The organism is Pedobacter sp., assembly GCF_046462515.1.
In the GTDB taxonomy this organism is placed as follows: Bacteria; Bacteroidota; Bacteroidia; order Sphingobacteriales; family Sphingobacteriaceae; genus Pedobacter.
Genome location: NZ_JBKGVD010000002.1, coordinates 115,343 through 173,013, shown reverse-complemented (window position 1 = coordinate 173,013; position 57,671 = coordinate 115,343). Strand labels below are relative to the sequence as shown.

Sequence of the window (57,671 nt, the reverse complement as noted above, 5' to 3'; positions counted from 1 at the left end):
CCTGATTGCTTATTTCCATTGCATTTGATTTTTCAGGTTTTTGATTTGTGCCAAATGATGATTGCAATGCCAACTGTATTTTGCCATAGCTTCAGCAATCGTTTGGCTTTTGTTTAAATCCGGATGAAAGAACGTTCGATTCCAATCCTGTTTTTCTAAACCTTTTAAAAGTATTGCCCAACGTTCGTGAATGCCTTCCAAGATACTTAATGATGGCAAAATGGATATATGTTTTGCATCAGATAATCCCGCCCATTTTTCTTCTGCAAACGATTTGATAGTCGGATTATCTTCCGTTATTGCAAACTTAATGCGGGCAAAACAATTGATATTGCTATCCGCTAAATGATGAACAACCTGCCTGACAGTCCAACTTCCTTTCCTGTAAGGTGTGTTTAATTGTTTATCGTCTAAACTCATTACCGCTGATTTTAGATTTTTCGGGAATGAAGCAATCATATCAATGAATGACATACACATTTCTTCGGTAATTACTTCCGGCTCTTTGTATTTCCCAATCGGATATTGATTAATCTGTTCCATTTTCTAATGTTTATATAAACCAGTTCCAATTATATTTATCTGAACTTCGCCCTTTTCTGATGTCATTAAGTTGCTTTTTCAGTTTAAACATTGTTGCATCATTTGCGGTATATGGATAATATTCTGTTCCCAAGATATTTATACACTTAACAGGTGAGATAACCGCAGCTGTGCCCACACCAAATATTTCTATCTTTTTACCGGATTGAAATTCATCAATAAGCTCTTGAAGTTGTACTTTCCTTTCTTCGACAATCATTCCCAAATCTTTTGCAATTTGTATAATTGAACTTCTGGTAACTCCGTCAAGAATTGAGGTACTCAACTTCGGTGTAATCAATCTATTATCCATTACAATAGCAATATTCATTGTACCGGCTTCTTCAATATATTCGTGAGTTTTAGCATCTGTCCAAATTACCTGGTCATACCCCTGTATTTTGGCTTGCTGTGCCGGATAAAATGCGGCACCATAATTTCCTCCGCATTTGGCATAACCTACTCCGCCTTCTGCCGCACGTACAAAATCTGTTTCTACTTTTAAACGTACAGGTTCAGAATAATATAATCCCATTGGTGTACATACTATGCAGAATAAATATTCATCCGAAACTTTAACTCCTAATCGAGGTTCTGTGGCAATCATAAACGGACGTATGTATAAACTTATTTCTTGTTCTTCCGGAAGCCAATGTTCTTCCAAACGAACCAACTCTTTCATTCCTCCGATAAATAAATCTTGCCCCACAGCAGGCATACACATTCTTTCCAATGAAACATTAAATCTTCTAAAATGCTTATCAGGACGAAATATGATAACTTGACCATTATCTTGACGAAATGCTTTCATTCCTTCAAATACGGTTTGCCCGTAATGTAAACACAGTGACATCGGGCTTATTTTAATATCGGTGTATGGCACTATGTGAGGTGATTGCCAAGTGCCATCTTTGTAATTACATAGTAAAATATGGTCTGTTGGCTGAACGCCAAATACAAAATCATCATAGTTAAAATTCGATTTCATACTTCTTTCAGACTTTTGGATGTTTATCATTTTTTTACTTCATTTAATGGTTAGCTTTTAAAATCATTTCCATTTTAGTATCTGCCCGTTTGTACTGTCCTTGCTCAATTGCAACTTCTCTAAAACCTAATTTTCTATAAATGCCCAGAGCAGGTTTCAATGCGGATTGTGTGTAGAGCACCAATTTCTCCACGCCCAAATCTTTTGCCTTGTCAATAGCAGCCTGACACAACATTTTTCCTGCTCCGATGCCCTGATAATTTTCATCCACTGCCATTTTGGTCAATTCCATTGTATCATTATTTACTTTTTTCAAAGCGACTGTTCCGATTACCTTACCTCCATAAACGGCAAACAAAATTGTTCCTCCGTCATTTAATATCGCTTCTTCAGGATTAGACAAAACGTATTTGTCAATATCTTCCAACACAAAATATTTTTCTATCCACGCCCGGTTGAATTTTTCAAAAAAGGTTTGCCATTCCGGACGGTAATTTTCTATGGTTATCGTTTTCATAATCCTATTTTATGTGTCCTATTTTATTTTAATTATTGTCACATAGAATTTCGCTCAAAAAATTTTTGAGCTTCATTTCAAATAAATTGACTTCAATATTGTTATAGTGTTCCGGCAAATCGCTTGTCGGTGGTAACTGTTTTTTACCTATCCATTCAAATCCTAATTTTTGGTAATAACCGGTCAATGCTTCATTGTTTGCCCAGGTATCTATCCGGATAAATTTCTTCTTATTTTTCCACGCTTCAACCATAGCCCAATCCACCACTTTCTTCGCTATATTTTTTCCTCTGTACGAATTGCGTATCGCCATACGGTGTAAATAAATGGCTTCCTTGCCGTCTTTGTCGTTCCAAATAATAGGTTCGGCTTTTACTATGGAAAATACACCCGCCATTTCATCGTCCTGGTCTAAAACTTTAAAGTGCCTTTTCTCTGTAATTTCATTTTCAATAAATGATTTACTGAAAACAGGCCAACCGTATCCGCTTTGCTGAAATTGATAGGCTCTTGCTTCGCTGTAAATCATTTCCACCTCTGGAATGTCGGCTATAACCGTTCGCTCTATTCTCATTTCTTTGACATTTTCTGATAACCTCTATTGACACAATACACACCGCTTAAAGTAGCGACCAAAGCCAATAAAGTGATACCGGTTAGTTTTTCATTCAGGAATAAAAATCCGAGCATAATGGCAATGAACGGATTGATATAAGCATACAGGGATGAAATGCCTATTGGCAAATGTTTCAGTGCGTACACAAAAGCAGAATACGCAATGACTGAACCCACTACAATCAGGTAAACCAAAGCCCAAATACTGGATGTCGTTACTGTTTTTAACTCTGAATAATCATCCAGAAAAACACTGAATACAAATAAGGCAATACCTCCGGAAAAAAGTTGTAAAGCTGCATTTTGCAATACATTCTTGCTGTTGGGGATTTTGTTTTTTGCAAATACACTTCCTGAAGCCCAAGCCAGACAAGCTCCGAAGGCAATCAACATTCCCGTAAAATAGGCAGGATTGGCAAGGTCTTTCAGGTTGTCCCGAAAAATCAGTACAATACCCAGACAGCCTAATAGCAATCCCACGATAATTAATACATGTGGTTTTCTCCTGTCAAACCCGAACAAATAGCTGATAACAACCACAAAAACAGGAATGAGTGATAAAATCAATGCTGCCAGTCCGCTTGAAATGTAGCGTTCGCACCAACCAATCACACCGTTTCCCAAAGCCACCATTAAAATGCCCGGAACAGATTGACAAAGGAAATCCGATTTATTCATATTCAGATTTCCTGTGAGTTTTAATCCTAAGAGTAAAGTTCCGCCCGCAATCACCTGCCGAATAGCAGCAAACAAAAACGGCGGAAAGGTTTCCACCCCGATACGAATAGCAAAATAAGTCGTTCCCCAAACGATACAAACAATGAAAAGTGCTCCGTAAGCCAGACTGTTTTTATTATTATCCATAGCAATCTGATAAATTATACTGCAAAATAAGGAAGAAAAAACGTATGGTTACAGATACAAATTTTGTAATTTTGCAGGGTACAGTATAAAAAACAATGAAAGAAGTTTTATATCAAAGAATAGCAACGGTTCTTACGGAACAAATCAAAAACGGCACACTGAAAACAGGTGATAAAATGCCGTCATTACGTACGCTGCATAAAGAATACGGTGTGAGTATGAACACAGCCATACAAGCGTATTTGGAGTTGGAAGCCAACGGACTGATTGTTTCCAGACCACAGTCCGGCTATTATGTGAATTACAAGCCTTCCAATTTGTCTGTTCCTTCCGTGAGTAAGCCTGCTAATCGGGCAAAACCTGAAAGTGTAGAAACACTGATTTCCAAAGTGTATTCAACGTTAAGCAATAATGACGTTACCCGGCTTTCTTTGGGTGTTCCCGAAAACGAATTATTGCCTATTGCAAAACTCAATAAAGAGTTGGTCAACGCCATGCGTCATCTCAAAGGAAGCGGTACTGAGTATGAAGAAATTCAGGGAAACAGAAAGCTACGCAGGGATATTGCTCGATTGACTTATACCTGGAACGGAAATTTAAGTGAAGATGATATTATTACGACTTCCGGAGCTATGAATGCCATTTCATTCGGCTTGATGGCTCTTACACAGAAAGGCGATACCATTGCTGTTGAAAGCCCTGTTTATTTCGGCATATTGCAACTGGCAAAAAGCTTGGGATTAAAAGTTGTTGAATTACCAACACATCCTGTTACCGGGATTGAACCTGATGCTCTAAAAAAAGTCCTGTCCAAAATAGAAGTGTGCATTCTGGTTTCTAATTTCAACAATCCGTTGGGAAGCTGTATGCCCGATGAGCATAAAATGGAAGTGGTGAAAATGCTTTCGGAACGAGGTATTCCGCTCATAGAAGATGATTTGTATGGCGATGTGTATTTTGGGAACAGTCGCCCTAAACCTTGTAAGGCATTTGATGAAGAGGGGTTAGTACTTTGGAGTGGTTCTGTTTCCAAAACATTAGCTCCGGGTTATCGTGTGGGCTGGTTAGCACCGGGAAAGTTCAAAGATAAAATCGTTCATCAGAAACTCATTCATACGGTTTCTTCTACAACCATCACACAGGAAGCTATTGCCAACTTCCTTGAAAAAGGCAGGTATGAACATCATCTTAGAAAATTAAGAAGCGAACTACACGCTAATAGTCTGCAATTTGCCAGGGCTATTGCCGAGTACTTTCCGGACGGGACTAAAATCAGCCGTCCGCAAGGCGGATTTATGCTTTGGGTAGAATTGGACAAACGAATCGATACTGCGGAATTATACGACCGGGCTATCCGTCAAAAAATAAGCATTGCTCCGGGCAGGATGTTTTCATTGCAAAACCAGTTTAACAACTGTATGCGGTTAAGCTACGGGCAATGCTGGTCGGAACAGATAGATGACAAGCTGAAACAATTGGGGAGAATTGCTAAAGGGTTGATTTAATCGCGTTTATCCAATTTGAAAGAATTGTATCCATCAGTCTGTTGCATTGAGCAATAGGGCTGTTGTTGTTCAATAATTCATTTTCACTTTGTACATAGGGTAGATTATACAAAAGTTCATCTTTTCCGTTTTCGGTCATTTGCATTAAACTTCCTATAGTTACTTCTAAATGAAATTGTAAGCCGATGATATGTTGATTGTAGTAAAATGCCTGATTGATATTGGCTCCCGAATACAGTAAATTCAGAGTGCTGTCTTGGGGAATTTCAAACTGGTCTCCGTGCCAATGGAATACAACCGGATTATGTTTGAACAGTTCATAAAACCAAGCGATTTGCTTACATTCCTCTGTAGGAAAAACAGGAAACCACCCGATTTCTTTGTTCTTTGCCGAAACTACTTTTGCCCCCAAACAATCGGCAATCAATTGAGCACCTAAGCAAATTCCCAACACATTTTTACCGGATTGGATACACGATTTTATAAATGCTTTTTCTTGTTTCAACCAAGGGAATTGTGTTTCATCATACACGCCCATCGGGCCACCCATTACAATCAACGCATCTATCTTTGAAATATCAGGCAATAGAAAATCTGTTTCAAAAAATTTTGTAGCTGAAATATGATGATGATTCTCTTTTAACCAAGTCTCAATGTGTCCCAATCCCTCAAATGGCACGTGTTGAAAATAATGTACATTCATTGTTTATGCTTTTTGTTCATTCCAATAATAACTATCAGGATAAATGCGCTGTCCGAAAATAGCTGTACCTACCCTTATTATGGTTGCGCCTTCCTCTATGGCTGTTTCCAAATCGCCACTCATTCCCATTGACAATTCTTTCATTTGTATATCAGGAATGTTCAATGCGATAATTTCTTGTTGAATATTTTTCAATAATTTAAAGCATTGTCTCACTTTCTCGGTTTCAGCACTGAATAAACCAATGGTCATCAATCCTTTTATTTTTAGCCTGTCTAATCGGGCAATCTGCTGAACCAAAGCTATGGCATTATCGGGATGCACCCCGAATTTACTTTCTTCATTGGACGTATTGACCTGTACAAGTACATCTATGGTTTTATCTTCATACTCCAAACGTTGCTGTAACTTTTCTGCCAAGTCTATACGGTCAAGCGATTGAATACAGGAAACATCATATTTTAAAACCTCTTTGATTTTATTGGTTTGCAAATGCCCGATGAAATGATTGGTATGTGAAACACCTTTCAATGCTTCATATTTCTCTTTGAGTTCCTGCACTTTGTTTTCTGCTATCAGTGTATGTCCTGCTTGCAATGCAATTTTGATACGTTCGACAGGTACGGTTTTAGTTGCTAATAACAATTTTACTTCATCCGGATTTCTGTTACTTTCCTTGCAGGCATTGTTTATCCGTTCTTGTATGACTGCCATATTTCGCAAGATTTCTTCATTCATACGTTGATGTTTTCTTGGAATATTTTGAGGTCGGAAATGGATTTGAACCATTGTAAAAGATATTGCGTATCCTTGCTTTGCCACTCAGCCATCCGACCAATTGCAGGCGAACCAACGTAGTCCGCCTTTTCTTTTTATTTCCACCAATAGTAATAATTGTGCTTGTCGTCATATTCAAATCCGCAACGTGGATAAAGTTTGTTGCCAATGTCGTTCGTTTTTTCAGTTTCCAACATCAATCCGCAAGCTCCTGTCTCATCACACCACTGTTTGGCCCTGTCTATCAATGCTACCGAAAGTCCTTTACCTCTGTAATCGGGATGAACAAACAAATCGCTCAACAGCCATTGCTTTGCCAATTTGATGTAATGATACAGTTTATATAATTGAACAAAACCAACTGCTTTGCCTTCGGCATAAACCACAAATATATGTGATTGGTCATGGTCCAATCATTCCTTAATGAACTGCTTACACTTTTCATAATCGTTTGTCTGGCGATAGAAAATCCGATAAAGATTGAATAACTCTGCTGTTGTGTCTAAATTGTTAAGACCTACTTTTTTGATACTGTAATCCATTACTCTTCATTATTTTGATTAATGATACAAAAATATTGGATGACAGGATGATATTGATGGTACAGTTTGATGATATATAAGTAGTCCAGAAACATTAAGCAACATTTAAAACTCATCATAGTTTATCTTAATGCTTGTGCTTATGGGAACTGCTACACAAGCCAAAATCAAACCTTGCTGTATATGAGCTTCAGATAGGACAAAATTCCGTTTTAACCGCACTTCGCCCTCCTCCAGTTTGCATACACAAGTGCCACAGGTACCTCTGCAACAGGAATGTGGAGCATCAACTCCGGCATTGAGCATCGCATCAAGCAAAGGTGTCTGTTTGTTCCATTGGATATGTTTTGTATTACCATTCAATGTTAATGTTACTTTCACGTTTTCCGATTGCTCGTTCTGGGATTTGACAGGATTAGTTTCTTCGTTTAAATCCATCTGTTTTACGAAATATTAATATATAAAGCCCGAACGTTCTTTATCACTTTCGGGCTTCGATATTGCATTTAAACAACTACTTCACTTTCAATAGCCGAAAGTATGTTATCCAATTCCGCTATTTCATTTCCACTAAGCGGTTTCAAAGGGCTTTTGAAGCCACCTCCGCCTACTCCCAACAGGTCTAAACCTGCCTTTATGGAACGAGGTAAACCTTTTGCCACAATGAACTTCAATAAATCAAACTGTTTATAAAATATGCTTTGGGCTTTTTCCAAATCGTTTGCCTGAATAGCATCGTAAAGAGCAATATTGAGTTCGGGTATCAGATTAGGAGAGGCAGTACACCAACCTTTGGCACCAGCTGAAAAAGCGGACAGTGCCAACGGATTAGAGCCATTGAAAAACGCTACATCTTCTCCCAATTCTTTTCTCAGATAGTGCATACGCTGCACATCGCCCGAACTTTCTTTGACCATAGTTACATTCGGAATTTCTAACAAACGCTTCAATAAAGCTGGTGACATATCCACACCGCCTGTTGCGGGGTTGTTGTATGCCATTATCGGAATAGAAATTTTGGAAGCAACGGTATCATAGTGCTTCACAATTTCATCATCGGTCAGTTTCCAATAACTCATCGGGATGATCATTACGGCTGTAGCACCTGCTTTTTCAGCAAATTTTGCGTGATAAACGGTTCGCTCGGTTGTAAGGTTTGAAACGCCTACCAATGTCGGTACTCTTCCTGCCACCTGTTGCATAGTTGCCTCGGTGATGGCTTCTTTTTCCTCATCATTGAGGTAAGGCATTACACCTGTACTCCCCAGCGGAGCAATGCCGTGAGAACCTGTTGTAACCAATCGCTCTACTTGTTTTTTGAATAGTGGAATATCAACGTTTTCGTTGTCGTCAAACGGGGTAACCGGGTATGCGATTACGCCTTTAAATGGTACTTTGTTCATTTTTGCCCTGTTTTAAAAGTTAAAAATCTCTTCCTTCTTCTTCACGGAGTGCTACACCTAAGTTTTGCAGTTGTGGTGCATTTTCACAAGCGATGTATTTTGCGGGTTCTGTTTCACTACGGTTTTGGTGCTGATGCCAAGCCCAAGACGGGATGTAAACCGCATCTCCGGCTTCCCACTCCACGATTTCATCCTCTACCCGTGTCCAACCTTTTCCCTCAATGACATACAAAACAGTTTCGTAGGTATGGCGGTGCAAGTGTGTTTTCTGTCCAGGCAACAGTCCGCCAATGGTCATACTTACATTTTTACTTGGCAAGTCCACAAAGAAAACCGGGTGCTTTCTTTCTTCGGAAAATTGATTGTGCACACCTGCATTTTCAACGTTTTTGTGAATGACGTGCGAGGGCTTCACATACGTTGGTCTTGCAAATGTCTGATGAAAGTCTTTCGAGCTGAACTGTTTTTGCTCAGCGTGGATTGATTTTTTTACTTCTGTCGCTGTTTCTAATTTTGACATAATTGAAAATTTTTATGGTTCTGTTGCATTATTGCATTACAAAAGTATTGTACATTTGGACTATCTAAATGATACAGTTTATATAAAAAAAGATAGTCCAGATGTTGAGAAAATGGAATTTTGAACTTCAATTAGATGAAAAATCAGACAAAGCCATTTATTTGCAAATAGCCGATGCCATTATAAAAGACATTCATTCGGGCAGATTAAAACCAGGCGACGCTTTGCCCGGAAGCAGAAATCTTGCACAACTTTTAAAGGTCAATCGGAATACGGTTGTTGAAGCCCTTAATGTATTACTCGTTGAGGGTTGGTTAATTTCCAAAGAAAGACAAGGTACTTTTGTAGCCGATGCACTGCCGGATTTCAAAACAGCAAAAAAAAGCAATCTTGTAACAACCGTAATAAAAGATACGGCAAATAGGCATTATCACATACAATTTGATGATGGGCATCCCGACAGTAAAATTGCCCCCGTTACGGAACTGGCAAGGGCATACCGTCAAATCTTCAACCAAAAAGCAAGGTGGCAGATGATGGGGTACGGTAATGAACTGGGTGATTTGGAATTTAGAAAAGCGATTGTTCAAATGCTGAACCATCAGAGAGGGATGCAGGTGGATAAGCAAAGTATTTGCATTACCCGTGGTAGTCAAATGGCGATGTATTTAACAGCCCAATGTCTATTTACTAAAGGAGATTATGTACTTATTGAAAACCCTGGTTATAAGCCTGCTTGGAAAGCCTTTGAAAATGCCGGTGCAACATTATTGCCTGTAAGCTTAGATAAAGACGGCTTGGTGATTGATGAGGTCATTGCTTATCTGAAATCCGGCAAAAAGATAAAGGCAATCTATGTTACACCGCACCGTCAATATCCCACTACTGTCACATTGAGCCTAAAAAGAAGATTGGAATTGATAAAGTTGTCTAACAAATATGGATTTACGATTATCGAAGATGATTATGATAATGAATTCCATTTTGGTTATCGACCCGTGTTCCCGTTGTCAAGTTTTATAGAACTGAAAAATTATGTTTATATAGGCACAATGAGCAAGGTTGTTGCACCTGCTCTGCGTATCGGTTATTTGGTAAGCAATGATGGGGCTTTGATTGAAAAGGCAGGTAATTTGCGAAAGATTATTGATGTGCAAGGCGATAGTATAATGGAACAGGCGGTTTTGCAACTGGTCAAAGACGGTACGATAAAAAGGCATATCAAAAAGGCGACAAACCACTACAAAGTTAAAAGGGATTTTATGACAACTTTATTGAATAAACATATCAGGAACAAAGCAACTTACGTAATTCCCGAAGGTGGTTTGGCTTTTTGGATTGCACCAAATAAACAAATGGATTGGTTGCAAGTTTCAGAAAAACTAAAAAACAAGGGCATCAAAATTATAACGCCTGATACCTACAGCTTCAATGAAACCATAAACGGTATAAGATTGGGCTATGGCTCGCTTTCTGAAAAAGATTTGGAAGATGGGATTATAGTGTTAGCAAAAATGTTGTGATTTTAGTTTTGGGTTGCCAAGACTAATCGGCATTGTCATTCCACGGTTGGGCAGATATTAAATCTTTGGATTTCCATTCTTCCAAAACAGTCAATGCACTTCTGTCGGGAATATATAAGAAACTAATTTTTCGTTCATTGGCATTTTTTCGTAATTCATCAAATATAAATGTATCATCAAAACCAACTTTAGATGCATCTGTATTAGAGTTTGCATAGTACACTTTACCGATTTTTGCCCAATAAACAGCACTTAAGCACATAGGACAAGGTTCTAATGTAGTGTACATTTGGCAGTCAGATAATTGAAGACTATTAATATTCTTACAAGCCCTTTCAATAGCAACCATTTCGCCGTGTGATGTAGGGTTGACCCGCTCAAATATTTCATTATGTCCCTCTCCGATAATTTCACCATCTCTGACAATCACGCAGCCAATAAAAAGTACTTCCCGACATTCTCTTTCATGATTACCATAATTTTGGAACTAAAGCGCATATTGGGTTAAGAAATCCATATGCATAATTTTATCCATATAAGTATGTTTATGAATTATTCTATTCTCTCACAACTGTAGCCCAAGCCAACCATACAATGGATAATTTTATTCGTTTCTATTTCAGGTTGATTGGCTTCGACTCTCAAAATTTTTTCTTCATCTTCAAGATCAAAGTTGATTTTATAGTTTTGATATAAAGATAAAAGAAAAGCTATCGCTTTATTAGTGTCGTTTTCATTTCGAACGTTAGTTTTAAATATTTCAACTGTTTTAATCTGCATTACTCCGGATGTTAAAAAATACGAATAAGTTCATCACGAATAATTGTGTTGTTCGTTGATAGAATACCTAAATTAGATTTAATACCAAAAGCATTACCTACGGTATCTGTCACTACGCCACCCGCTTCCTCTACGAGCAGGCTTCCTGCCAACCAATCATATATATCATTTCCAAATTCCCAAAACGCTTCCAATCTTCCACATGCTATATATGCCATTTGCAATGAGGCAGGCCCTAAAATTCTTAATGCAAAAGTTTTGGGTATTACTCTTTTCATACTTAAAAGTGTTTTTTCCAATAGTTCTTTTTCTCCGTCATCTCCATATCTATGAAAAGTGCTTACAAACGCTGAATCCAAAGTCTTACGGCTATTTACTTCAATCTTAATTCCATTGAGGAACGCTCCACCCCCTCTTTTAGCGGTAAACAGCTCGTCTTTTTCGGGATAGTAGAGTATGGAAAATTCAGGCTGATTATTTCTCATTAATACTAAAGAAATTACCCATGGGAAGCATCCCTGTAGGAAATGTACAGCACCGTCCAATGCATCACATACCCAATAATCCTTATCCATTCCTTTTTGTTGGGCCACAATGTTAAATTCCGCATCAGCCCATGCAATATCGGGAACAATTTTATTTAAGGCAGTCCTAATTGCATGCTCGGCGAATGAATTGGCTATTTCAAACAATTCGAACATCCGTTCCTTTGAAACACCTTTCTCTTTAGGGACATACTTCTCTTGTAATTCCCGTGCAACATTTTTTATTATTTCTGTTGCTTGCATCTGTAATTGTTCCATTTCTTCTAATATTTTAAATTGATACTGCAAATTTCAATTTAAAGGCTTAGATAAACAGAATACAAAGGAAGGGAAGATTAGGACATATCGCAGAATTGATTGCGAAAATTCATGGGTGAAACTCCAGTGGTGTTTTTAAATAAGCGAGTAAAATAAGATGCTTCGTTGAATCCAAGCTCAAAAGATATTTCCTTGATAGTCAAATTTGTGTGATATAATAAACGTTTTGCTTCAATTATAATAAAATAATGAATCCAAAATGAAGACGTCTTCCCTGTATAGCTTTTAACCATGTCATTGAGATGTGATACAGATATATGAAGTTTCTTGGCATAGAACGCAGGAGACTGGACTTTAAGTGTTTTGCTTAAAAGTACTTTAAAAGAATCGGATATGATTTTCCCCTGTGTTTTAACATTATCATTCTTTCCAATATGTTGTACAGGTAGATTAGCAATGGACTGGAATAGCAAAGCTGTACTCAAGTGGACAATAATCTCTTTAGTGTAAGCTTTTCCCTTGTTTTTAAATTGCTCAAAAAGCAAATCAGCTATACGAAAGAGCTTATCTATTTGTTTATAATCTAATGTAATAACTTGCTGGGTAGGATTTAATGATTGCAACTTACATATGATAACATTTGGTATAAGAAAATTTTCAATATCAATGTTATAACCTTTACAATAACTTATTTCCTCCACATAATGTGTCTGCAAGGGGCTTACGATTATTATTGAGGGAGAAGTTATAGCAATTTTTTCTGATTCAATAACAACTGTTCCCGAACCCTTTAGCAAATATATAAGCGAAAAATAATCTTCTCTATGAACAGAAAATGCTTCTTCCTTTGATGTGTCCAATTTGGAAATTTCAATGCCTGCATAAGCATTTGTGTTTCTCTCGATGGTATGAATTGCCTGCTTCATATTTCAGTATTCATTTTCTTTTCGTGTAGGTTTAATAAGTCCTTTCTATATTGGCTTCCCCATGTTATCATTTCTTCAATCAGTTTACTTAAAGTCTTACCCTGCTTGGAAAGCTGATATTCTACTGTAATAGGTTTTGTTTTTATTTCAGTCCTATGTATTAGTCCATTTAGCTCTAAGTCATGTAATTCTTTTGATAACATTTTTTTTCCAATACCATCAATAGTATGTAAAAGTTCCATAAATCTCATTTTCCCTGTCACCAACAATGTTCCAAGAATAAATATCTTCCATTTGCCACATAAAATGTCAGAAGTATCTTTTATAGCTAATATCCTTGATTTGCATAAAACTTCCTCAGCTATCGTAGTATCTTTTTCCATTGCATTAATTTAATATATAAATCGAAATGTCACTGCAAAAATATTAAAAATAGAAAAGGTATCCTATCGGAAACCGGTTTCATACAAGAAACCCATAGTGATGAAAATATCAATCTATTATAGTTTTGGAATGAAATTAAAACTTAATGATTATGCATTTAGAAAACAAAACAGCCCTAATTACCGGAGGAACAAGCGGTATAGGGTTAGCAACAGCAAAGCTTTTTTTACAAAACGGAGCAAATGTTATCATTGCGGGGCTGGAAACTGCGAAAGCCCGAAAGGAACTCGCTGACTATGATGATAAAAACAAACATTTCTTCATTTACGACACAGCAAAAATGAAGGATATTGAGCAATTGGGAATATTTGTAAAAGATACTTTCTCTAAACTTGACATTGCTTTTCTCAATGCCGGAGTTGCCAGATTCGCACCATTGGAGACAATTTCAGAAAGTTTTTTTGATGAAGTAATGAATATCAATTTTAAGGGTGCATTTTTTACATTACAAAACCTTTCAAAACTATTTTCGGAGAATGCTTCAGTCGTTTTAACAGCATCTGCAGGAATGCACAAAGCTCATTGGGGCTCCAGTATTTATTCCGCATCAAAAGCTTCACTTAGAAGTCTCGCTATATCACTTAGCAATGAATGGGTAAATCGTGGTATTCGTGTAAACGTAGTTAGTCCTGGGACAACAGACTCCCCATTATTACAGAAATTAGGATTGGAAGGTGAAAAATTTCAAGAAATGAAAAATAATTTGATTGCACAGATACCGATGGGAAGGCTTATAAAACCGGAAGAAATTGCAAATGCAGTATTATACCTTGCGTCTTCTGGTTCGGAATCTCAAACTGGTACTGAAATTATTATTGATGGTGGAGCATTTTTTAAAGTCTAATTAATTATGGAAAAAGTTATTTTGGTTTTTGTCAAACTTAAAAAAGATATAGATCGTTCAGCGTTTGAAGCGTTTGAAGAAAAAGTGGCGAAATATAACATTACGCTATCTTCTCACAAAAGTTTTAAAGTGTTACGCACTATTGGTGTCTTGGGAAATGAAACCTTAGAATCTCCTTATGATTATATCGAAATTATAGATATTGTCAGCCTCGAATCTATGTACCAAACAGTAGAAAAGGATGACAAAATAAAAGCTTTTATAGAAGAATTTCAGCAATTCGCAGAGGAATCTCAATTTCTTATCACCGAATATCTGGTCAGTGTAGCTTCTTTACCATAGCCCTTACAGGGCTATGGTAAAGAAGTATTCCGTGATTTGTCCTATTAATCCCCCTATTTCTTTACTTCTCTCTCTATTTTTTTTAGGAACTTTGTTCAATTATTCTATATCAATATTTGTAAGTTACTTATGGCGTTACCAAAAGAGTATATATTATCCGATACAAATATCAGTATACTTTCGGTGTACGATCTGTTAAAGCATACCCAAAACGCAAATTTTATGGACAAGAAAGATTTTGGAAGTATCTTTCCAATCTCTCTCGAACTCAATGCTGGAGTGTTTACCAAAACAGCTTCTGTAGTTGGGTTTCCAAAAGTTGCCGTGAGCCAATTGGGAAACTCACTTATATCATCGTGTTCTTGTGGCAATAATACACCAAAATTATGTGAGCATCAGGCAGAAGTTATACATTGTGTGATTGAACAAAGAAATTTTCGTATTTTCTTTGATAATCTCTTTAGGCATAAAGTTCTATTACAATCTGCTAAGGGGTATGGATTGGAAAGCGAACCGAATTTAGATGCTTACTTTCATTTGAGTTATTCGGATAGTAGGTTACATATTGAACCAAAAGTAAAAGAGCTACTTCAATTTGATGAGCAGGTACTAAAAAACAGTCTCGTTCCCCAGCGGAAATCGGTTGTTAAAAAACTTGCCGTAAAAGACACGGATAAAAGGCAAATATTGGTCATTGGTAGACATCGTTACTACAATCAGCTAAGCTTTCTGTTGATGGAGGCAGATATTACGCAATCAGGTAAAATAAAAAATCCAGTCAACAATATTGAACCAATGCAACTTATCTGGAAAGCTGAGAATCCATTAGAAATCAAATTCTATACAGCTATTGTTAGCTTTCAGAATAAATACAACGAAGATAGCATCGACACAGACCTCGAAGCATTAAAGCTGATTGTAAAAAATCCGTTAGAGTTGGAGGTGTATTACCATGATAGAAATGTTTCAGAAACAATTTCTGCTAAATCGTTGCTTCCTGTTGGTTTAGAAATTTTGAAAGCGGAGGTACAGCTTACCGTTTTTAAAAAGGAACCTTTCTTTGAAATAACTGGAGAACTGGTTTTTAATGATATTAGGCTTTCGTTTAAGAATGTTGTTATCAGAAATGAATATTTTGTTTATCATCATCAAGCATTCCACTTGATAGACAATCCCGACATGTTACGGATCATTAAATTCTTTAAGGAAAAAAATGAAGTTCTATTGATACATGGCACAAAATATAATGAATTTCTACAATCCATACTTGCACCATTAGAACAGCTTGTTCATATAAATTACAGTTATATACGTCCAGCAACTCCTGCACAATTGGCGGAGAAAGAATACAAGACAGAACGCATTATTTATCTGCATCAGGAAGGAAATTTTATATCTATTACGCCGATAATGAAGTATGGAGACATTGAAATTCCCGTTTATTCCCGAAAGCAGGTTTTTGATACAGACCAAAATGGAAACCAATTTAAAATTGAACGTGATAACGAAGCTGAAATACGGCTTACCTCAATGGTATTGGAACAACACGACGATTTTAAAGAACAGATTGAAGGACACGAATATTTCTATTTGCATAAAGACAAGTTCTTAGATGACAAATGGTTTCTAAATGCCTTTGAAATATGGCGTAGTGATGGTATAACCATTCTTGGGTTTAATGAAATAAAAGATAACAAACTCAATCCGCACAGAGCAAAAATAAGTATCGAAGTAAACAGTGGTATTGACTGGTTCAATGCTAAATTAAAAGTTCGGTTCGGACGAAAAAAGGCAACATTGAAGCAGGTACATCGTGCTATCCGCAATAAAAGTAAGTTTGTCAGATTGGATGACGGAACGCAGGGTATTTTGCCCGATGAGTGGATAGAAAAAATCTCACGATATTTTCAGGTTGGTGAAATTGATGAAGATATACTCGCCATTCCTAAAATCAATTTTTCCGAAATATCAGATTTGTTTGAAAAAGAAGTCTTGAGTGCAGAGGTACGGCATGAGATTGATAGCTATAATGAGAAATTTATAAAAGTTAGTAAATTGCCAGACATTGCCGTATCTCCCGATTTAAAAGCAGAATTAAGAGATTATCAAAGAGAGGGACTTAATTGGCTTAACTTTCTTGACGGTTTCAATTTTGGCGGGTGTCTTGCGGATGATATGGGACTTGGAAAAACGCTTCAAATAATTGCATTTATCCTTTCGCAAAGACAAAAATACGGTCATACATCTAATCTTGTTGTTGTTCCGACCTCTCTATTATTTAACTGGCAGGAAGAAATAGCAAAGTTTGCTCCATCTATAAGCGTGTTGCTTCATTATGGAGCTGAAAGGGAAAAAAGTATAGAAAATATGCACGAATATGAGGTCATATTGACAAGTTATGGAATGTTGCTTTCTGACATTCGCTTTCTGAAAACCATGAGATTTAATTATGTTTTTTTAGACGAATCGCAAGCTATCAAAAATCCCAATTCGGAGCGCTACAAATCGGCAAGATTATTACAGTCCCGAAATAAAATTGTACTGACGGGTACTCCGATAGAAAATAACACCTTTGATTTGTACGGACAACTTTCATTTGCTTGCCCTGGGTTATTGGGAAGCAAGCAACATTTTAAAGATATTTATGCCGTGCCGATTGACAAATTCGAATACAGCAAGAGGGCTTTGGAACTGCAACGGAAAATTAAACCTTTTATACTCCGAAGAACAAAAAAGCAAGTAGCCAAAGAACTTCCCGAAAAAACAGAAATGGTTATTTACTGCGATATGAATATTGAACAACGCAAGGTATATGATACCTATGAGCGTGAATTACGTGAATTTATATCAGCAACGAACGATGAAGAGATCCATAAGAACAGTATGCACGTTCTGACGGGTCTTACTAAATTGAGACAGATATGTAATTCGCCTGTATTACTAAAGGAGGGACATTCGGGAGATAATGCGGTAAAAATTGAAGTATTGACAGAACAGATTGAAAATAAATCCAAGGAACATAAAATACTGGTATTCTCTCAATTTGTCGGGATGCTTGACCTAATTAAAGCTGAACTTATTGCACGAAATATTCCTTTTGAATATTTGACAGGTCAGACAAAGGACAGAGGGGCTAAGGTTCAAAACTTCCAAACTAATGAAAATGTACGTGTCTTCCTTATCAGCCTGAAAGCAGGAGGCGTGGGTCTCAACTTAACCGAGGCAGATTATGTCTATCTCGTTGACCCATGGTGGAATCCAGCATCAGAAAACCAAGCTATTGATAGAAGTTATAGAATTGGCCAAACCAAAAATGTAGTTGCAGTACGCTTAATATGCAAGAATACAGTCGAAGAAAAGATTATGAATATGCAAAAGAAAAAAAGTAAACTGGCACAAGATTTAATCACAACGGACAATTCCTTTTTTAATAGTCTTTCTAAAAATGATTTGTTAGATATTTTATAGGTTAAAGACAAATAATAAACCGGACATAATTATATAATGTCCGATTTATCAAACTGTAATTTACCCCTACTGTATCAAATGCTGTAAATCGGGGTCGTTCTTAATCCGCTCCATTTCACTGACAACGATATTCATAACGTCCGCTTTTATCCGCTTGTAATTGCTTTCGATTTCCTGCTTCATATTATCCTCGCCCTGCTCATCCACGAAAGATAAAATCTGCGGTATCTTCTGATAGGCTTTTGTTTCGGAGGCTACCTTGTCATTATCCACTATAATTTCGGCGTATAAGATATTCACGGCATATTTTCCTTTGTGTAGGTTTTAAAAATAATCTCGCATTGCAAAATCATTTCTTTACTATCTTCTTTTTATCCATTTAAACATCTCAAACCACAAAACCGAAGCCGCTGCAATTAGAAATGACAGTCCTAATTCCGGGATGTTCAATCCGGCTACGTGAAAGAAATCGGCAAAAAGTGGTATATACAATATGGCAAAAAGTAATGCCAACGTGGCTCCGATGATAACTGGAAATAAACGGTTTTTGTATTTGAAGCTGTCGAATATACTATAAACGAGAGAGCGGTTCGCCAGGCTCAAAAATATATTGGCAAAAATTAAGGTAGTAAAAACCATTGCTCTTGTAGTTTCTTCGTTGCTTCCCTTTTGAACAGCAAATTGATAAACGAATAATACACCTGCTGTAATTATCAGACCTTGAATAATGCTGATGCTTAATTCTTTCCGGTTCAGAAAGGTTTCTGTCATTTTACGTGGCTTTTGTAACATTGCATTTTTCTCTATCGGTTCGTTTTCATAGACAATGGAACAGGTTGGTCCCATAATGAGCTCCAGAAAAATAACGTGTACCGGCGTAAAAATATGCGGGTAAATCCAACCTAAAAACAAAGGCAGTGAAACGGTCAGAATAATCGGGATATGAATGGAAATGATGTACTGAATGGCTTTTTTGATATTGGCGTAAATCCGTCGCCCTGCAGCAATTCCTGTAATGAGTTTGTCTAAATCATCGTTGGTAATAACCAGTGAAGCTGCTGCTTTGGCTATTTCTGTTCCTTTGTTTCCCATAGCGACACCAATATGAGCGGCTTTCAGTGCAGGGGCATCGTTCACACCATCACCCAACATAGCTACCACTTCTCCGTTTTGCTTCAAAGCGTTTACCATTGCCAGCTTTGCTTCGGGAAACATCCTTGTAAATAAAGTTGTTGTCTTTGAAAGTTCTATCAATTCCGCATCGGAATGATGAATGATTTCAGCACCATTAACAGCCGGAGTATGGTTGATAATCCCAGCTTGACGGGCAATGGCATTTGTGGTGTCAGCATTGTCGCCTGTAATCACTTTTACTTTAATTCCGGCATCGTAAATTTTCCGGAATACCTGCTGGATATTTTTTTTAGGTGGGTCGTAAAATACCGTAAATCCTAAAAAGTCAAAATTGAAATCCTGCTGTTTTTCGGGAAAATTGTTTCCCTTAAAATAACATTTGGCAACCCCTAATATCCGGTAACCTTGTTTGCCAAAATCACTAATATGCTGACGCAGTTTATCTTTTTCGTGTTCCGAAAGATTGGAAACAGCAAGAATGGCTTCGGGAGCACCTTTGGCTGCCACTATTCTTTCGCCTGAATGGTTTTCAAAAAGATGCGTCATCATCGGAGGCTTACCGTCCAACGGATATTCGTGCACCATTTGAAAATCTTTCCGTCGGTCATTCGGTTGAGCTTGCTCATAAATCTGATGCAGTGTTTTTTCCATCGGGTCAAACGGAACGGGTTCGCTGCTCCACATCGCAAAAGCAATGAGTTCGGATAATTCGGGTGCATTGAAACGTTCTTCGTCAAAAACCTGATTGGATTTATAATCGAAAAGGGCTTTCAGTCGCATAGAATTTTCAGTAATTGTTCCGGTTTTATCTGTACAAATTACAGTAGTGCTTCCCAGTGTTTCTACCACGCTGCTTCGCTTGATTATTATACCTTCACGCATTAGTTTCCACGCTCCCAATGCCATAAACGTAGTGAAAGCCACGGGAATTTCTTCCGGTAAAATGGACATTGCCAAAGTTAGCCCGACCAATAGACTTTCTATAATATTACGTGATTGCCAGAAACTGTATGCCCAAACCATCAGAAAAACCACTATTCCAAAAATTGCCATCCATTTTACAAATTTGGTAATCTGGATTTGCAGTGGTGAATGCTCTTCTTTAATCTCCTGAATGGTTTTCCCGATTTTTCCCAGCTTTGTTTCTGAACCGATTTTTTCAACTTTAAAAACCGCAAGTCCTGAAACTGTCAAAGTACCGCTATATATTTTTCTATCTTCAGTATCCTGATTTTTAAACACCGAAAAACTTTCCCCTGTAAGAGAGGCTTCATTTACGGAAAAATCATTACTGTATACTATTTCACCATCGGCATTAATCATTTTTCCTTCTTCAATAATACACAAATCGCCCACCGCAATTTCGCCAGTGGGAATTTGTATTACTTTTGAATTTCGTATAACGGTGCTGAGTGGTTCGTTCAGTTTTTCCAGAGCTTCCAATGCCTTTTTGCTGCGATTGTCCTGATAGAATGAGATGCCTGAAACAGCTATGATTGCTCCCAACATAAAAGCCGCTTCGGAATAATTGCCCACAATCACATAGATAACAGCCACTGCAATGAGTAAAAGCAACATCGGTTCTTTGAGAATAGCCAATAACATATTGTACCAGGTATTCTTTTTTATACTGTCTGCTTGGTTATAGCCAAATTTACTTTGAGAAATTTTTAGCTCTTCTTCCGAAAGACCTGTGAGATGTTTTGGGATATTATAGGTTGTCATATTTTTTAATTTTAGATGATTAGTTTCAAGTATTGAAACTACTTATGGAATAACTAAATTAGTAGGTTACCAATTATTTTTTAATACGAATTATCTATTTAATCTCCGCCAATCATTTTTGACGTTATTCCTTTTTTGAATGTTAATTCTGCTATAACAATTCCTGCAAAGTGTACCAATATAAAAATCGGAAACCAGTATATCGCCAGCTTATGTACGGTTTCCATAGGCTTTTTCAAATCCCCATCGCCCCATTTGAGATAAAATCCTGTAATAGCAGCAATGACTATAAACCAATAAAATAAGATATATATCATCCCTTGCAGACGTGCTTTTATGGACTGTGTTCCGATAAAAGGATTGGGGAAACGAGTTCCTTTCATCAGTATATAAGCAAACCTCATTAAGAAGACAAAAACGATAATATACGCTGTGTATTCGTGCCATTGCCACATAGGGCTAAGGATATCGTTGACTATGGCCATTGTCTGTTCCTTTGTCATTACTCCGGGAGCATCCTGCTCGATAACCGCAACAATGGGCTTTCGACCCATCCATTGCATTCTTAAAAATCCGGTAATAAACAGTACCGTCATTAGAAGCCCCAAAGACCAGTGCAATATTCTATGAGTTACAGTAAACTCTTTCTTAATAATTGTTTTCATTGTTTTAAAATATTTTAATAATTGTAAGTCCAACAGCTTTGGATTGATAGAAAGGAACAACAGACAATGCTTCCCTTTCTTCTTTTGACGAAAACCATTTCGATGTGAAAGGAAACAGCCAATAGGCAATCTCGGTGGACAAGATACCAATACCTGCCCCCGCAACAATATCACCGACCCAATGCTTATCGTTGAATACCCTGTATATTCCTGTCATAGCTGCCAGAGGATACCCTGATATGCTAAGCCAGAAATTACTGTCCTTATATTCCCTGAACATAAAATGGGCTGATGAGAAGGCTGTAGCCGTATGTCCGGACGGGAAAGAAAAATTATTGGAACCATCGGGGCGTTCTTCGCCTACGAATTGTTTTGTGGGCAATACCAATGCTGCAGAGACTAATTGAGACGTAGCATAGATAATGGTTCTGTCTTTAAAATTATGTTTTCCTTTAACTCCGGCAAGATTAAGTCCATATACCGCTGCTGCCGGAGCATATTGCATATAATTGTCTATGGTTGCTCCGGCAATGATATGTTCCCGTGTTTCGTAGCGTGTGGACTGGTTCAATGACTTTAAATCATCAGACATCAAACTCAACGCTCCGTATGAAATCAAAACAGAAGGAACGATCAGTTTCTTTGCCGAAAATTTATACGCTTTATCTTCAATGCTTAATGTGTCTTTGCCTACTGTTTGAGCTTTTAAGCTCAACGCATACAAGAAAGTAATCAATAACAATGGTTTCATCTTAATCTTCTGCTTTATTTTTCAATGCCATTAACAATGTATAGGCTCCTTTTTGGGCGATTTTTTTACCGCTTAAATGGTTTCCGTTGACAATCTCTATCCAGCCATCTCCAGAGGAACCGATTTCTACTGCTGTCATTCTGAAACTGTTCTTTTCCAGCACTTCAAAGACATAATGTTTTCCTTCAAAAGTCACAATGCTTTCCTCCGGAAGTGCTAATGCTTTGATTTCGGGTATGGGAACTTCGGCATTCATATAAAGACCAGGAATAAGTTTTGCGTTGTTTTCCGTGAAATGGGCGTGAACCTCCACCGCCCGGTCTTGGGAAATATTTTTACCGATTAGAATGATTTCGCCTCCATATTTCTTCTCCGGATTGCTGTTGGTGTATGCCGTAAGCGATTGTCCGATGCTGATTTTATCCCAATCTTTTTCAAATACTTTTAGGTTCAGGTGCAAATCTTTCGGATTTACCAGTTCAAACAACACATCCGATGGAGAAACGTATTTGCCTATATTCACAAAAACCTGCGAAACGAAACCGTCAAAAGGTGCATACACAGATGCAGTACGTTTGATGTTGTTCACCGAAACATTGAAGGGATTGATATGGATTAACCACAGTTTTTCTTCCAGTGCCTTTTGGCTGATGAGTAGCGTTTCATAATTGGCTTTTGCCTGCAAATACACTTTATCACTGCTTGCTTTACTCTGGTTCAATTGCTTCTGGCGGTGGTATTCGGCTTCTGCATTTTGCAATTGAGCCTTTGCCGTCAGGTAATCCTGTTGCAGTTGGATGAACTGGTTGTCTTCCATTACAGCGATCACTTCACCTTTTCGGAAGTGCATTCCGGGTAGCAATTTCGTGGATTTTACATATCCGCCCAACGCACTGCTCACCGACACGAGGTTTTGTGGCGGTACCTCCACCATCCCGTTCAGTTTCAGCGTTTTGGTAACGGTTCTTTCTTGTAATTCAACGGTCGTCAGCGAGAATGCTTTTAGCTGTTCGTCCGATAGTTTCAACACATTTTCGGTAGCTTCCGTAGTGTTTTCTTCTGTTGTATTTTCCTTATTTCCGCAACTCCATAACAGGAGCAAAACGAAAATTCCGACTATATTTTTCATTTGAATAATTTATTTTGAAATGAGATATTGAAGATTGATGATTTGGAAATTGAGCTGCATCACGGCATCGTAATAATCAAGCTGTATCTGTATCGCCTGATTATTAAGCATCACCCAGTCCAAGTAATTGATTTCGCCATTGGCAAATTGTTCTTCTGCCGTTTTGAAAATCTGCTCGGCTGCCGGCAATTGTTTATGCTTATACATACCGACGATGTCAAGCTGTGTCCGGTACTGCTGCAATGCCGCTTCATACCCGCTTTCCCATTCCGCTTTACGCAAAGCGAATTCGTTTTCCGTAAAGAGAATACGCTGTTCCTCTGCTTTGATTTGTGATTTCTGTGATTTGAAGAAAATAGGTATGCCTACACCCACCTGAAAGGAATTAAAGCGATTGTTGTTCAAGTCCTTAAAGCTCTGGTTGAAATAACCAATGGACAGATTAGGCAACAGCCTCGATTTTTCCAAGCGAACCGATGCTTTTGCTTTTTCGATTTCCTGTGCAGACAATTGCAAGACCGGATGCTGTGCTATATCCGTATTTGTATCAAAAAGCACATCCTGAACAATGATGTCAGAAGCCGATGGTTCATAGCGGGTGTCAGCATTCAGCATCAGTTGAAACTGTATTTTTGCCAACTCAATTTCGTTTGCCAATGCTTTTAATTGTATAGCAATGTTTTCCCGTTGCACTTCGGCAGCTGTTTTTTCAAGCAAATTGCTTTCTCCGTTTTCCATCCGCAGAGAAGCTTTTTCTAAAAACCCTTTATACATTTCATCGGTACGGTTCAGGATTTTTTCCCGCTCACGCAAAACCAAAATCTTGTAAAACAGTTCACTTACAGTCTTACGGATGTCCAGTTTGTTCAGGTTCACCGAAATAACTGCCGAATTCCATTCTTCGTTCAGCAATTTCTTCTGGTTGGCGTACACGGTCGGAAAACTAAAGGATTGTGAAATCCCGAATTTATTATCGGAAGTGCCACTATTGACCTGCCCGAATTCGCCCGTTACGACAGCCTGTGGAATGTTAGCTCCGGTAGCTGTCCGCATTTTATAATATTCGGCGAGCAGGTTTTGGCTTTTTGCCGACAGATTGTTTTCCGTAGCCATTTTTACCGCTTCTTCGAGTGTGATGCTTTGCGAAAATGCCGAACCACTTAAACCCAATAAAATAAGCAGTGTTGCACTTTTCCTGCCGAATGTCAGTTTGGGGAATTTCAGTTTTTCAAACAGTACAAATAAAGTGGGCAATACAAAAAGGGTCAGAAATGTGGCAAACAGTAAACCGCCAATAACCACCGTTGCCAACGGACGCTGCACTTCCGCTCCTGCACCGTTGCTCACCGCCATCGGGAAGAAACCGAGCGATGCCACGAATGCGGTCATCAGTACCGGGCGAAGCCTTGTCTTGGTTCCCAGCAGTGCTATCTGGTACAGGTTTTTCTCTCCGGTTTGCTTCATCCGGTTAAACTCTGCGATAAGCACAATTCCATTGAGTACGGCTACCCCGAAAAGGGCAATGAAACCGATACCTGCACTGATGCTGAACGGCATTCCACGCAATGCCAACAAGAAAATTCCACCGATTGCAGACAGAGGAATGGCGGTATAGATCAACAAACTTTCCTTAACGGAACGAAAGGCGAAGTACAGCAGAATGAATATCAATACCAGCGAAACCGGAACGGCTACCATCAATCGGTTCGTGGCTTCATTCAAGTTCTCAAAGGCTCCGCCGTAGGTTACGTAGTAGCCAGGCGAAAATGCCATCTGTTTATCGGCTTTGCCCTGCAATTCGTTGACGATGCTCTGTACATCACGTCCACGAACGTTGAAACCAACCACAATCCTCCTTTTGGCATCTTCCCGCTGGATCTGAGCAGGCCCTTCTATGATCTGTACATCGGCTACCTGATACAGTGGTATCTGATTGCCCTTGGGCGTGGGGATAAGTAGGTTGCGTATATCTTGCAGATTTTCACGTTGTGTTTCGTCCAGACGAACCATCAGGTCGAAACGCTTCTCGCCCTCATACACTTTACCTGTACTTTGTCCCGCAAAAGCAGTGTTCACGACTTTGTTGATGTTAGTTATATTCAGATTATATTGGGCAATATTTGCACGGTTGTATTTTATTACCACTTGTGGCATCCCTGTGATGGGTTCGATGTATAAGTCCTGAGCTCCTTCTACCGTTTTGATGATTTCGCCTAAGCGGGCTGCATAAGCCGACAGGCTGTCCAGATCTTCACCGAAAATTTTACAGACCACATCCTGCCTTGCTCCGGTCATCAGTTCGTTAAAACGCATCTGCACAGGATATTGAAATCCGGTCGTAATTCCTGGAACTGCTTCAAGTGATTTGCCCATTTTTTCAGCCAGTTCTGGAAAGGTTTTGGCCGATTTCCATTCCTTTTTATCTTTCAGGATCACCATCAGGTCGCTCGCTTCCATCGGCATCGGGTCGGTGGGTACTTCACCGCTTCCTATTTTGGTCACGACCTTTTCTACTTCGGGATAATCCCTGATGAGGATATGGGCTGCTTTCTGGGTGTATTCAACCGTTGTTTTCAGATTACTTCCCGTCAATACACGGGTATCTACCGCAAAATCGCCTTCTTCCAATGCCGGAATAAATTCGCCTCCCAAGCGGGACAAAATAAGCACCGCAACGATGAACAGGGAAACCACCACACCAATAACGATTTTCGGGAAATGCAGCACCTTAGCGAGTGCTTTGTGATGAATGTTCTCCAACTTTTGCATAATCCGGTCAGAAAAATTGGGTTTGTGCTTGATTTTTTTGCTCAACACCAATGAACTCATCATCGGAATATAGGTCAGTGAAAGGATGAATGCGCCAATCAAGGCAAAAGCAACAGTCTGTGCCATCGGCTTGAACATTTTTCCCTCGATGCCTTCGAGTGTGAAAATCGGTAAGTACACGATCAGAATAATGAGCTGTCCGAAGACGGCACTATTGACCATTTTGGTAGCCGAACTGCTAACCTGATGGTTCATTTCGTCCTGCGAAATGCGATTGGCAACTGCAAATTTCTTTCCGTGCAACTGGTGCAGCACAGCTTCGACTATGATGACCGCTCCGTCCACAATCAATCCGAAATCCAATGCTCCCAAGCTCATCAGGTTACCGCTCACGCCAAACAAATTCATCATAATGATGGCAAACAGCATTGACAGCGGTATCACAGAGGCAACCAGAAATCCGGCTCTGAAATTTCCGAGGAACAGGACCAGTACAAAGACCACGATCAAGGCTCCTTCTGCAAGGTTGGTCTCAATGGTGCTGATGGCATTGTTGACCATCTTGGTACGGTCGAGAAAAGGTTCAATGACTACACCTTTGGGCAATGTTTTCTGGATAACGGCAATGCGTTCTTTCACATTTTTGATAACTTCGGCACTATTGGCTCCCTTGAGCATCATCACCACCGCACCGGAAACTTCGCCCTGGTCATTGTAGGTCATAGCTCCATAGCGTGTGGCATAGCCCGTTTTCACTTCGGCAACATCTTTCAACAATACAGGAATACCATCCTGCGTAGCCGTGACCGAAATGTTTTCGATATCTTCTATATTGCCTATCAGTCCTTCACTACGGATATAAAGCACGGTAGGGCCTTTTTCGATATAAGCACCTCCAGTATTCTGGTTGTTATTTTCCAATGCCGTGAATACGTCACTGATGCTGAGGTTCAGCGATTGCAGTTTGTTGGAATTGACCGCAATTTCATATTGTTTCAGCTTACCTCCGAAGCTGCTGACTTCGGCAACACCTTTTACACCTAATAGTTGTCGCCTTACGATCCAGTCCTGAATGGTACGCAGTTCGGTGGCATCAAATTGGTTTTCGTACCCTTTTTCGGGTCTTACCACGTATTGGTAAATCTCTCCCAATCCAGTGGAAATAGGCCCCAGTTCGGGCGTACCTACACCATCCGGAATTTCATTCTGAACGGTTTGTAATCTCTCAGCAACCTGCTGTCTTGCCCAATACACATCGGTATTGTCATCAAAGACAATGGTTACCAACGATAATCCAAAGCGGGAAAAACTCCGTATTTCGGTAATACCGTTGATATTGCTGTTTGCCTGTTCGATAGGGAAAGTAACCAGACGTTCGATATCGGTCGCTCCCAAGGAAGGTGCTACGGTAATGACCTGCACCTGATTGTTGGTAATATCAGGTTGTGCGTCAATCGGCAATTTGGTGGCTTCGTATAAGCCCAAGCCGATAAGGGCTATGGTAAAAAGCCCGATGATGAGTTTATTCCGAATGGAAAACTCAATTATTTTATCTAACATAAATTTGTACTACTGTTAATGATGAATGGAATACGGGATTTGCAGGCATACACTATTGGTGTAAAGCCCGAAAAACGCAGATGATTAATTAGGTACAGGCTTATGTTGCGGAAATATACGTTCCGTATAAACACACAGAAACGACATCCGCAAAAAGCGAATTCAATTAAAACATCTGTCCAAGAAAAATTAACAGGATTTTGGCGGTTGCCAGATAGCAGAAAGATAGTTGTTGTCTGAGAATGCATCGTCCAAAGGCAAAGCTTTGGGCTCTTTACCCACAAGTTTTTTCGTTTCTATTTCAAAACTAAAAGGAGGGGTAAGTACAAAACTGACACTCAAAACATCGGTATGGACGATAAACGGTAGTCGTTGGTCATGCTCGTAATCCTCATCGTGTGGATGATTTTCGAGGTGGTTGCCTTCGTAATGAAGTGCGAGAAACTCCATCACAGTTATTTGGGGATTTTTCTCTTTGTGCTCGAAATAATGTTCTACCAGCATAGGAAATTTCAACAGCTGACCTAACTCAGTCGTTGAAATAAGATACACGGACAGAAACAATATAGCGAGTACTCTCCTCATACAGCAAAGTTAGTAAAAAAGAGCATTCCGTTTTTTAAGTTGTTGTAATTTAAAACCTTTCAAAATTAAGACATCAAGGAATTTAGATTATTTTAAACATTTCTTCTACCCTTGCTGTACCAAATGCTGTAAATTAGGGTCATTTTTGATGCGTTCTATTTCACTCTCAACAATATGCACAATGTCGGATTTTATACGTTTATAGTTGCTTTCGATTTCCTGTTTCATATTATCAACTCCGTTTTCATCAACAAAGGATAAAATCTGCGGTATCTTTTGATATGCTTTGGTTTCGGCAGCAACCTTTTCATTATCTACTACAATTTCTGCGTGAAAAATCTTTTGCTCGATACGTTCGTCAAAGTTATCTGATACAGAGCCTACAAACATACCCTGTGTAAGCGTTGAAATTTTCGATGCAGGAATAAGGCTGTCTAACTGCGTGGAAATAGAAGTAGATTTATCATTACGGTTTATCGTCATACTCTGGCGTTTCTGCAATACTTTTCCGAAGCGTTCTGACAAGCTCTTTGCTGTTTCGCCAACTACCTGACCACTGAAAATATTACCTACCGTATTTTGTATAACCTTACTTTCCTTGTCGCCGTAATCACGAGTTAATTGCGAAAAGTCCTGAAAGCCCAAACAAACTGCTACCTTATTACTTCTCGCCGTTGCAATCAAGTTATCCAATCCCCTGAAATAAATTGTGGGCAACTCATCTATGATAACGGAGCTTTTTAGCTGTCCTTTTTTGTTGATTAATTTTACAATTCGGGAGTTGTATAAACCCAAAGCTGCCGAGTAAATATTTTGTCTGTCGGGATTGTTACCGACACACAAAATTTTGGGTTCTTTCGGATTGTTGATGTCCAACGAAAAATCATCGCCTGTCATAACCCAATACAACTGCGGGCTAATCATTCTTGACAATGGAATTTTTGCCGATGCGATTTGCCCCTGTAATTGGTCTTGTGCTCCACCTTGCCAAGCATCCATAAAGGGCGACAAGTAATTTTCCAAATCGGGATATGAAGTAAGTATCGTAAATACGTCTGAATACTTTTTATTCAGCAATTCGATAGCGTGTGGGAATGTACAATATTTACCGTTATCGTATATTTTCAGATACCAAATTATTGCTGCCAACAAGATAATAGGACTTTCCACGAAAAAATCCCCTTGCTTCTGTATCCACGACCTGTTGAGGTTTAGCATAATGGTATAAGCCGCTTCGTAGGCATCAGAAATGTCCGTCATAAAGTCGGGATTGAGCGGATTACAGCGGTGGCTCTTGCGTGGGTCGTCAAAGTTTATCACATAAAATTTCGGTTGAACTTTGTACTTATCCCTGTTTTTCAGTAAGTGGTTGTAAGCAATCGTTGAAAGGTCGTCAAACTTAAAATCGTAGATATACATACTAAACCCTTTCTCTATCTGCTGCTTGATGTAGTTGTTTACAATGGCGTAGGATTTACCGGAACCGGGGGTTCCGAGTACAATCGTTGCCCTAAAGGGATTGACCACGTTAATCCAACCGTCATTCCATTTGTTCTTGTAATAAAACTTCGTTGGTAGATTGACGGAATACTCGTTTTGCATCAATCGGGTTTCCTGCTGAAAACTTTCATTCTCGTTGTTGAATACATCGTCCATTAAATTGTTGCGGAGCAAACGGCTCATCCATACGCCAGCCATCAGCAAAGCGATATAACCTAATGAAATGGTTAAGATATACAAGAATGTACCGATTACCGGAGGTAACTTTAACAAGGGAGTATTCAGAAAGAACAACACAAAACCAACGGCTAATGCGATATAGATTTTAGTCCACGTTATCTTCTCATTCTTTACGCCTTTCGTACCTAAGCAACTCAAAGCCAACAAAACCAAAGCGAATGCTTTGGTATATAAAGTATGCGAGAACAGCCCTGCCGTTCGCTGAAAATTCCCTAATATTTTGTTGATTACTTCTAACGTCCAACCACGCTCTAAAAAGAAACCGTAGCAAAACCAATAAAGGTGCATCAGTACCAATAAAATACTCACTGCTCTCATAAATGCCATAATCTTGGCAAGCCCTCTTAAATCGTCTTCTCCCTGCATTATTTTTCAGTTTTAATGTTCGGGCGTGAATTTATGGGCTGTATAGCGTGGCTATAAGAATATGGCACTCAATGGCGGTGCGTGGCGGTGTTTGGCTAAATACTACTGCTGACCTCTTTTGCGTTTCCGTTTCTTCTTCATACGATTGGCAAAGTCCTGTTCCTCGTAATCTTCGCCCTGTGCTTCGGGTATGAGCAAACCGCCAATAGCTTCTGCCAAACCGTCTTCGTGTTTCGGCTCTGTGTTTAGGAAGTCAAAGAAATGGTGCGGTTTTTCCGCAGGCAATTCCTCCGTATCTTTTGGCGTAACGGACTTTTTTTGTGGCTCGGCAGGCTCTTTTATTTTCGGTTTGATGTCGTTGTTCCAATAATCATTAAAGGTATTGGCAGAAAGTTCCTTTGCCAAACGTGAGCCGTTCCATACCGATTTGGAATTGTGGTCTATAAATGTGATACCATATATACGACCTGTATCGTTCCTGCGGACAACTACGTTAATGCCCTGTTCCCCTAACTGCTTTTTAAATGCCTGTTCGTTATTGGTGGATTGTAGGGCAATGGTAACCGCAGATTTTAAAGTTTGCTTTGTCGGCGTATCTTTTTGGCTTGTTTTGCATTTCGCAAAATGCAATTCTAAAGCCGGAAGTCCTGCGTTCTTCCCGAAAAGTGAAGCCTTGAACGGGTGTCCTGCTCTTTCGCCTTTCTCATCTAATGGAATGTACAATAAACCCTGCTGTGCCTTTCCGTGTAATTCTCCCTCCACTTTTTCGGTGGTAATATTGAACAGGGAAAGCAAAGCATTATACTCTCCCAAAGTCTGAAACTGGTAGTAGTTTGGCAGATGTCGAATGACAGATGCAATCTGACTTTTCACATCGCCTGCCCGATATTCCACCGGACGGAAAACCTTGTCTGTTTGATTACGCTCCTTATCCGTTGCGGGTATCAGTTCGTATTTTCTTTCCAATTCTCGGCACACATTCATCGACCGCATTTTTTCAAATTTGTCAGAGATTTTTTTACCGTTCTCGTCCACACAAACCGATACAATGTGCATATGGCTGCGGTCAATATCGGTGTGTTTGAATACCACAAAAGGCTGTTCGCCGTAGCCCATATCCCGCATATATTCCTGTGCCATTTCCCTGTATTGGTCATCGCTTACCTTGTCGTTAGGGTCGGGATTGAGCGAGATATGCAAAGTGTGATATTGCGTATTACGATTTGCAATGAGGTACGGCTCAAAAGATTGGGTTAATTGTGCAACGGTGTATGCTCCGTTTGGCGTTTCAATTATCTTATTGGTAAATAGAATTTGTCCGTTTTCTTTCTCCACTTTCAGATTATTATACGCCAATGCACCGTATAGATTTTCGCTTCTTCCGATTTTTGCTATCATTGCTCACGCTGTTTTTTCAGATGTTCGGCTTCAAATTCTGCTGTTATCTCAATAATTTTCTGACACAACATTGCCATTTCTGCCGTCTGTTTTTCCAATTTGTAAAGGAATGCTGCGGCTTTTTTCTCCGAAAAATGACGGTACAACAGCTTTACAATCTGATTATAATTGATACCTATTGCCCTAAACTGACTGTGAAACGAAGTCAATCGCATATAAAAATCAACCGTTCCTTTGTCAATCTTTACGGATTTTATCGTCTTGTCGAAGATGCAGGACGTTATAAAATGTGCCTTTACCTGCATACCCGATTGGTCAAACAGGGCAAGAAAACGGGCGTGTTCTTCCTCGTTAAAGGAAATCGTGTACCGAATTTTCGCAGGGTCGTTTTTTAGCGGACGACCTGTCTTTTTTAACTGCTTTTTGCTGTTCTCGTTCATCACTAATCCATTTTTAATTTATACAAAATGCCGACTTCGGAGGACGTTTTCTGCCCCCTGCAAGGGCAAGTTGTTTTGAGCATCGGAAATCGTTTCGAGATGCTCAAAACACAACTTGCCGTGTTCCGGTGAACACAAAAATCCGCACTTCGTGACGGATTAAATGTAACAGGGAAAAACGGCCTGATGTCGTCCTTGTTATCCTCCAATTTGTCAAGATATTTTTGCATAAATCCGTTAATAAAAATCATTTTACAAAGTAAAGCCCTCTTTAAGAGAGTATTGCTATAACGTATTCGGACAAACACTGCCTTTGAAAGCCAAACAGTGCCACTCATCAAGCAGCAGGTCAATCCTTCGCTTTATTTGCCTTATGGTTTTAGGGCAGGCAGGAAAAAATGTATTAAAACAGGGAAGAAATCAGGATTTGCATACAGGTAGTTTGGAATAAAAGCATAAGGTTTTAAAAGCATAAAACTATAAAAGTTTAAAAGCATAAAAGCGGTAAAGCATTTTACCTTTTGTGAAGTTTACCATCCGCCAAAAAACATATCCGACAAGGCTGTAAGAAAAGCAAAAAAATATACAGGCGTATTCCTGACAAACAATGCAGAAAAATGGGAACAATGTAATATTCAAAAGCAGGAATATTCAAATCTGCAAAACAAGTAAAGTGTGCAACAATAAATTTTTAAATAATGGAAACAAAGAAAAAAACTTTAAAAATCAGCTTCTCCACCCAAAAGGGCGGCGTAGGAAAATCCACAATGACCACCTTGATGGCAAGTGTGCTCCACTACCGGTTAGGCTTTAATGTCCTCGTATTGGATTGTGACTTTCCGCAGCACAGCCTTACCAATATGCGGGAGCGGGATAAGAAGACTTTAATGCAGAATGAGTACCATAAAAGGGCTGCAATGAAGCAGTTCCAGAGCATTAACAAAAAGGCATACCCGATTATCAAAAGCAAAGCCGAATATGCTTTGGAAAAAGCATCGGAATATATCGGAGAGTCGGCTATTGTACCGGATGTTATTTTCTTTGATCTGCCGGGGACCGCCAATACCAAAGGGGTATTGACCACTTTGAAAATGATGGATTTTATCTTTTCGCCCATAACCGCCGACCGTTTGGTCGTGGAAAGTACATTGGGCTTTACCAAAGCCTTTCTTGAACTCCCGAAAACCATTGAGGGTAACGATGACCAGGAGTTGTGGTTGTTCTGGAACCAGGTGGATGGCAGGGAAAAAACAGGCTTGTATGAGGCTTACCAAAGTGTCATTCATCAACTCAACCTGCCCATAATGGAAACCAGGATAATGGACAGCAAGCGTTTCCGAAAAGAAACGGACGATACCGAAAATTATGTATTCAGATCCAGCTTGCTGCCTGCCGAAACACAATTGCTGAAAGCCACGAAAATGGATTTGTTTATTGAGGAATTTATAAAAATCACTCATCTATAAAAGCGACAAACTATGAGTACAGATAACAAAAGCAACGATTTTAAAAAGCCTGATGTCGATGAGGATTATTTAATGAATATCATCAGTGGCGATGAGCCTGTTGTTCCAATCCAAAATAATCAGCAAGAGCCAGGGCCAAAGGAAATCAAGGCAAAGCCCAAAGAAAAAATCAGAAGTAGCACATCAAAGAAAGCGGACTACGAGGAAACATTTCTGGTCAATCGGTTCCCATCCGGTCGTAGTGGCAAGGTCGTTTACATTCGTCCGGAATACCACGAACGGTTGCTCCGCATCGTACAATTGACAAGAGAGGAAAAAACAACCCTCTATTCCTACATTGATAACATCCTTGAACACCACTTCAGGGAGTTTGGTGATGATATTACAGATTATTTCAACGAACGTTTTAAACCTATTTTATAGCTATGGAAATACTTATCGTGATATGCCTGCTGATAGTCATTGTCCTGCTGTTGCAGGACAAGATTGTCATTCATAAAAGGTCGGAACAAAAGCCCAAACAGGAAAAAGTCAATCCGAAACTGCCCGATATTATGGGGCAGCCCAAGCCTGTAATACGACTTTCGCCGCCAAACACTGCCAATGAACGCCAAATAGAGGAACAGGCGTTCGACCCCGCTAATTTAGACATCGAATACGACGAGAATGAAGACGTAGGTATTCAGGTTCCGCAGGAAGAGCTGGACGAAGTTTTCAGTAATATGCCTGATTTGGAGGAAGATGAAGAAGAATGGAACAGGTACGGAACATCCGGTGGCGATGACGGTTTTGCCCAGGGGGTTACCTTTGAAGAACTAAACTCCGTGGCGGTGTTGCTCCAAAAAGAAAAATTGGAAACAGCCCAAAAGGAAACAGCGGTAGCCATAGTTCAAAGATTACAGGGAACCGAATTATTCAGCTTGCTGGAAAATTCCATTGAGGGTGCTTCCCGAAAAATTGCCGAGCTTTTGGACAGCACACTCTCTACTGAAACAGAAGCCGGTTCTTCCACTTTGCGGAAAAATGATTTTGAAAACTTTGACATTGGGGAGTTTGTGTGAGGGTTCTTTCTCGTGTTTACATTCTCAGATTTAGATATTATTCGACAATTTTTTAAGGTCAGTTTCATAGACTTTTAATAAAGTCTCATTAAGCTGTGAATATTTCTGAAGCTGAGTAATCCTCTTTTTTAACCTCTCAATATCATATTGTTTTGAATAATCATCTTTATCATAATCTTCAATATCAAAAGAAGGGTTATTATCTAATAAAACATTAATGATGCTTGTATCAGCATTATCAGATAGGTTTACAGCATTTTCAATCCACTGCTTTGTTCTCTCATTTTTTGCATTATTAGCGGCTTGGCCTAATGCATATTCTATCCAAATCCTGGCTGTCTTGTCAATTTCGTTAGCAATATCCATCCATTCTTCTACAGATTTATGATCTAAATTGTCTGTTTCTAATTCCGCCAGGTCTTGATTGCGTAAAGCATTATAAAAATAAGGTTCCTCTTTGTCAGGATTTAGCTTAGACAATGTATCCAGGATAGGCTCGAAACTTTGGAAAGGTCTTCTTCCAGATGGAAGAGAATGCCGGTGTTGCCATAACATTAATATTACATCAAAACACTCTTTTTCTGCTGCCTCTTTTTCATTCCCTTCTGATTGTTCAGCAACAGATATTTTTTCTGCAAGATAATGAGCCATCCAGCGTGAGAAGGTATCAACGCCTGGTTCTAATTTAAGCTCTTTCACGAAGAGTTTACCCAAGTTTATGATTTTTTCCTGTAGTTCTAAGTTCTCCATCTGATGACAGTATAAATAGTTTATGTATAGGTTTCGAATATTCGTATTTATCTTCCCGGCTCCGGTATTTATAATTAATTTCCCTTTTTATTCCAACTTCCAATATCAGGTCACAATTAAGAGTTGAACACATGTGTTTTAAAAATTGTAATGACGCTTTTAACCGTTTACCGGCCTGATTTGGATTTTCATCTCTGTCGTCTCTGTGACTGCTCCATATTGCGCATTTCAAGGCTGGATATGATGACTTGGGTGAATACCAAATTTTCCCGTTACCATCTACAGACAAACTTAACCTGTCCACAATATCATCTCCTATTACAAAAGGAGGATAGTCTACATTATCAGCATAGGGATCATATTCGTCTAATCTTTTGGAAACAGATTCATCCTTAATCCACCCCTTAAGCTCAAAAGAACCTGATTCTATTTCCATATCCCCCTCTTTATAATTAGGAAGTTTGTAGTCATGAGGATCACTGCAGGTTTCCAGTGCTATCATTAGTGCGCCGGAAGTGCCTTTAGAAACCAATGCAGAGGCAATTGAAAAACTTTCGGTTCTTTCGCTATCTTTTTCTTCCCATCCTCCCCGTACATTAAGCCATTGTTCTCCGCTGTCATCGTCTGTTAGTAATGCTTCATAAAAACTCTTTTCCGGAATTTCCGATTTCCAGTTATCATCCTTACTTTTAGAAAGCCATTCTGGTCTCTTTAATGGCACTGGATCACGATAGTCTATTAACCATTTTCCATCAGCACACGTTAATAAATGACCTGAGATCCACTCGTCCCACTCATTATCATACCAATCTCTTTTTGATACTACAGGCATTTTTTCGAGAAACTTTGCTGCTGCTACCATCATGGAATGGTAAGACAAATAGAAGTCAAGATTATCTGTTCTTGGGTAACTTCCATGGTCATGCCAAGTTTCTCTTTCATTCGAATATCTATTCCATATCGATATTCTCGGATCATTGTTATAACCGTTTTTCTCTTTTATACCCCATTCTTCAATAATGACATTAGCAGCTATATCTTCTACTTGTTTCCCCGGTACACCAAATACATCGCCCAACGGTTCAAACCAGTACCTGTCAAAATCCCATCCGAAATGAAAATCATATTCAGTATTAACTAGTCCGTTAATGTGCCAATAACTATCTACTGTATCATTGTAATCCATTTCCACTACCGGCATATTGCTTTTACCAACAGCTTTTAGTTTATTCAGTGTTTCGTCATCATATATATCGTCCAAAGAAGTGGAGAGATTGACCGATATTTCTGCTGAAAACTTTTGAATAAGGATGTGAGGTTCACCAAAGGCATAATGAACGAATATGTCTTTATATTGAACCAACAACTCGGGTTTATCAAGAGAAACTCTTACTAAAGCAATTAATAAATATAATCGGGCATGAAGATTATAAAACGGAAATTGACAGCTACCAAAGGCATCCACTTTGTCATGCTGCATCCAGTTAATCAGTTCATCAATGATACCCGTACAGTTGAATTGGGCTAATGCACTTACCGTATGTGCTGCATTCCATCGTTCTGATGAGCGAGGGGATCCAAGAGCAGACCAAATGAAACCCGCTATATTTTTGTTGACATTCTTAGATGTAAATAACCATTTATCCCATTCGCCATCACCAAAATCTTTCTCAATATGTAATTCAAATCTTGATAGTGTAAAATCAAGTAAGTCCGTTACCTTTACAGGGTCGATTATTGAAGTAGCAATACTTACAAACCCAAAAAACATTTCTGCGTCAGAAAATTCGTACCCGCTTGACAGCCCTTCAAATATTCCTTCTTTTAGTTTATCTATTTCACTTTCACTAAGATTAAAATCCTGAACAAAATATTGAAAAGAATACAGGCTTATCAGTTCTTGTGCATACTTCCTTCCTAATTGCTTTGCTAAAACAGGCCAGTTTTTCTTGAAGCTGACCTTATTTTTCCATTCTTCTGGAAGCAATTTGAAAAAAGATTTGAGTTCATAACGATTTACTCTTGATAAGAGTAATATATCAATAAATTTCCAGAGATCCTTTTCATTCAATCTTTGTATCACTTCGTTCCAAAAGCTTTCAATGTCCCTGTAGAAACGCTTATCGGATATTGCATTAAAAGCAAGAAGGCATTTTTCAAACTGTTCATTGTTGAGAATATCCAGAGCTCCAAAGACATCTTCCCAATGTACATTATCATCAGTTCGATTTGTGTTTTGAAGAGTTTTATCTTCTTTATCCTCCGGCAATAATTTTTTATTCTTTTGATGGTAAGCTAATATTCCATCTAATGTATCATTCTGGATATTTTGCCGGGAGGCTATTTGCTGCATCTTTTCCCAGTAATCGGCGGTGGTACCTTCTATTTGGAGCAGATAGATGGCATCTGCAAATATCTTTTGCTTTATTTCTGTATTACCTTCATTTTCCAGGCAGATGGAAAGCAACTCTTCAAGTTGATGATAGGAGAAAAATCTTGACATCGTCCATCCTGTTGAAGGCGATATTTTGCCGGATTGTACCAATTCCATCAGTAATGCTTCTAACTGGTATTCAAACCTTCCTATGTCTCTATCCCGCCACCGGCTTAGTGCAGATATTCCTTCTCCGCTCGACATTCTCGCACAAACAGCAATCGCTTCGCTTCTGTTCCAATACTTTTCACGGGAGACATATTCTCCCACTACTTCGGCACAGCGTATAAAACGATAAGCTAATTCGTCAGAGACACTATCTCCATTGCATGCTTGTTTAGCAAGTGATACAACAGCTTCCCATCTCCTGACTATTTCGTCGCCAAATTTAGACACGATGTTTACGGCCTCTTCAAAATATACACTGGCGTCATCAGAGGCTGTATTCAATACAGCACGGGCAAGTCCGATATATCTTTCCGCCATTTCTTCAGGGCCATCTTCGGTGATACTTTTTATTCGCTCATAAGCACTTTGCTCAAGCTCCTGTTTTACTAAGGATAAATGCGGTAATCTGAATGCTGCTCTTACTGTATTCAGCTCATCGGGAATCCACAAAGCTTTATTGTTCTTGATGTAGGTATTATAAAACCAGTTTACTTCTTCAGTATTTCCTTTGTCATATAATATTAGAATAGATGACTGAAGTGCAGCAATCTCGTTAGGTAAAGTATCGTAAGAGCGATATCTATTGGTTCTTGCTTTGTGTGATTTTTCATTCGCATTTTTTACTTCACCTTCAAAATTGAAGTCCTGCTGGCTCAATATTCTAACCCTTAGAAGATACCAGGGAAACAAGCCGTTGATTATTTCTTTGAATTCTTTAATCTCATTATCCCGATCATAGTCACTTTTTTCCTTTTTGTCAGCTAGATTTCGAGGCAAAATAGCATCAATATCTACTTCCGATTTATCTTCCAATAAGTTTCGGATTGCGAGTGTTTTTAGGTAAAAGGTACGTTCCTGAGATTGATGTGCACTATATACCATCTGCGACGCTTGTAAAGGGATATAATGTCTCAATACCCTTCGCAGTTGTGCAGATGGTAAGTTTCTATGTAGACAAGCCTCTATAAAAGACACTATAGCTGGTGTAATATTGTCACCCTGATAGTACTGCTTTGGTTTTTTAATCCTGGATTTCGAACCTGTTAGGAGACATAAACAAGTTTCAATAAACTGTTCTTCCGGGAATCTCCCAACTTTTATGAGTTCGCTGACAATAGCTACTGTATAGTACGGTTGCCTGATACAAATTTGCAGGAAATTATTAATAGCTTCAAAATTTCCAATATCTATAAGTCGCTTTATTAGACTCTTCATTATGTCAAAAACAAATGCTTTGGACGTGAATCGATTTAGGAAATCAATACAATCTTCTACCCCGTAAATATTGAAAAATGCATATGCTAATTCTAAAACATCCCTTTCTGTAACCTCATTTTGCGGGTGGCGTTCATCACTTTTCCGAAGATCTTCAAAGTATATTTGCAGCCAATTTACAGCAGCCCTTAAATAACCTCTGGCTTCTCCCTTATATTCATTAATTCCTGACAATAATGAAGCAGTAAAGACATTCTCTGAACCATTCCAGGCACCACTCAGTAAGCGTTTAAATGCAATATCCTGAACCTTTTGTTGATCCTGCAAAGTAACAAGCAGGTCAATATTATTCTGAAAAAGCCCGAGCTGCCGCTGATTTCCAGCCACTTCCTCGCCAGCTCTCATAGCTATCTTAATCGCATCATTATAATGTTTGGCTCTCAGTGCTGCACGGAAAGCAAACTGTAACCTGTAAACACGTACATTTCTTGCATCGATTGGATTATCTTCCGGCAAATAACTGTCCGAAAGTGTAATTTCGATTAGTTTTTCATATTGCTCTGCCTGAAGGTACAGATGCGGCAGAACCTCGGCCACATAAGTGTACTGATTGGCTAAAGGCTCTAATATGTTTATATAGGTTTCGAAATTTTCTTTTTTTGCCAAGAAAGTTTTTCTAAACCACGTTTCCGTTGGCTCATCTCTGAATTGTACAGATTCGTCTGACAACCACAACGAGCGACCAATATCTGCTACAAAGCTTTTAATTGTCTCGGTTGTTACTCCTGCCGCTTTTGCTAAAATTTCTATTGGAATATGAGGAGGTAAGCTTGCCAACCCTAAACATATTGCCTGTATTTGTTCCTGAAAAGAATCCGACAAGGAATCTTTTATTGTTGATATCGCTGTGTTTAATTGCAGTTCAATCTGCTCCTCAACGGTCATTCCCGCAGGACCTAATCGGCTTAATAATTCAGAAACGGTTGATGCATGAACACTTAATGCATTTGCCTGCACACGAGGATTGCCACTGGTTAACCGATGAAATTCCGTCCCGTCTTTTTCGTCAGCTTCAGGGAACCATTTCCGTAAATTTATTAATGATTCAGTTTCGGAAAATGCTTCTAATTTAAACTGAGCAATTTTAGAGTTAGGTTTTAGTAACTGAATTCGTTCTGTTCTGCATAATAAAACCAGCTTACATCCGTCCGGTATATTTTCACGAAGCAATTCGTTGGCAAAACAGGGATGGTTGTATTCCTGAGCTGCCATTTCTGCATTATCTGCCGCATCAATCAAAATAAATAAGGTGGCAGAATCACTTGTTTGTTTTAAGGTTTTTACAGCGGCGTCAATCCGCCATAAGAACTTCTTCATAATATCATTATCCTGGGAAGTGTCCTGTACAAGCAAAGGATCGCATAGACCTTTTACGGCAAGTTCATTGACAATTTGAACCAAAGCATCCCGATGTCTATGTCGAGGTTCGCTACGATTTCTGTATCGCCCCGCTCCAAAACAATCATAGGCAATACCTATTGAATCTGAAGGTAATGAATGTATTAGCTGGCGACAGAATACAGATTTGCCAACACCGCCCTGTGCATGGACAATGACAGGATATGAAGAATTTGAAATATTTTTGACAAGCTCATTGTGTTGTTCCCGCTCAATGATATTTTCTGCCTGTTCCCATATGGCAGGAGCCGGAAACAGGTCTCTCTCGGCGGAAATACCGAAGCGTTTTAAAATATCTTCCCGAGAAATTATTCCGTTAGAGTCCGGTAAAACCCTTTCCTGTACAAGAGCAACAATACTTTCAATTTGTGCATTATCAACAGTTCCGGCTATCAATTGTGCTATTTCTAATCTCAGTTCATCTTTTTGAGTATTGTAATCGCCCTCGCCATCCTGGAAGTTCAAAAGTTTACAAAACTTACTCAGTTCATCAGAAGAAAATCCCGTATATTTTTCAATGGTTTCTCTAAACCTATCATTGACCGGGTCATCATTTGCTAACAAATTTATATTCCGTTTGAAAGAATCTTCTAGCGGTCTGTTGGTAACGATGGTAAATGAAAAAACAGGAGCATTTGTCTCTGTTAAATGTTGGGAAAATCTTTTTGAAAAGCCCTCAATGGTATCTTTCAAATCACTTAAAACAAAAGGAGTATCTTTCTGAACCGTTGTGTGCTTTAATTGGTAATACTTAATCTGCTTTCTGTCATTTAACTCATCGTAATATTCAGTGACGTCTATAACATACTCGCCTTCTTTCTCGTTTTCTTTTGAACCTTCGATCACAATAGTCCGTAGAGAAGCGTTAGAATAAACTAATCCTAAGCAGCGTCTGGCTGCCCACCTGTAATGAAATACATCACCTGCTCTTGAATATGCTACTAAGTCGTTCGGCATTATTTGTAGTTCCTCAGCTAAAAGTTTTAAATACAGCTAATATACTGCTTTTTTCACTTCAATAACAGCCATTCACAGCCAAACACTTCCTTTGACTGCCACTTTGTAAGACCGCCTCCATTTCTGAAACACCTTTGTTCCGATAAGCCCGCAAGGTGTGGGCTGAGTTAACAAATTAATGTGTTTCAATTATGGACAAACAGAGAAAAAAAGTTTTGCTGACGTTAGGTGCAATGCTGTCGGCAATGAGTGCTTTCGCACAGGGAAACGGCTCGGCAGGTATCAACGAGGCTACCCAAATGGTAACAAGCTACTTCGACCCTGCTACCCAATTAATCTACGCCATCGGGGCCGTCGTGGGATTAATCGGAGGCGTTAAAGTTTACAACAAATTCAGTTCCGGTGACCCAGATACATCGAAGACGGCGGCTTCGTGGTTCGGTGCGTGTATCTTCTTAATTGTTGCGGCTACTATCCTGCGTTCATTCTTCCTTTAATCCTTTGCTTTATGAACAGTTACAACATAAACAAAGGCATTGGCAGGACTGTGGAATTTAAAGGCTTAAAAGCACAATACCTGTTCATTTTCGCTGGTGGGCTGCTCGGAACGCTTATCCTCGTGATGATACTGTATATGGCTGGCGTGAACTCTTACACCTGCTTGCTGCTCGGTGCTGGCGGTGCTTCGCTCATTGTGTGGCAGACCTTTTCGCTGAACAGGAAGTACGGCGAATACGGTCTGATGAAAGTAGGTGCGAGAAAAAGACATCCCTGCTACATCATCTGCCGCAAGCCGGTACACCGCTATTTAAAATTCACGCCTAAACAGAACGCCCTATGAGAAATGTATCTAAAACCACTACGCTGGAAAGTAAATTTCCATTGCTGGCAGTAGAGAACAACTGCATCCTTTCCAAAGATGCGGACATTACCGCCTGTTTTGAAGTGCGTTTACCGGAACTGTTCACAGTGGCATCGGCAGAATACGAAGCCATTCACTCCGCCTGGCACAAGGCTATCAAGACCCTGCCTGATTTTACGGTCATCCATAAGCAAGATTGGTACATCAAGGAAAGCTATGCCCCCGATTTGGCAAAGGAAGATCAGAGCTTTTTGGCTAAGTCCTACCAACGCCATTTCAACGAGCGACCGTTTCTGAACCACTATTGCTACCTGTTCCTGACCAAGACTACCAAAGAGCGGATGCGTATGCAAAGCAATTTCAGTTCGCTTTGCAAAGGTACTTTGATACCAAAGGAAATCAGGAACAAGGAAACGATACACCGATTTATGGAAGCGGTGGCACAGTTTGAGCGTATCGTGAACGATAGCGGTTTTGTAAGCCTGCAACGCCTGACCGATGATGACATCATCGGAACGGACAGCAAACAGGGATTGCTGGAGCAATACCTTACACTATCTCGTGAAGCCGGAACACCAATGCAGGACATCGGGTTGGGAGCTGAAGAAGTCCGTATCGGAAACAAAAGGTTGTCATTGCATACCTTGTCCGATACGGACGATTTGCCTGGAACGGTTTCGGCAGATACCCGTTTTGAAAAGTTGTCCACGGATCGGAGCGACTGCCGTCTGTCGTTCGCTGCTCCTGTTGGGTTGTTGTTAAGCTGTAACCATATCTACAATCAGTACTTGTTTTTGGATAACAGCGAGGACAACCTGCAAAAGTTTGAGAAGTCCGCAAGGAATATGCACTCTTTGGCAAGGTACAGCCGTGCCAACCAAATCAATAAAGAATGGATAGAAAAGTACCTGAACGAAGCACATTCTTTCGGTCTTTCATCTATACGGGCACACTTCAACATCATAGCCTGGTCAGAGGATCCAGCGGAACTCAAACAGCTAAAGAACGATTGCGGTAGTGCCTTGGCACTAATGGAATGTAAGCCACGCCACAATACTACGGACGTAGCCACATTGTATTGGGCAGGTATGCCGGGCAATGCGGGCGATTTTCCGAGTGAAGAAAGTTTTTACACATTCATTGAACCTGCCTTGTGCTTCTTCACGGAAGAAACCAACTACCACAATTCGCCCTCACCGTTCGGTATCAAGATGGCTGACAGGCTTACCGGAAAGCCCATTCATTTGGACATATCGGATTTGCCGATGAAGCGTGGGATTATCACGAACCGGAACAAATTCATATTGGGTCCGTCAGGAAGCGGGAAATCTTTTTTTACCAACCACATGGTTCGACAGTACTACGAACAAGGTGCTCACGTATTGCTCGTGGATACAGGGAACTCTTATCAAGGGTTATGCGAACTCATTAAAGGGAAAACCAAAGGCGAAGACGGTGTTTATTTCACTTATACCGAAGACAACCCGATTGCCTTTAACCCTTTCTATACGGACGATGGCGTATTCGACATCGAAAAGCGGGAAAGTATCAAGACCTTGATACTCACGCTTTGGAAACGTGATGACGAGCCACCAACCCGTTCTGAAGAGGTTGCCCTTTCCAATGCTGTGAGCGGATACATTGAACGTATCAAAACAGAAGGGATTTACCCGTCATTCAACGGCTTCTATGAATATGTCCAGCGTGATTACCGCAAGGTACTCGAAGAAAAACAAGTAAGGGAAAAAGACTTTGACATCGCCAATTTCCTAAACGTACTCGAACCCTATTACAAAGGTGGTGAATATGATTACCTGTTGAACTCGGACAAACAGTTAGACCTACTTTCTAAAAGGTTTATTGTGTTTGAAATTGATGCGATCAAGGATCACAAAATCCTCTTTCCCATCGTCACGATCATCATTATGGAGGTGTTCATCAATAAGATGCGCCGACTGAAAGGTATCCGAAAGCTCATCCTGATTGAAGAAGCGTGGAAAGCGATTGCCAAAGAGGGAATGGCAGAATACATAAAATATTTGTTTAAAACCGTCAGAAAATTCTTCGGAGAAGCCATTGTCGTAACGCAGGAAGTCGATGATATTATCCAGTCGCCCATTGTAAAAGAATCAATCATCAACAATTCCGACTGCAAAATCCTCTTAGACCAACGCAAGTATATGAACAAATTCGATGATATACAGGCGATGCTGGGGCTTACCGACAAAGAAAAAGGACAGGTACTTTCCATCAATTTAAACAACGAGCCAAGCCGATTATACAAAGAGGTTTGGATCGGCTTAGGTGGTACGCACTCGGCAGTTTATGCCACCGAAGTGAGTTTGGAGGAATACCTCGCATACACAACCGAAGAAACCGAAAAAATGGAAGTGATGCAGCTTGCATCCGAACTGGACGGCAATGTCGAACTCGCCATCAAGCATATTGCTATGCAAAGGCGGGATAAGGCAAATCAATAATTATTAATCATTTTAAAATTCAGAACAATGAAAAAAATCCTTTTTATGGTGTATACGGCATTATTGCTTGCCGTAGTGCCATCCGCAAAAGCCCAATGGGTGGTCGTTGACCCGTCAAACCTCGCATCGGGTATTATCAATAGTGCGAACGAAATCGTACAGACTTCCTCCACTGTGAGCAACGTCATCAAAAATTTCAAGGAAGTAGAAAAAGTCTATAAGCAGGGCAAGGAATATTACGACAAGCTGAAAGCCGTCAATAACCTTGTGAAAGATGCCCGTAAGGTGCAGCAAACCGTTTTGTTGGTTGGCGATGTGTCCGAAATGTACGTGCAGAATTTCGGTAAGATGATGAATGACCCGAATTTCTCCCCGCAGGAATTGGCAGCTATCGCAAATGGTTACTCGGCTTTGCTTAATGAAAGTACCGCACTGCTGAAAGAACTGAAGCAGATTGTAACCTCATCCAGCCTTTCGCTGAACGACAAGGAGCGTATGGATATTATTGACCGTGTATATAAAGAGGTAAAGGAATACCACAGCCTTGTACGCTACTACACCAATAAAAACATCTCCGTGAGCATCCTGCGGGCAAAAAAACAGAACAATACCAAAAGAGTGCTTGAACTCTACGGAACGCCAAACCAAAAATACTGGTAGTTATGGAATTTAGTAATCTTCACGAAGTCCTACGCTCATTATATGATGAGATGATGCCACTGTCCGCTGATATGGCGGCAGTGGCTAAAGGGGTAGCGGGCTTGGGAGCATTGTTCTATGTTGCCATAAAAGTATGGCAGGCTTTGAGCCGGGCAGAACCGATTGATATGTATCCCTTGCTCCGTCCTTTCGCTTTGGGTATCTGTATTATGTTCTTCCCGACCATCGTATTAGGCACCATCAATGCGGTACTAAGTCCGGTGGTACAGGGTACACATGCCATTCTCGAAGACCAGGTACTTGACCTTAACGATTTGCAGGCTAAAAAAGACCTGCTGGAACGGGAAGCAATGCTCAGAAATCCGGAAACTGCCTACCTCGTATCCAATGAGGAATTTGATAAGAAACTCGAAGAGTTGGGCTGGTCGCCAAGCGACCTGATTACGATGTCAGGAATGTATATGGACAGGTTCGCCTACCAAACGGAGCAGGCGGTCAAAAATTGGTTCCGCAATCTGTTGGAGGTACTTTTTCAGGCTGCGGCACTCGTCGTGGATACTATACGAACGTTTTTCCTTATCGTACTTTCCATATTGGGGCCGATAGCCTTTGCAATAAGCGTATGGGACGGTTTTCAGTCCACGCTCACGCAATGGCTGACCCGGTATGTCAGCGTTTACCTATGGCTACCCGTAGCCGATCTGTTCAGTTCCATGCTCGCCAAAATACAATCCCTCATTATTGAAAAGGATATAGCAATGCTTGCAGACCCCACCTACATACCCGATACGGGCAACACCGTGTACATCGTGTTTATGATAATCGGTATTGTGGGTTATTTCACGATCCCGACCGTAACGGGCTGGATTATTCAGGCTGGAGGAGCAGGAAACTTTACCCGTAATGTAAACCAGACCGCAATGAAAGCCGGAAACATCGCAAGTGCCGGGGTTGGCTCAACAGCCGGAAACATCGGTGGCAAATTAATGGGAAAATAAAAACAATTAAATGATTTAAAAATGGAATTTAAAACGCTAAGAAATATCGAAAACAGCTTTAGGCAGATCCGTTTGTATGCCATTGTGTTTGCTGTTCTCTGCATCGGCGTGGTAGGATATGCCGTATGGCAATCCTACCGCTTCGCAGAAGAACAACGCCAGAAAATCTATGTGTTGGATAATGGCAAATCACTGATGCTTGCCTTATCGCAGGATGCCAGCATCAACCGACCTGTGGAAGCAAGGGAACACGTCAGACGTTTTCACGAGCTTTTTTTTACGCTTGCTCCCGATAAGAATGCCATTGAAAGCAATATGAAACGGGCATTTAACCTTGCCGACAAATCAGCTTTTGATTATTACAAAGACCTGTCGGAAAAGGGCTATTACAACCGTATCATATCCGGTAATGTGCAGCAACGCATAGAGGTGGATAGTGTCGTGTGCAACTTCGACAACTATCCGTATTCGGTGCGAACCTATGCCAAACAGTTCATTATCCGGTCAAGCAACGTGACCAGGCGAAATCTGATTACTTCCTGCTATCTCGTGAATTCCGTCCGTTCGGACAACAATCCGCAAGGATTTAACATCGAAAAGTTCGCGGTAATAGAAAACAGGGATATCGAAGTTATAAACCGCTAAAACTAGGGATATGAAACAGTTACTTGATTTAAGCACATTCGCAAAAACACTGACTGATAAAGGATATGATGGGTATTTCCAAACGGAGGGAGCTTACCCCGATAAAATTAAAGACAGTATCAGCCAGTTCTTGGAGGCTTGCAAGAATGGTACGGACAAACCTCTGCGGCCCGATAGCTTTTCGTTAAGGACTTACATCGAATGGAATGGCGATGACAAACCCAAAGTTGATTGCTATATGCGGGTACGGTACGAAGACGGCAAATTCGATGTACAGAAAATGGACATTACAAGGAAAGACCAATACGGGCATTTAATGAAGAAGTCGGAACTGACAAACCTATCCACAGGTACAGTGCCGACCCGAAAAGAAGCCATTGCATTGGTGTCCGAACCACCTAAACAAAAGCTGTCTTCACAGGTCAGACGGCTCAGAATGTAATAACCGATAATCATTAAGGTATGAAAAAAATCAGAGCAAATATGGACAGGTACTTTGACAAGCTGGACGACCGCTGGCAGACTTTGCCCATCAGGAAACAGCACCAATATACCCTGTACTTTTTTGTGGGGTATCTGCTGTTGACCGCAGGGGTCATTTTCAAAGTATGGTACGACACGGCAAAGTCCGGTAACGACATGCACATCGAGCATATCGAAAACCCTGTCCTCGAAAAGAAAGAAAGTCCGGCAACCTTGCAGGACACCATAACAACAATTTTAAAAAATAGAATTTATGAAAGATAAGGAGAACAAAAAGTCGGTTGTCCGGGTAACGGAAGGAAACCCGTCGGTAACCGCTGATGTGCTGCAAGACAGCACAGAGAGCAAAGCCGAAAAGCTCAAAAAGCCACTTATATTCGGCTTGATGGGAATTGTCTTCGTGGGTTGTATGTACCTCATATTTAAACCATCCGAAGATAAAAAGGCAATGGAAAACATCGGGCTGAACGATGCCGTACCACAGGCTACGGATGCAGGGCTACCCGATGATAAAGGGAAAGCATACGAGCAGGAAATGCTTCAGCAAAAAGACCAGGAAAAACGCAACGCACTTACCACGCTTTCCGATTATTGGAACACGGAAGACAGTACACAGGACAATGAAGAAGCGTTTACCGAAGAGGAAGAAGCCTACGGATACGGCGGGGGCAGAACTTCTGGAAGAAACGGCAATCCTGCATTGAGCAGCTACCGCAATATGCAAAGTACATTGGGTTCATTCTATCAGGATGATAATGCGGAAACAACTGAACTCCGCAGGCAATTGGAGGAACTGAAGGAACAATTGGCCGAGAAAGATGTACCGCCTGTCGCCACCGTAGATGACCAACTGAAGCTAATGGAGAAATCCTATGAAATGGCGGCAAAATATCTTCCGAAGAATACGAATACAGAAAATGCTGCACTTGATAACAATGTTACTCCGGCGGTTTCGTCTGCCAACCAAAAAGAGCATTTTGTGGCGTTTACACCTGCAAGAAAAAACACCGTTTCTGCCCTGTACCGTGAGCCTACGGATAGTGCTTTCTTAGCCAATTGGAGCGAAACGAGAAATCGTGGCTTTTATACCGCAGGTTCCATTGAGCAGGTGGTACAACCCAAAAACAGTATAAAGGCAAGTGTACACGAAACACAAACGATAGCAGGCGAAACAGGTGTACGTCTTCGTTTATTGGAGCCAGCTCAAACACCACAACGAACCATTCCAAAAGGAACGATTGTAACAGCTAATGCCAAATTTCAGGGAGGGCGATTACAGCTAAAGATTACTTCAATAGAACTGGAGGGCAATATCATACCGGTAGATATAACCATTTATGACATAGACGGACAGCAAGGTTTGTATGTTCCGTATTCGCCCGAAATGAATGCCCTTACCGAAATGGCAGGCAATATGAGCCAGACTTCGGGAACCAGCGTGATGCTCACGCAGTCCGCCGGACAGCAGGTTGCCGCAGACCTTAGCCGTGGCGTGGTACAGGGCATTTCTGGCTATTTCGCCAAAAAGGTGCGCACACCCAAAGTAACCCTAAAGGCAGACCATCAGGTCTTCCTTGTTTCCAAACAATGATGTTGAACTCAAATATTTTAAACAATGAAAAATCATTTTAAAACCTTTTGGGCTTTGGCCCTGATACTCGGCTTTGCCGTACAGTCCTACGCACAGGACAGCATCAAAGCACCGCTTGCCCTGGGCAAAATAGAACCGTACCGCATGGAAGTTACCTACGATAAAACTTCGCATTTGATTTTCCCTACCGCCATACGCTATGTGGATTTGGGAAGCGAATACCTGATTGCAGGTAAGGCGGAAGATGCGGAAAACGTACTGCGTGTAAAAGCATCGGTAAGGGATTTTGAACCCGAAACTAATTTTTCGGTCATTACCAATGACGGACGTTTTTACAGCTTCAATGTGTATTACAGTGGGTATCCCGATGCGTTGAGCTATGACCTTTTGACCATGCAGAAAGCGGTGGATAAGGCCAACAGTAATGATGTTCTTTTTGAAGAATTGGGCAACAATTCCCCGTCATTGGCGGGTTTGCTTCTGGAAACCATTTACAAGAAAGACAAACGTATTGTAAAGCATATCGGATCTAAGAGCTTCGGTATTCAGTTTATCCTGAAAGGCATTTACATCCACAACGGTAAATACTATTTCCATACGGAATTGAGAAACCGTAGCAATGTGCCTTTTCAGATTGATTTTGTCAATTTCAAAGTGGTAGATAAAAAGGTAGCCAAACGCACTGTTGTACAGGAACGCCCGTTGATACCGCTTCGTACCTACAAGCCACTCACAGAAATTTCAGGACAAACCACCGAACAGAATGTATTTCTGTTAGACCAATTCACTATTGCCAATGATAAGGTACTGTTGATTGAGATTTTTGAAAAGAACGGTGGCCGGCAGCAAACGCTTCAGGTGGAAAATTCGGATTTGATAAAAGCCCGGTTGATCAGCGATATGCACCTGAAATTTTAATAACCTTTTAAAGCAATAGCAATGAAAAAGTATATCTATACCGTGATGCTCGTCCTAATGGGTATCACGGTGGCACAGGCACAAAGGATGCTGCCTAAACAGAAAGGATTGGAAATAAGTGCGGGTGTATTGTCCGATGATAAAATTGGTAACGATTATTACATCAGCGCAGCAATGACCGTGAACGGAAAGAACGGAAATTACCAGCTTTGGGCATTGGAATACATGCACCAATACCACGGCTACAAGAACCTACGCATACCGCAGGAAACCTATACTGCAGAGGGCGGCTACAGTTTCTTCCTGCTGGGTGATGCCCGAAAGAATATCACATTGAATTTCGGAGTAACTGGCGTGGTCGGTTACGAAACCATCAACCGGGGAGAAACGATGCTGTATGACGGGGCGAAAATACTGAGCGAGGACAATTTCATTTACGGAGCTGGCGGACGGCTCACATTTGAAACGTACCTGTCAGACCGATTTGTGTTAGTCCTGCAAGGACGTACAAAGGTCTTTTGGGGTACGGATCTGGAACAGTTCAGACCGTCCGCAGGTGTGGGATTAAGGTTTAACTTTTAAAACGTAAAACAATGATAGCAATATTCAATAAATTCAGAATGGGGTTACTGCCATTGTATGTACTGTTGGCAATCCTCACAGCTTCGGTTACGCTGGTATCTTGCAGCAAGGATGATGAACTCGAAATACAGAACGATTTTCCTTTTGAGGTAAATGTGATGCCCGTACCAAAAGATGTTGCCAACGGGCAGACCGTGGAAATACGCATTACCATACAGCGTATCGGAAATTATACAGGTACGCAATACTATCTCAGGTATTTTCAGTTTGATGGTACTGGCACGTTGCGGTATTACGATGAACCGCCATACCTACCCAATGATTTGTACCCGTTGCCAACGGAGCAGTTCCGTTTGTATTATACTTCGGCTTCTACCGTATCACAGTCCTTTGAGGTGTGGATTTCGGATAGCTTTGGAAATGAAAAGCAAATCAGTTTTCAGTTCAACAATACAGATTAAGGATAGTAGAAGCAAAGCTAAAAGAACCGACTTTACGCAGGTCGGTTTTTTGCTTTTTTAGCTTTCGGTGTATGAGGATTTTGTTTAAATTTACTTCATTATAAATCCATAGCTATGGATACGGTTACGGCTCAATTAGTGTTTGGTATTATTGTTACTGTCATTGGGATAGGGTTAATCTATTGGATAAACCGCAGGAAATTTTACAGGCGTAGCCCTATGGGAGCTGAGGGGTTTTCGAGCTTTGAAGCATCTGTATTTACCCGGTTTATAGAGCGTATCGGCAAATGGATTGCTTATGCTTTGATTATTGTCGGTGTTATTTGTATATGGACTTACAACCAAATGAAAAAGGATAAGGAAAAACAACAAGTGGAGATACCTAACTCGAAATAAGTATTTTTATGAAAATTTAGATTATATGATTTAGTATTCATAATAAAGAGGAAAATTATAAAATGACAAAATCCTTTGATGACATAACCCTACGAAATATATCTGATATTATATCAAATATACTGACACATACGAAAATTACAGAACATTTATCGGGAGCTGGTATTGCTCAATCTCAATATGGTACAAATAAAACAGACAGATTGTTTTATGCTTTAAAAGAAAGACAAGTACAAGACAGATGTGGAAATAATGTATTGGCATTTGTTGTTAGGTTATTAAATCCTAAAAGATATAATTCCGAAGATGAATTTGAAAAAGATAGAACAACTATCAATGAGAAACTTGTTTATGAAGGGATAGAAATTGATAAAAGTGGACAGCCCCGACAAGTTGATAAGGCGAAAACTATTTCAGAAGCAAAAAGTAGGTCACTAAAAATCAAAGAAAAAGTACACGGAATTGGAGTTCATTCAGAAATTTTGCCTTATTGTGAAGCTGAATGGTTAAAGGAAAATTATTTTCACGCTATACTTGAAATTACAAAAAGTGTCGCAGAGAGGCTTCGACAAAAAAGTGGCTATACTTCAGACGGAGCAGATTTAGTTGATGATTGTTTTGCACTGGGAAAAGACAAAAGACCTATGCTTGCTTTTAATACTTTGAAAAATCAAAGCGAGGAAAGTGAACATAAAGGCTTCGGAAACTTCTGCAAGGGATTTTTTTCTATGTACAGAAATCCAAAAGCACACAATCCAAAAATATTGGAAGATACCCAACTTTCACAAATGACAGAAGTTTTGGTGGTAGCAACAATAATTCACAACAAACTTGATAACACTTATAAAACGGGACTTAAATAATAACAAAATCGGATAACCTTTTGGGCTATCCGATTTTTCGTTTATGGTAAATGTAAACCGCCAAACACTGCCTTTCAACGCCAACGGGTGCAACATTCCCCAACTCTGTAAATAGCCTTTCTAAATTCGACTTCCACAGCAAAAATGAGCAAACTATGGAAGTCATTGCAATACAAAAATCCGCATTGGACGGAATAAGAAATGAGCTGAAAGCACTTTTGGAGTTAACCGAAAATGCTACACAAAAATATACCCCGATTTTCAGGAAAGAGAAATGGCTGGATAACCAGGAAGTGTGTTTGATGATGAACATTACCAAACGGACTTTGCAGACCTATAAGGACAAAGGTTTGTTGCCTTGTTCCAAACTGAACCGTAAGAACTATTACAAACGCTCGGACGTACAGGCTTTGCTCAAAACCGGACATCCGTATAATACCAATGCCAATGGATTTACTAACGAATGATACCGAGGAAATCATCGCCCATCAGGAGATGATAACGCAATTGAGAAAGCGTATTGAAGTAATATTGAAAAACTACCGACCTGTAATGAACGGGGAAATTTACCTGTCCAGCGAAGATGTGTGCAAGCTGTTACACATCAGTAAGCGGACGTTACAGCAATACCGTGATGATAATATCCTGCCGTTTATTCAGATTGGCGGGAAGATAATTTACAAGGAAAAGGATATTCTGACAATCCTTGAACAGAACTACATATCTAACAATACCAACCGTATTTAAGCAATTTTGGTGCGGGTTATGTTTCCTTATCGGAATGAGTTTAGTATCTTTGCTACTGAAAATATAGAAAATACTTAAAGTGTTTTTGCTTTAGGTTCCGCATTAGAAACTGGTAATTTTTAAAACCCCGGAACAGATAAGTAAGAACGCTCACGTCATAGGCGTGGGCACTCACTTGTTTGGGGGTAGGCGTACCAGTGCCTTAATGCCGATAAGTGTGGTTGCCTACGCTTTCTTTATAACGGTAGTGTCCCTCACTTGTATATTTTTATTAAGACTGTAAAATTATATACAATGAAATTGGCACTAATTGATGATAATACACGGCTTCGTGATATTACCAAAAAACAACTTGAAGATAGCGGGTACACACTGTTTTTCCAATCCGAAAACGAAAAGGAAGCTATCCAAAAAATAGAAGAAAGCAACACATTACCCGATGTTTGCATCATAGAGGAAAATTTCGGTGCGGCCAATGCCCTGCTCGGAAAGTTCCCCGATTTAAAAGTGCTTATCTCCAGCACCAATGACGACAAGGAAAGCGTTACCGATATGTTGGAAATCGGAGTTTGGGGATATATACTGAAATACGCTGACCCCGATGAGCTTTTGACTGCTGTTGTGGCATTAAGTAAAGGCAAGAAATATTTTAGCTTGGGCGTGAGTGATATAGCTACGGAATATTTTCGGAACAATTAGTAACCAGACTGCCTAACAGTCTTCAATACCGTTAATAATTAGCGGCGTTCTTTTGCTTCTTTTCTTTGGTCGCTGTGTGGCAAGAAAAGAAGTCCGCAAAAAATAACAATGGGATAATGAATATCCCACGCAAAAAATGCAGCAACCTGTTTGGTGAAATGTGAAGAGAGGAATTGTGTGGCGGTGCATTTTGGCAAAGGGGTTGCACCGCTTTGATGCAAAAAGACTGCCCCGACCATTGGGAGGGAGTGTCTTTTTGCCGCCCGATTTTTCGAGTCAGGCGACTTTTATCGGGTGGGTGCGGAAGTCTTTCAGATTGTGAAAAAATCCCCTGTATTCGGTCATTCCGTAACGGAGCAAACCCCAAAGCAAATCACAGCCCATTTGAGCCAATGAGCCATTGATAAACAAATCCTGCTTTTGCAATGCTTCCGCCAATGAGCAACTTGGCGTGTTGTCCTCTTTTTCGGATTGCTTCAGCAATTCGCCAAATTCATCTGTAACCATTGGCAGGCTTGCCACCGTTTGGTACTTTTCTGAATTGGGTTGTTTGATAGTTCCTATTGTAGATAGTAGGACTTGCCCTGTGTGTTGGCTGTTACCGAAGTCCAACCAATACTTTGGGTCGTCTTGGTAGTGTCTGCGGTGGCTTGTTTCTTTCAGAATTTCAGCCACTCCAAACCTCGCCTGTACATTGTCCACACAGGTAATGGTTAGGGTTGCCCTTGCGTTTTCGGGCAACCTGCCAAATTTGTCCTTTTCAAACTTTACCGTTTCGGCTTTCCAATTCGTACCGATACAACGATTGACACGGTTGATTAACGTAACGGATTTGTACAATCCTGTTTCGCTTTCAAAAAAACGCTGTCTGCCTAAATTTGCGGTTGTGATAATATCATCGTCCCATAAACGCACCTGTAACCCTGCGTGTCCTAACGCTAAAAGGCTCTCGTTTATTTCCAATAAGGCGGTCAATACCTTTGAGCCTGTTCCACCTGCACCGATTAGGTTTACCGAAATCGGGTTGGTAGGATTGAGCAAATAGCTGTCCGTAAAATGGACGGCTGTTTTTGTTGTTTCCTGTGTATTCATCACAATAGATTTTTAAGGGGTTTGTTGTTCTTTTTCAATACCTCTTTTGGAAAGGGTTTATCTGTTCCGATTAAGTCTTTCCATACGGTTACGCAATTTCCTTTTATGGGACTGTGCCGTCCTAATAAGTGGCTGAAATAGCTGTTGAAAAAGTAGCTTTCCCAAGCCTGTATAAATTCTTCCACCGAAGCGGAATTTTTAATATCAATGCTTACCGTACCCATACATACTTTGCCGTCTTCATAGATGTTAAAAAACGGAGCGTAATGCAAGGGCGTTTTTTCGGTTGGTCTTCTGTCTGTTGCAAGGGCAAAGACGGCAAGGCTGTTTTTATTGGCGTACCATAACATTGGTGGTACTTGTGCCTTTCCGTTGGGTATGCTCAAACTATCCACAAAGTACAGTTGTCTTTGCTGTGCTTTGGTGTACCATAGTACCGTACCCTTTTCAGCATTCGGATTGATGTGCAGAATGTTGGTCGGCAAAATTCCCTTTGGTTTTAAAAAGGCTTGGTTCTTTTCATCTTCGGTCTGTAAAGACCGTGCTAATACTTCGGCTTCCTTTACGGTCAAAGGGTGGGCATTAATAGGGTTGCCGTTCTTGTCCATATCAAAATGCTCTACATAGGTTGCGGTATCTGCTCCTTTGGTTTCATAGAATACCAAAGCAGATTTCGGGTGGTATAATGTGCCGAAATTTTCGGTTATGTTATTTTCGTTGTTCATTTTCCTGTTGTTTTATAGTCATACAATAGCGTACACAAATCATCCAATAAAGCAAACAAACGGTTCTCAAAATCAAGGTTGCCCTGCGTTATCTCGCTTCCGTCAAAAGATTTGCAAATGGTCGGCTCTTCCAATATTCCGTATTCGTTAAACTCGTTGTTGATGCTGTCTTTAAGGCTTTCATACAACCAACCTTTGGTATCGGCAATAAAGGAAATATACTTTTCCATTGTGATTGCTTCATTGTCGTAATCATCGTTATAGGGGTCTTGTTCGGGCATTGGTGCGTTTCTGAAAATGGTGGCGTTTGGGTATTCCGTATAAAGGGCATAAGCATTACACGCCACCTGCCAACATTCCCTGTCGAATGTATCACGGCTTTTAAATTGGCTCAAACGCTGTTCAAATAAGGTCAGATTGATACGGTTAAACAGTTTTTGTTCAATGTTGTCGCCAATCCACTCGGCTCGCTTTATCTCATTTCTGTAACATTCGGTTTCTTCCGTTTCTTCGTCCTGTTCCACCCAATCTTTGTGCGTTTCATATAGCCAATACAGATAGCTGTCCTGTTGCCTGTAATACGGAATGTCGGCAATGTGATACAGATAACTGCAAACCGATAAGAGTAAATGTGCATTGTGTTTTCGCCCTTTATCGTGCAACATTCTGAAAAGTGGTACAATCGGAATATAATACAGGGTTGTACCTGTGTTGTACCGTTCCTCGCTTACCAAAAAAGTTTTCTTACTGTCCTGTACCAATTTAAAACTATCCCAATTGATGTTGGTGCGGTTTACTTTGGCTTCCATATCCCACATACCCAATGCGATATTGTAGGGAAAACCAAAATCTTTGGTCTGCATTGGCTCAATGCCGTAATGCTCGGCAAGTTTGGAAAGGGACTTGTAAAAATCCCTCTCCGTTTTTGCTGTTCCCTTACAAGCCTGTACGGATTGTGCCGTTTTCAGTTTAGGCAGAAAGGTACATTTCAGAATACCATTGGTAACATTGCTATCGGTACGGATTTCTGTTTGTCCTTTTGCACTTGGTTTGCGTCCTTTGGTCTTTGTAGCCAATTGGCGAACTCGCCCAACTGTCGGTGCAACTGCCGTTGCCGTTTCTGTTCGGGTATGCTGATAACTCCCGATATGATGTTGCGTTGCATAATTCATCGTTTTTGATTTTTGGATTAACCTTTTGTTCCCATTACGCTCTCAAATTTGTACTCGACTGCATCGTCTTTGATTTGTGGTGCAGATACTTTTGCCGTTGTCAGTATCGGGTACATATTGGCGTAAAAATTCATTACGGCTTCCACGCTCCAACGTGGTTCGGGGTCGGTCAGTCTGATGTCCTGTCCTTTATCTTTGAGTATAAAAACTCGCTCTAATTGCGTTGCTAATAACATACTATTCGTTTTTAATGGTTAATACTCGTTTTCTTCTTCCTCCGTTTCGTCTATGGGATAGTCGGCTGTAACTTCTTCTGCTTGTGGCGGTTCGGATGTTGCTTCTTCCATTGCCCCGAAAAGGCTCGGAGAGGCGAATTTGTC

General features: G+C 40.1%; 59 protein-coding genes and 1 tRNA gene (2 of these 60 running past the window's edge). 25 read left to right on the top strand and 35 right to left on the bottom strand.

Annotation, left to right across the window (positions count from 1 at the left end):
- The 6 genes in view from ACLHG9_RS01635 to ACLHG9_RS01610 are tightly spaced (at most 28 nt apart) and all read right to left on the bottom strand, a layout consistent with a single transcriptional unit that may run on beyond the window.
- Nucleotides 1–19, bottom strand: the 5' end (the start) of a protein-coding gene (locus ACLHG9_RS01635) for a GNAT family N-acetyltransferase (RefSeq protein WP_410219786.1). Its footprint begins 422 nt before the window's first position; only the first 19 of its 441 coding nucleotides appear in the window; its start codon is at nt 17–19; its stop codon lies off the left edge, out of view.
- Nucleotides 10–543: a YfiT family bacillithiol transferase gene (locus ACLHG9_RS01630; protein WP_410219785.1), complete on the bottom strand. Its 534-nt coding sequence runs from the start codon at nt 541–543 to the stop codon at nt 10–12. The genes ACLHG9_RS01635 and ACLHG9_RS01630 overlap by 10 nt, the downstream gene beginning before the upstream one ends.
- 10 nt (nt 544–553) lie before the next feature.
- Nucleotides 554–1,600 carry a branched-chain amino acid aminotransferase gene (locus ACLHG9_RS01625; RefSeq protein ID WP_410219784.1) on the bottom strand — a complete coding sequence of 349 codons (1,047 nt, stop codon included), beginning with the start codon at nt 1,598–1,600 and terminating at the stop codon, nt 554–556.
- Between the two features lie 13 nt (nt 1,601–1,613).
- Nucleotides 1,614–2,087: a GNAT family N-acetyltransferase gene (locus ACLHG9_RS01620; protein WP_410219783.1), complete on the bottom strand. Its 474-nt coding sequence runs from the start codon at nt 2,085–2,087 to the stop codon at nt 1,614–1,616.
- A gap of 28 nt (nt 2,088–2,115) precedes the next feature.
- The gene (locus tag ACLHG9_RS01615) at nt 2,116–2,661 is read right to left on the bottom strand and encodes a GNAT family N-acetyltransferase (protein ID WP_410219782.1); all 546 of its coding nucleotides are present in this window, start codon (nt 2,659–2,661) and stop codon (nt 2,116–2,118) included.
- The gene (locus tag ACLHG9_RS01610) at nt 2,658–3,566 is read right to left on the bottom strand and encodes an EamA family transporter (RefSeq protein WP_410219781.1); all 909 of its coding nucleotides are present in this window, start codon (nt 3,564–3,566) and stop codon (nt 2,658–2,660) included. The genes ACLHG9_RS01615 and ACLHG9_RS01610 overlap by 4 nt, the downstream gene beginning before the upstream one ends.
- A gap of 95 nt (nt 3,567–3,661) precedes the next feature.
- Between ACLHG9_RS01610 and ACLHG9_RS01605 the strand changes: the two genes are divergently transcribed.
- Complete coding sequence (locus ACLHG9_RS01605; RefSeq protein WP_410219780.1) at nt 3,662–5,071, top strand: PLP-dependent aminotransferase family protein; 1,410 nt, start codon at nt 3,662–3,664, stop codon at nt 5,069–5,071.
- Here ACLHG9_RS01605 and ACLHG9_RS01600 read toward each other — a convergent pair.
- The 7 genes from ACLHG9_RS01600 to ACLHG9_RS01570 all read right to left on the bottom strand — a co-directional run bounded on the left by ACLHG9_RS01600 (nt 5,055) and on the right by ACLHG9_RS01570 (nt 9,016).
- The gene (locus ACLHG9_RS01600) at nt 5,055–5,774 is read right to left on the bottom strand and encodes a type 1 glutamine amidotransferase (protein WP_410219779.1); all 720 of its coding nucleotides are present in this window, start codon (nt 5,772–5,774) and stop codon (nt 5,055–5,057) included. The genes ACLHG9_RS01605 and ACLHG9_RS01600 overlap by 17 nt on opposite strands.
- Before the next feature lie 3 nt (nt 5,775–5,777).
- Nucleotides 5,778–6,512, bottom strand: coding sequence for a YggS family pyridoxal phosphate-dependent enzyme (locus tag ACLHG9_RS01595; RefSeq protein ID WP_410219778.1), 735 nt, complete (start codon nt 6,510–6,512; stop codon nt 5,778–5,780).
- Nucleotides 6,513–6,539: 27 nt separating this feature from the next.
- A tRNA-Ala gene (locus ACLHG9_RS01590) sits at nt 6,540–6,610 on the bottom strand.
- A gap of 36 nt (nt 6,611–6,646) precedes the next feature.
- The gene (locus tag ACLHG9_RS01585) at nt 6,647–6,964 is read right to left on the bottom strand and encodes a GNAT family N-acetyltransferase (protein ID WP_410219777.1); all 318 of its coding nucleotides are present in this window, start codon (nt 6,962–6,964) and stop codon (nt 6,647–6,649) included.
- Between the two features lie 234 nt (nt 6,965–7,198).
- Nucleotides 7,199–7,531 (bottom strand): 2Fe-2S iron-sulfur cluster-binding protein, encoded by a 333-nt coding sequence (locus ACLHG9_RS01580; protein WP_134090139.1) that lies wholly within the window; start codon nt 7,529–7,531, stop codon nt 7,199–7,201.
- Between the two features lie 68 nt (nt 7,532–7,599).
- Nucleotides 7,600–8,496 carry a dihydrodipicolinate synthase family protein gene (locus ACLHG9_RS01575; RefSeq protein ID WP_410219776.1) on the bottom strand — a complete coding sequence of 299 codons (897 nt, stop codon included), beginning with the start codon at nt 8,494–8,496 and terminating at the stop codon, nt 7,600–7,602.
- Nucleotides 8,497–8,515: 19 nt separating this feature from the next.
- Nucleotides 8,516–9,016: a cupin domain-containing protein gene (locus ACLHG9_RS01570; protein WP_134090141.1), complete on the bottom strand. Its 501-nt coding sequence runs from the start codon at nt 9,014–9,016 to the stop codon at nt 8,516–8,518.
- A 101-nt stretch (nt 9,017–9,117) separates the two neighbouring features.
- Between ACLHG9_RS01570 and ACLHG9_RS01565 the strand changes: the two genes are divergently transcribed.
- Entirely contained in the window at nt 9,118–10,539 is a 1,422-nt protein-coding gene (locus tag ACLHG9_RS01565; RefSeq protein ID WP_410219775.1) for a PLP-dependent aminotransferase family protein, read from the top strand.
- A 22-nt stretch (nt 10,540–10,561) separates the two neighbouring features.
- On the opposite strand, the gene ACLHG9_RS01560 is transcribed toward ACLHG9_RS01565, so the two are convergent.
- From ACLHG9_RS01560 to ACLHG9_RS01540, 5 genes are all read right to left on the bottom strand, one after another.
- Entirely contained in the window at nt 10,562–10,969 is a 408-nt protein-coding gene (locus ACLHG9_RS01560; RefSeq protein ID WP_410219774.1) for a nucleoside deaminase, read from the bottom strand.
- 122 nt (nt 10,970–11,091) lie between these two features.
- Nucleotides 11,092–11,319, bottom strand: coding sequence for a hypothetical protein (locus tag ACLHG9_RS01555; RefSeq protein ID WP_198405687.1), 228 nt, complete (start codon nt 11,317–11,319; stop codon nt 11,092–11,094).
- 11 nt (nt 11,320–11,330) lie between these two features.
- Entirely contained in the window at nt 11,331–12,122 is a 792-nt protein-coding gene (locus ACLHG9_RS01550) for an inositol monophosphatase family protein (protein WP_312068250.1), read from the bottom strand.
- Between the two features lie 77 nt (nt 12,123–12,199).
- The gene (locus tag ACLHG9_RS01545; RefSeq protein ID WP_312068252.1) at nt 12,200–13,048 is read right to left on the bottom strand and encodes a helix-turn-helix transcriptional regulator; all 849 of its coding nucleotides are present in this window, start codon (nt 13,046–13,048) and stop codon (nt 12,200–12,202) included.
- Nucleotides 13,045–13,431 carry a winged helix-turn-helix transcriptional regulator gene (locus ACLHG9_RS01540; protein WP_098195177.1) on the bottom strand — a complete coding sequence of 129 codons (387 nt, stop codon included), beginning with the start codon at nt 13,429–13,431 and terminating at the stop codon, nt 13,045–13,047. The genes ACLHG9_RS01545 and ACLHG9_RS01540 overlap by 4 nt, the downstream gene beginning before the upstream one ends.
- A gap of 152 nt (nt 13,432–13,583) precedes the next feature.
- Between ACLHG9_RS01540 and ACLHG9_RS01535 the strand changes: the two genes are divergently transcribed.
- The 3 genes from ACLHG9_RS01535 (at nt 13,584) to ACLHG9_RS01525 (ending at nt 18,146) form a co-directional block, all read left to right on the top strand.
- A complete protein-coding gene (locus tag ACLHG9_RS01535; RefSeq protein WP_410219773.1) occupies nt 13,584–14,336 on the top strand; it encodes an SDR family oxidoreductase in 753 nt (250 codons plus the stop codon).
- A gap of 6 nt (nt 14,337–14,342) precedes the next feature.
- Entirely contained in the window at nt 14,343–14,678 is a 336-nt protein-coding gene (locus ACLHG9_RS01530; RefSeq protein ID WP_410219772.1) for a hypothetical protein, read from the top strand.
- A 222-nt stretch (nt 14,679–14,900) separates the two neighbouring features.
- Nucleotides 14,901–18,146, top strand: coding sequence for a DEAD/DEAH box helicase (locus tag ACLHG9_RS01525; RefSeq protein ID WP_410219771.1), 3,246 nt, complete (start codon nt 14,901–14,903; stop codon nt 18,144–18,146).
- 66 nt (nt 18,147–18,212) lie between these two features.
- Here the strand turns inward: ACLHG9_RS01525 and ACLHG9_RS01520 are convergent, their stop codons facing one another.
- The 10 genes from ACLHG9_RS01520 to mobA form a co-directional block, all read right to left on the bottom strand.
- Nucleotides 18,213–18,446, bottom strand: coding sequence for a hypothetical protein (locus tag ACLHG9_RS01520; RefSeq protein WP_410219770.1), 234 nt, complete (start codon nt 18,444–18,446; stop codon nt 18,213–18,215).
- Between the two features lie 60 nt (nt 18,447–18,506).
- Nucleotides 18,507–21,005 (bottom strand): cation-translocating P-type ATPase, encoded by a 2,499-nt coding sequence (locus ACLHG9_RS01515; RefSeq protein WP_367915872.1) that lies wholly within the window; start codon nt 21,003–21,005, stop codon nt 18,507–18,509.
- 98 nt (nt 21,006–21,103) lie between these two features.
- Nucleotides 21,104–21,670 (bottom strand): cytochrome b/b6 domain-containing protein, encoded by a 567-nt coding sequence (locus tag ACLHG9_RS01510; RefSeq protein WP_410219769.1) that lies wholly within the window; start codon nt 21,668–21,670, stop codon nt 21,104–21,106.
- Between the two features lie 4 nt (nt 21,671–21,674).
- Complete coding sequence (locus tag ACLHG9_RS01505; RefSeq protein ID WP_410219768.1) at nt 21,675–22,421, bottom strand: phosphatase PAP2 family protein; 747 nt, start codon at nt 22,419–22,421, stop codon at nt 21,675–21,677.
- Nucleotide 22,422: 1 nt separating this feature from the next.
- On the bottom strand, nt 22,423–23,523 hold the full coding sequence (locus ACLHG9_RS01500) for an efflux RND transporter periplasmic adaptor subunit (protein WP_410219767.1): 1,101 nt from the start codon (nt 23,521–23,523) through the stop codon (nt 22,423–22,425).
- A gap of 36 nt (nt 23,524–23,559) precedes the next feature.
- Complete coding sequence (locus tag ACLHG9_RS01495; protein WP_410219766.1) at nt 23,560–27,879, bottom strand: CusA/CzcA family heavy metal efflux RND transporter; 4,320 nt, start codon at nt 27,877–27,879, stop codon at nt 23,560–23,562.
- Nucleotides 27,880–28,068: 189 nt separating this feature from the next.
- Nucleotides 28,069–28,464, bottom strand: a complete 396-nt coding sequence (locus ACLHG9_RS01490) for a hypothetical protein (RefSeq protein WP_410219765.1) — start codon at nt 28,462–28,464, stop codon at nt 28,069–28,071.
- 105 nt (nt 28,465–28,569) lie between these two features.
- Nucleotides 28,570–30,573: a conjugal transfer protein MobC gene (gene mobC, locus ACLHG9_RS01485; RefSeq protein ID WP_410219978.1), complete on the bottom strand. Its 2,004-nt coding sequence runs from the start codon at nt 30,571–30,573 to the stop codon at nt 28,570–28,572.
- 99 nt (nt 30,574–30,672) lie between these two features.
- Complete coding sequence (gene mobB, locus ACLHG9_RS01480; protein ID WP_410219764.1) at nt 30,673–31,968, bottom strand: conjugal transfer protein MobB; 1,296 nt, start codon at nt 31,966–31,968, stop codon at nt 30,673–30,675.
- Entirely contained in the window at nt 31,965–32,408 is a 444-nt protein-coding gene (mobA, locus tag ACLHG9_RS01475) for a conjugal transfer protein MobA (RefSeq protein WP_410219763.1), read from the bottom strand. The genes mobB and mobA overlap by 4 nt, the downstream gene beginning before the upstream one ends.
- Nucleotides 32,409–33,106: 698 nt before the next feature.
- Between mobA and ACLHG9_RS01470 the strand changes: the two genes are divergently transcribed.
- The 3 genes from ACLHG9_RS01470 to ACLHG9_RS01460 are packed head-to-tail and all read left to right on the top strand — an operon-like array spanning nt 33,107 to nt 34,935.
- Nucleotides 33,107–33,874, top strand: coding sequence for a ParA family protein (locus ACLHG9_RS01470; protein WP_410219762.1), 768 nt, complete (start codon nt 33,107–33,109; stop codon nt 33,872–33,874).
- A 12-nt stretch (nt 33,875–33,886) separates the two neighbouring features.
- The gene (locus ACLHG9_RS01465; RefSeq protein WP_410219761.1) at nt 33,887–34,297 is read left to right on the top strand and encodes a DUF3408 domain-containing protein; all 411 of its coding nucleotides are present in this window, start codon (nt 33,887–33,889) and stop codon (nt 34,295–34,297) included.
- A 2-nt stretch (nt 34,298–34,299) separates the two neighbouring features.
- On the top strand, nt 34,300–34,935 hold the full coding sequence (locus ACLHG9_RS01460) for a conjugal transfer protein TraD (RefSeq protein ID WP_410219760.1): 636 nt from the start codon (nt 34,300–34,302) through the stop codon (nt 34,933–34,935).
- Nucleotides 34,936–34,965: 30 nt separating this feature from the next.
- Here the strand turns inward: ACLHG9_RS01460 and ACLHG9_RS01455 are convergent, their stop codons facing one another.
- The gene (locus tag ACLHG9_RS01455; RefSeq protein ID WP_410219759.1) at nt 34,966–35,685 is read right to left on the bottom strand and encodes a hypothetical protein; all 720 of its coding nucleotides are present in this window, start codon (nt 35,683–35,685) and stop codon (nt 34,966–34,968) included.
- Nucleotides 35,642–41,917 carry a hypothetical protein gene (locus ACLHG9_RS01450; RefSeq protein ID WP_410219758.1) on the bottom strand — a complete coding sequence of 2,092 codons (6,276 nt, stop codon included), beginning with the start codon at nt 41,915–41,917 and terminating at the stop codon, nt 35,642–35,644. Before ACLHG9_RS01450 ends, ACLHG9_RS01455 begins: the two co-directional genes overlap by 44 nt.
- A 191-nt stretch (nt 41,918–42,108) precedes the next feature.
- Here ACLHG9_RS01450 and ACLHG9_RS01445 point away from each other — a divergent pair, with 191 nt between their 5' ends.
- The 17 genes from ACLHG9_RS01445 to ACLHG9_RS01365 all read left to right on the top strand — a co-directional run bounded on the left by ACLHG9_RS01445 (nt 42,109) and on the right by ACLHG9_RS01365 (nt 54,302).
- A complete protein-coding gene (locus ACLHG9_RS01445) occupies nt 42,109–42,414 on the top strand; it encodes a DUF4134 domain-containing protein (RefSeq protein WP_410219757.1) in 306 nt (101 codons plus the stop codon).
- 11 nt (nt 42,415–42,425) lie between these two features.
- On the top strand, nt 42,426–42,758 hold the full coding sequence (locus ACLHG9_RS01440) for a DUF4133 domain-containing protein (RefSeq protein WP_410219756.1): 333 nt from the start codon (nt 42,426–42,428) through the stop codon (nt 42,756–42,758).
- A complete protein-coding gene (locus ACLHG9_RS01435) occupies nt 42,755–45,259 on the top strand; it encodes a TraG family conjugative transposon ATPase (RefSeq protein WP_410219755.1) in 2,505 nt (834 codons plus the stop codon). The genes ACLHG9_RS01440 and ACLHG9_RS01435 overlap by 4 nt, the downstream gene beginning before the upstream one ends.
- 27 nt (nt 45,260–45,286) lie before the next feature.
- Nucleotides 45,287–45,919 (top strand): DUF4141 domain-containing protein, encoded by a 633-nt coding sequence (locus tag ACLHG9_RS01430; protein ID WP_410219754.1) that lies wholly within the window; start codon nt 45,287–45,289, stop codon nt 45,917–45,919.
- A 2-nt stretch (nt 45,920–45,921) separates the two neighbouring features.
- Complete coding sequence (gene traJ / locus ACLHG9_RS01425) at nt 45,922–46,917, top strand: conjugative transposon protein TraJ (RefSeq protein WP_053327171.1); 996 nt, start codon at nt 45,922–45,924, stop codon at nt 46,915–46,917.
- Between the two features lie 21 nt (nt 46,918–46,938).
- The gene (gene traK, locus ACLHG9_RS01420; protein WP_053327170.1) at nt 46,939–47,562 is read left to right on the top strand and encodes a conjugative transposon protein TraK; all 624 of its coding nucleotides are present in this window, start codon (nt 46,939–46,941) and stop codon (nt 47,560–47,562) included.
- Nucleotides 47,563–47,572: 10 nt separating this feature from the next.
- Complete coding sequence (locus ACLHG9_RS01415; protein ID WP_049038323.1) at nt 47,573–48,004, top strand: hypothetical protein; 432 nt, start codon at nt 47,573–47,575, stop codon at nt 48,002–48,004.
- A gap of 20 nt (nt 48,005–48,024) precedes the next feature.
- Nucleotides 48,025–48,309: a nitrogen regulatory IIA protein gene (locus tag ACLHG9_RS01410; protein ID WP_410219753.1), complete on the top strand. Its 285-nt coding sequence runs from the start codon at nt 48,025–48,027 to the stop codon at nt 48,307–48,309.
- The gene (gene traM / locus ACLHG9_RS01405) at nt 48,299–49,636 is read left to right on the top strand and encodes a conjugative transposon protein TraM (protein WP_091095687.1); all 1,338 of its coding nucleotides are present in this window, start codon (nt 48,299–48,301) and stop codon (nt 49,634–49,636) included. Before ACLHG9_RS01410 ends, traM begins: the two co-directional genes overlap by 11 nt.
- A 24-nt stretch (nt 49,637–49,660) precedes the next feature.
- Nucleotides 49,661–50,554: a conjugative transposon protein TraN gene (traN, locus tag ACLHG9_RS01400; protein ID WP_049038326.1), complete on the top strand. Its 894-nt coding sequence runs from the start codon at nt 49,661–49,663 to the stop codon at nt 50,552–50,554.
- A gap of 21 nt (nt 50,555–50,575) precedes the next feature.
- Nucleotides 50,576–51,136 carry a conjugal transfer protein TraO gene (locus ACLHG9_RS01395; RefSeq protein WP_091095689.1) on the top strand — a complete coding sequence of 187 codons (561 nt, stop codon included), beginning with the start codon at nt 50,576–50,578 and terminating at the stop codon, nt 51,134–51,136.
- Nucleotides 51,137–51,147: 11 nt separating this feature from the next.
- Nucleotides 51,148–51,597, top strand: a complete 450-nt coding sequence (locus ACLHG9_RS01390; protein WP_410219752.1) for a DUF3872 domain-containing protein — start codon at nt 51,148–51,150, stop codon at nt 51,595–51,597.
- Nucleotides 51,598–51,711: 114 nt separating this feature from the next.
- A complete protein-coding gene (locus ACLHG9_RS01385; protein WP_410219751.1) occupies nt 51,712–51,993 on the top strand; it encodes a molybdenum ABC transporter permease in 282 nt (93 codons plus the stop codon).
- Between the two features lie 62 nt (nt 51,994–52,055).
- The gene (locus ACLHG9_RS01380) at nt 52,056–52,856 is read left to right on the top strand and encodes a TIGR02391 family protein (protein WP_410219750.1); all 801 of its coding nucleotides are present in this window, start codon (nt 52,056–52,058) and stop codon (nt 52,854–52,856) included.
- Nucleotides 52,857–53,011: 155 nt separating this feature from the next.
- Nucleotides 53,012–53,323: a helix-turn-helix domain-containing protein gene (locus ACLHG9_RS01375; RefSeq protein WP_410219749.1), complete on the top strand. Its 312-nt coding sequence runs from the start codon at nt 53,012–53,014 to the stop codon at nt 53,321–53,323.
- Nucleotides 53,304–53,603, top strand: coding sequence for a helix-turn-helix domain-containing protein (locus ACLHG9_RS01370; RefSeq protein WP_410219748.1), 300 nt, complete (start codon nt 53,304–53,306; stop codon nt 53,601–53,603). Before ACLHG9_RS01375 ends, ACLHG9_RS01370 begins: the two co-directional genes overlap by 20 nt.
- A 294-nt stretch (nt 53,604–53,897) precedes the next feature.
- Nucleotides 53,898–54,302, top strand: a complete 405-nt coding sequence (locus tag ACLHG9_RS01365; protein WP_410219747.1) for a response regulator — start codon at nt 53,898–53,900, stop codon at nt 54,300–54,302.
- A gap of 276 nt (nt 54,303–54,578) precedes the next feature.
- Here ACLHG9_RS01365 and ACLHG9_RS01360 read toward each other — a convergent pair whose 3' ends face one another.
- The 5 genes in view from ACLHG9_RS01360 to ACLHG9_RS01340 are tightly spaced (at most 18 nt apart) and all read right to left on the bottom strand, a layout consistent with a single transcriptional unit that may run on beyond the window.
- Nucleotides 54,579–55,394, bottom strand: coding sequence for a PRTRC system ThiF family protein (locus ACLHG9_RS01360; protein WP_410219977.1), 816 nt, complete (start codon nt 55,392–55,394; stop codon nt 54,579–54,581).
- Nucleotides 55,394–56,119: a PRTRC system protein B gene (locus ACLHG9_RS01355; RefSeq protein WP_410219746.1), complete on the bottom strand. Its 726-nt coding sequence runs from the start codon at nt 56,117–56,119 to the stop codon at nt 55,394–55,396. The genes ACLHG9_RS01360 and ACLHG9_RS01355 overlap by 1 nt, the downstream gene beginning before the upstream one ends.
- Nucleotides 56,116–57,291, bottom strand: a complete 1,176-nt coding sequence (locus ACLHG9_RS01350) for a hypothetical protein (protein ID WP_410219745.1) — start codon at nt 57,289–57,291, stop codon at nt 56,116–56,118. Before ACLHG9_RS01350 ends, ACLHG9_RS01355 begins: the two co-directional genes overlap by 4 nt.
- Nucleotides 57,292–57,308: 17 nt before the next feature.
- A complete protein-coding gene (locus ACLHG9_RS01345; RefSeq protein ID WP_037438461.1) occupies nt 57,309–57,527 on the bottom strand; it encodes a PRTRC system protein C in 219 nt (72 codons plus the stop codon).
- Nucleotides 57,528–57,545: 18 nt separating this feature from the next.
- Nucleotides 57,546–57,671: the 3' portion of a PRTRC system protein E gene (locus tag ACLHG9_RS01340; protein ID WP_410219744.1), read on the bottom strand. It continues 486 nt past the right edge of the window; 126 of the gene's 612 nt are visible here — the last part of the coding sequence; its start codon lies off the right edge, out of view; its stop codon occupies nt 57,546–57,548.

Bases quoted from the DNA above. Each gene is read 5' to 3' on its own strand.
- mobA (WP_410219763.1), bottom strand. From the start codon at position 32,408: ATGAACGAGAACAGCAAAAAGCAGTTAAAAAAGACAGGTCGTCCGCTA.
- ACLHG9_RS01410 (WP_410219753.1), top strand. From the start codon at position 48,025: ATGAAAAAAATCAGAGCAAATATGGACAGGTACTTTGACAAGCTGGAC.
- ACLHG9_RS01575 (WP_410219776.1), bottom strand. From the start codon at position 8,496: ATGAACAAAGTACCATTTAAAGGCGTAATCGCATACCCGGTTACCCCG.
- ACLHG9_RS01360 (WP_410219977.1), bottom strand. From the start codon at position 55,394: ATGAATACACAGGAAACAACAAAAACAGCCGTCCATTTTACGGACAGC.
- ACLHG9_RS01620 (WP_410219783.1), bottom strand. From the start codon at position 2,087: ATGAAAACGATAACCATAGAAAATTACCGTCCGGAATGGCAAACCTTT.
- ACLHG9_RS01600 (WP_410219779.1), bottom strand. From the start codon at position 5,774: ATGAATGTACATTATTTTCAACACGTGCCATTTGAGGGATTGGGACAC.
- ACLHG9_RS01440 (WP_410219756.1), top strand. From the start codon at position 42,426: ATGAACAGTTACAACATAAACAAAGGCATTGGCAGGACTGTGGAATTT.
- mobB (WP_410219764.1), bottom strand. From the start codon at position 31,968: ATGATAGCAAAAATCGGAAGAAGCGAAAATCTATACGGTGCATTGGCG.
- ACLHG9_RS01355 (WP_410219746.1), bottom strand. From the start codon at position 56,119: ATGAACAACGAAAATAACATAACCGAAAATTTCGGCACATTATACCAC.
- ACLHG9_RS01455 (WP_410219759.1), bottom strand. From the start codon at position 35,685: ATGGAGAACTTAGAACTACAGGAAAAAATCATAAACTTGGGTAAACTC.
- ACLHG9_RS01580 (WP_134090139.1), bottom strand. From the start codon at position 7,531: ATGGATTTAAACGAAGAAACTAATCCTGTCAAATCCCAGAACGAGCAA.
- ACLHG9_RS01465 (WP_410219761.1), top strand. From the start codon at position 33,887: ATGAGTACAGATAACAAAAGCAACGATTTTAAAAAGCCTGATGTCGAT.
- ACLHG9_RS01375 (WP_410219749.1), top strand. From the start codon at position 53,012: ATGGAAGTCATTGCAATACAAAAATCCGCATTGGACGGAATAAGAAAT.
- ACLHG9_RS01385 (WP_410219751.1), top strand. From the start codon at position 51,712: ATGGATACGGTTACGGCTCAATTAGTGTTTGGTATTATTGTTACTGTC.
- ACLHG9_RS01535 (WP_410219773.1), top strand. From the start codon at position 13,584: ATGCATTTAGAAAACAAAACAGCCCTAATTACCGGAGGAACAAGCGGT.
- traJ (WP_053327171.1), top strand. From the start codon at position 45,922: ATGGAATTTAGTAATCTTCACGAAGTCCTACGCTCATTATATGATGAG.
- traN (WP_049038326.1), top strand. From the start codon at position 49,661: ATGAAAAATCATTTTAAAACCTTTTGGGCTTTGGCCCTGATACTCGGC.
- ACLHG9_RS01555 (WP_198405687.1), bottom strand. From the start codon at position 11,319: ATGCAGATTAAAACAGTTGAAATATTTAAAACTAACGTTCGAAATGAA.
- ACLHG9_RS01540 (WP_098195177.1), bottom strand. From the start codon at position 13,431: ATGGAAAAAGATACTACGATAGCTGAGGAAGTTTTATGCAAATCAAGG.
- ACLHG9_RS01565 (WP_410219775.1), top strand. From the start codon at position 9,118: ATGTTGAGAAAATGGAATTTTGAACTTCAATTAGATGAAAAATCAGAC.
- ACLHG9_RS01460 (WP_410219760.1), top strand. From the start codon at position 34,300: ATGGAAATACTTATCGTGATATGCCTGCTGATAGTCATTGTCCTGCTG.
- ACLHG9_RS01415 (WP_049038323.1), top strand. From the start codon at position 47,573: ATGAAACAGTTACTTGATTTAAGCACATTCGCAAAAACACTGACTGAT.
- ACLHG9_RS01490 (WP_410219765.1), bottom strand. From the start codon at position 28,464: ATGAGGAGAGTACTCGCTATATTGTTTCTGTCCGTGTATCTTATTTCA.
- ACLHG9_RS01525 (WP_410219771.1), top strand. From the start codon at position 14,901: ATGGACAAGAAAGATTTTGGAAGTATCTTTCCAATCTCTCTCGAACTC.
- ACLHG9_RS01450 (WP_410219758.1), bottom strand. From the start codon at position 41,917: ATGCCGAACGACTTAGTAGCATATTCAAGAGCAGGTGATGTATTTCAT.
- ACLHG9_RS01570 (WP_134090141.1), bottom strand. From the start codon at position 9,016: ATGTCAAAATTAGAAACAGCGACAGAAGTAAAAAAATCAATCCACGCT.
- ACLHG9_RS01510 (WP_410219769.1), bottom strand. From the start codon at position 21,670: ATGAAAACAATTATTAAGAAAGAGTTTACTGTAACTCATAGAATATTG.
- ACLHG9_RS01505 (WP_410219768.1), bottom strand. From the start codon at position 22,421: ATGAAACCATTGTTATTGATTACTTTCTTGTATGCGTTGAGCTTAAAA.
- ACLHG9_RS01515 (WP_367915872.1), bottom strand. From the start codon at position 21,005: ATGACAACCTATAATATCCCAAAACATCTCACAGGTCTTTCGGAAGAA.
- ACLHG9_RS01345 (WP_037438461.1), bottom strand. From the start codon at position 57,527: ATGTTATTAGCAACGCAATTAGAGCGAGTTTTTATACTCAAAGATAAA.
- ACLHG9_RS01350 (WP_410219745.1), bottom strand. From the start codon at position 57,291: ATGAATTATGCAACGCAACATCATATCGGGAGTTATCAGCATACCCGA.
- ACLHG9_RS01470 (WP_410219762.1), top strand. From the start codon at position 33,107: ATGGAAACAAAGAAAAAAACTTTAAAAATCAGCTTCTCCACCCAAAAG.
- traM (WP_091095687.1), top strand. From the start codon at position 48,299: ATGAAAGATAAGGAGAACAAAAAGTCGGTTGTCCGGGTAACGGAAGGA.
- ACLHG9_RS01610 (WP_410219781.1), bottom strand. From the start codon at position 3,566: ATGGATAATAATAAAAACAGTCTGGCTTACGGAGCACTTTTCATTGTT.
- ACLHG9_RS01625 (WP_410219784.1), bottom strand. From the start codon at position 1,600: ATGATAAACATCCAAAAGTCTGAAAGAAGTATGAAATCGAATTTTAAC.
- ACLHG9_RS01370 (WP_410219748.1), top strand. From the start codon at position 53,304: ATGGATTTACTAACGAATGATACCGAGGAAATCATCGCCCATCAGGAG.
- ACLHG9_RS01605 (WP_410219780.1), top strand. From the start codon at position 3,662: ATGAAAGAAGTTTTATATCAAAGAATAGCAACGGTTCTTACGGAACAA.
- ACLHG9_RS01445 (WP_410219757.1), top strand. From the start codon at position 42,109: ATGGACAAACAGAGAAAAAAAGTTTTGCTGACGTTAGGTGCAATGCTG.
- ACLHG9_RS01430 (WP_410219754.1), top strand. From the start codon at position 45,287: ATGAAAAAAATCCTTTTTATGGTGTATACGGCATTATTGCTTGCCGTA.
- ACLHG9_RS01595 (WP_410219778.1), bottom strand. From the start codon at position 6,512: ATGAATGAAGAAATCTTGCGAAATATGGCAGTCATACAAGAACGGATA.
- ACLHG9_RS01550 (WP_312068250.1), bottom strand. From the start codon at position 12,122: ATGGAACAATTACAGATGCAAGCAACAGAAATAATAAAAAATGTTGCA.
- ACLHG9_RS01615 (WP_410219782.1), bottom strand. From the start codon at position 2,661: ATGAGAATAGAGCGAACGGTTATAGCCGACATTCCAGAGGTGGAAATG.
- traK (WP_053327170.1), top strand. From the start codon at position 46,939: ATGGAATTTAAAACGCTAAGAAATATCGAAAACAGCTTTAGGCAGATC.
- ACLHG9_RS01545 (WP_312068252.1), bottom strand. From the start codon at position 13,048: ATGAAGCAGGCAATTCATACCATCGAGAGAAACACAAATGCTTATGCA.
- ACLHG9_RS01435 (WP_410219755.1), top strand. From the start codon at position 42,755: ATGAGAAATGTATCTAAAACCACTACGCTGGAAAGTAAATTTCCATTG.
- ACLHG9_RS01390 (WP_410219752.1), top strand. From the start codon at position 51,148: ATGATAGCAATATTCAATAAATTCAGAATGGGGTTACTGCCATTGTAT.
- ACLHG9_RS01630 (WP_410219785.1), bottom strand. From the start codon at position 543: ATGGAACAGATTAATCAATATCCGATTGGGAAATACAAAGAGCCGGAA.
- ACLHG9_RS01380 (WP_410219750.1), top strand. From the start codon at position 52,056: ATGACAAAATCCTTTGATGACATAACCCTACGAAATATATCTGATATT.
- ACLHG9_RS01395 (WP_091095689.1), top strand. From the start codon at position 50,576: ATGAAAAAGTATATCTATACCGTGATGCTCGTCCTAATGGGTATCACG.
- ACLHG9_RS01365 (WP_410219747.1), top strand. From the start codon at position 53,898: ATGAAATTGGCACTAATTGATGATAATACACGGCTTCGTGATATTACC.
- ACLHG9_RS01530 (WP_410219772.1), top strand. From the start codon at position 14,343: ATGGAAAAAGTTATTTTGGTTTTTGTCAAACTTAAAAAAGATATAGAT.
- ACLHG9_RS01495 (WP_410219766.1), bottom strand. From the start codon at position 27,879: ATGTTAGATAAAATAATTGAGTTTTCCATTCGGAATAAACTCATCATC.